This window comes from Chitinophaga sp. RCC_12 (genome assembly GCF_041360695.1).
GTDB lineage: Bacteria > Bacteroidota > Bacteroidia > Chitinophagales > Chitinophagaceae > Chitinophaga.
In genome coordinates, this window is the sequence record NZ_JBFUPS010000003.1 from 519,045 (window position 1) to 576,715 (window position 57,671).

The window sequence follows — 57,671 nt, forward strand, 5'->3', positions numbered from 1 at the left end:
TTAATGGGAATCCGGATTACGCATCCATCAAAGGAAAAGAAGGACAAAGCCTTTTCCCGGTAGCGTATGACGCCACCAAATGGCAACGCGCCGCCACAGCCTGCAAAGTAGCTATTGATGCCGCTGTAGCAACAGGTGCCTCCATCTACCAGTTCAGGGCCAGCGGAGGTATTGTGCATATGTCCGACACCACCAAACAACTGGTAACCTTGCAGGGCGCACTCACCGATCCGTGGAATACAGAACAGATATGGACTCTCAACCCGCAATTCGGCTGGCAGTATATGGCTTCCCCAAGAGTTACTGCTGATGCAGCTTCCAACGGATTTGCCGTATATTCCAATTTCTCCGTTCCAATGGCGCAGTCGGAATTGTTTTATACACAAAACGGCGTGCCTATCAACGAAGACCGTACCTGGGATTATGCGAACCGTTATAAAGTGCAAACCGGCGATGATGCACACCGGTATTATATCCGTAAAGGCTATACCACCGCCCGCGGGAACTTCTACCGCGAAGCCCGGTATTATGCCGACGTAGCCTTCGACGGCAGCATCTGGTTTGGCTCTGCCAACACAGACGATAACAACGCCAATTATGTAAATGCGGTAAATGGATTTGCTGCGTATACACCTACCCGTTATAACGCTACCGGCTATTGGCCAAAGAAACTGGTGCCATGGCAAACTGCCTTCGGACAAACATCCGTGCAAACCAATTACTCCTGGCCATTCATGCGCTTACCAGCCCTGTGGCTGTTGTACGCAGAATGCCTGAACGAAGCCAATGGTCCGGGTGCAGAAGTATACAGCTATATCGACAAGGTAAGGGAAAGAGCCGGTTTGCCGGGAGTGGTGCAGGCGTGGTCCAACTTCTCCCGTAATCCCACCAAATACGGTTCTAAAGAAGGATTAAGAGCGATCATCCACCAGGAAAGAAGAATAGAACTGGCCTTTGAAGGACAGGCAGGATGGGACCTGAGAAGATGGAAAGAACTGCAGGCAGTACTCAACGGTCCTTTCCAGGGTTGGAACGCGAAACAACGCACCACGCAGGGATTCTATCAGCTCACCAATGTATACCAGCCGGTATTCGGGCTAAGGGATTACCTGTTTCCTATCCAGGACTACGACATGCTCACCAATCCCAACCTGGTACAAACACCTTATTGGTGATAACAGGCATGCGTACACGAAATCATTTCAAACCAGTTTTTAATTTTTTATATGGATGCTATATATAAAATATTCCGCGTGCTGATACCGGTGGTTACATTACTGATGATCCAGTATTCCTGTAAGAAGAATGATGGATACAACGATGTAATTTCGGATGATAAAACAAAGCCACAGCCGGTTTCCAATATCAGGGTGATCAATAAAAACGGTGGCGCATATATCACCTACACCTTACCCGACTCAAAAAATGTACTCTATGTGCAGGCAGAATACATGATCAACGATACCAAAAGCAGGCAAACCAAGTCTTCCTTTTATTCCGATACCATCGCGGTAGGTGGTTTTGCAAAAAGCCAGGATTATACGGTAACGCTGTACACCGTTACCCGTGCAGATGTGAAATCCGATCCTGTAAAAGTTACGGTGCATCCCGGCACGCCCACTTATCTTCAGGCGCTGCCCACCGTGGTCATGCGTGCAGATTTTGGCGGCATCAATATCAGTGTTACCAACACCGCTAAAGATAATATCGGGGTGGTGACTATCACGGAAGATGCCACTACAAAGAAGATGGAGATCAAAAACCAGAACTACACCAACCTGGAAAATATCAATTACAGCATCAGGGGGTATGATACCATCCCCAGGAAGTTTGGAATATACCTGGCAGATGAATTCGGGAATATCTCCGACACGGTGTATGCCACTATCAAGCCCATCTACGAAACGATCATGGATAAATCGAAGTTCAATGTTTACAAGCTCAATTCCGATGATGGATCGAGCTTTGGATGGGAGCTGCGTTACATGTGGGATAATAACCTCGGCCGGCCGGGCTATCACTCTACTTATCCTACCACGGCGCCATTACCTAAATGGGTAACATTCGACATGGGACAGGTAGCTAAACTGAGCCGGTTTACACTCTGGGGCAGGGGCCTGGATGATGGTAATTATCTCTGGGGATACGGTAATCCGGATACCTGGGTGATGTGGGGCCGGGCAGATGAACCGGTGGATGAAATATTACCGGATACCACCAACCTCCCGGCATTAGGACAGGCAACGCCCGGCGGATGGATTAATATGGGTGTTTATCATTTGCCTGCACAACCATCCGGACTGGTATCACCGGCGTATAACAATGCCGATCTGGCTTTCTGGAATGCCGGCTTTGGATATAACTTTTCGCTGAACCTGCCCAAAGTAAGGTACATGCGGTTTGAATGTGTTACCAATGCAGCGCATAGTAATGAATTCTTTCACATCATGGAACTCAGTATTTGGGGCGATAACAGGTAGCGTATCTTACCTGATCCCCTCTACCGGTATTGTTTAAAGTTATTTTATTAAAAATATAAAGAGATGAGAAAGTATCCTATAACTGCAAAACTCTTCTTACCACTTTGCGGTTTATTCTTCTTCATAGCCTGTACACGGAAGGCAACTGACTTCCGCGACTTCCTCGGCAATACAGAGGTGCAGTACCCCGGTACTGTATCAGGGATTACGCTGTTTCCCGGCAACGGCCGCCTGGCCATAGGATGGAAGCCCAGCCCCGATCCCAGCATCAGCAAGTATGTGTTGTTCTGGAACAACCGGCAGGATTCCGTAACCATCAACGCCACTTCGCATAATCCTTCAGATACGGTACGTTGCCTTATCACCGGGTTAAACGAATACGCCTATACGTTTTTTCTGTATTCCTATGATGCCGCCGGTAACCGGTCTATTGTAACGGAAATTGATAATGCGCATGTATACGGTAGTATTTATAAAAGCTCATTACATAACCGCCTCCCGGATGCGACCATGCCTTATAAAGTTCGTAACGACGGCTCCGTAACTTTGTTCTTCTCCATACCTGATACTATTAATATCAGCACCAGTATCAGGTATACCAATGCCGCCGGTGTGGCTGCTGTGGCCTCCATTGCCGGCGACCAGGATTCTGTCAATTTACCTGGCTACAAAGCCGGTCAGGCGGTCACTTACCAGTCGTCCTACATCCCTTCAAAAAGCGCACTGGATACTTTTTATACCAACAGCTACGATACCTTCCCTGACATTTACAAACTGGTGGCCTGCGATAAAAGCCTGTTCCAGGAACACGACCTGCCAAATGATATGGGCATCTACCAGTCGGACACCCGCGTCAGCAAATTATGGGACGGCAGCGTAGGTCCGCAGGGATATCCCAACATTTTCCACAGCGACGACAATGGTTCCAACGACCCACTGCCACGTACCCTCACTTTCGACATGGGCAAATTATACAACCTGGGCCAGATAGAGGAAACGGGCAGAAACTGTTGTAATAATCCTTCCGAATTTGAAGTATGGGGTATTGCGGATATTTCCAACGCGGCCACATCGCTGAAAAGCACTGATCCCGGATGGGCTGCTGAAATGAGCAGTAAAGGATGGACATTATTAACCACCGCCATAAGAGGTGACGACGGAAATGAGGCGATGAAATTTAACTTTATCCCACAGGCCCCGCCGGCACGTTACATCCGCATAAGGGTGTTGCATACGGTGAATAATTCTAATTCCATCAACATGAGTGAAATCACGATGTACAGCAAACAGTAAAACAATTATCTTTTATAAGAAGGCAGCAGATGGAATATCGGTTAATCCCGAACCGGGAAGCATAGGAATAAAAAAAGAGAACGCCCTTTAACCGGCGTTCTCTTTTTTCTTTAAAAGAAAAACAGCATTATTGTTTCACCACCTTCATCGTTTTGCTTTGCGTACCCTGACTAATATTGATATAGTAAATACCTGGTAGCAGGTTTTCACCAACCTGGTAATTCACGCCGGCATTTATTTTTGTAGAATAAATGATAGTGCCGGAGTTATTAACAATCCTGAGTAGCGTCGGCGCTTTCGAGGAAGAAGTCATTTTTACATTAAACACGCCACCGGAAGGATTCGGATATACATCCGTTGTAAAATCCAGTTTAGCGCCGCTGCTTAATTTATTGCCAGTTACTGCGACCATGCTTTGATTTTGATTTACACTTTGCAGTGAATCTGCCGGTGTTAAGTTCCGTACTTCGATACCAGCAATTGAACCACTGTAAGGATCATACAATCCTGTTTTAGGATAAAACATCACCGTTATCAAACCTGCGCTGTTGGCTGTTGCCCTGATGGTTTTTATTACGGCGGTATTCAACCTGTTACCTGCGGCCTGGTATATATTAAAGTCTGTAAGACTGTCCAGTCCATTAGAGGCCCTGATGCTGAATATCCGCTTATTTTTCTCTGCATCCTGTGCCTCAACGAAGTGCATCCGGATAGCATACACCGTATTAGGGGTGAGGCCGCGCAGGTAATAACGCATCTGGGAAACATTGCTTTTGAACACACGTATATACTCGTATACCTGCGGAGGAGCGGGATCGGTTACATATGACAGATCTACAGGAGAACTCACTCTTTGTATCCAGGTATAACCTGCATGCCATAGTTTATCGGTTCCGGTAGGTCCTTCCGGAACATATTGCGCGAAGGTGGTGTTTGCATACGGGCCGGGAGGCGTGCTCGTAGTACCCGCGTTTATGCCATAAACAGCCGATTGATTTGTTTTTAAAACTTCTATGCAATAGTCATCTACCCACACGGTGCCAAATCCGACCTTGGATACCCAGTAAGTAAGACCTGTGGCGCTATCAGGCACGTTGATGGTATCTCTGATCTGAGCCCAGTTCTCGCGGTATGCAGTCACATTGTCTATTTGTTTTTGGTAAGAAGTACCGGTAGCAGCGCCCTGGTTATTTACAAACCCAACGCCATACCCTGACCACCAGGGATAACCTGTAGCATCTTTTTCTACTTTAACCCATTGACTAAGTACGATGACACTGCCGCCTCTTACCGGTATGGAATCTTTTATGTTCAAAGCGGTGCTTGCTGTAGTGGAACCCAGCGTGGCGGCTTTGTCGCCCGAATGGCCTTTGCCGCTAACGGCGTACACGGCATCTACTGTAGCGACAGGCCCTTTATAAGATATCCAGTTAATAAGACCACTTTCAAAACCATAATTGGGTATTCCTCCACAGGAATCAAACGGCACTACTGTTACCGGCAAGACTGCTGAAACCCCTGAACCATCCAGTGTATTGACGTTAATAGTAACGCTACCTTGTTTAATAGCGGTGACAAGGCCGGTAGTGTCAACCGTAGCTAAGGTTGTATTCGAGCTGCTCCAGGTTACTTTTTTAATGGAGGTATTAGCCGGCAGGAAATTAACTTTCACACGCAGCGTATCCCTTTCGCCGATAGTGGCGGTGGATGGTTGCAACGTAACACCGGTGGCCAGTACATTGGCTACATGAATATTGGCTTGTGCTGCAATAGCCGGGTTGTCTGCCGAGGTGGCGGTTACTATTACATCGCCTTGTTTGATACCGCTGATAGTGCCATTGTTGCTTACTTTAGCCAGGGTGGTGTCTGAGGATGTCCATACTACCCCTTTATTGCTGGCTTTTGCCGGGTTGATGGTCGCGTTCAGTTGTAAAGTTGATCCTACAAATACATTAGCCGAAGTGCTATCCAGTGTTAAAGATGTAACGGGTATGTAAATAACCGTATACGTTTTGGTAGCGGTGAAATTACTTTCCGCTGAGGTAGCGGTGATAGTAACCGTGCCGGCGCCTTTTCCTGTTACTATACCGTTCAGGTCTACAGTAGCTATGGCGTCATTGGAAGATTTATACACCAGGTTCTTGTTGGTGGCATTTGCCGGTGTAGTGGTCAGTTTCAGTGTGTCTTTATAACTTACATAAAGATTACTACTGTCTGAATTAATGCTGATTCCCTGGAGCGGGATGATGCTTACCTCGAGGGCGGCTACAGAAGCCATGTTAGGATCGTTGATGTCCATTTTAGGAATGAAGTTTACCGTTATTATACCGGCGTTATCAGCTTTTGCCTCAAGGGTGCGTGTAATCACAGTGTTCAGCTTATTGCCGGCCGCCTGGTAAATGTTGAAGTTGATGAGGCTGTCGCCGCTGGTCTTCACATTAAACAACCGTTTGGCTTTGTCGGCATCCTTGGGCTCAACAAAATGCAGGCGTACCGAATAGTTGGCGTTAGGAATCAGGTTGCGGAAAAAGTAGCGCAGCTGGCTCCCCGAATTTTTGCTGATGCGCATATATTCGTATACCTGGCGCGGAGCGGGTGCAGTTACCTGGCTCAGGTCCATCGTTGCCGCGTTACGAACGCTCCAGGTATACCCTGCATGCCATAGTTTATCGGTTCCGGCGGGCCCTTCGGGTATATACTGGCCGACCGCTGTGTTTTCAAGTGGTGTTGCCGGGCTTCCCGTTGTTGCCGTTGTACCTGCATTGATGGCTGTTACAATGGTGTTCACGATTAGCTGCACCGTTTTAGTGGAGCCTCCGTCTGCTGTGGAAATAGTGAGGCTGGTAGTAGCTAGTTTTAAGCCGGTAACCACGCCGTTGGCATCCACCCTTGCAATGGTGCTATCCGCCACCGACCAATTCAGGATTTTATTGGTGGTATTTGAGGGCACAATGGTAGCGACGATCTGATGAGGCGTATTCATGGTGCCATACACCACACTGTCTATCGTGAGGCCGGTGGATATAGTGGGAGGAACGACGGTGATCTGTCTTGTATCCGTTTTCCCTCCATCGACTGATGTAACGGTAATAATAGCGGTACCGGCATTAATGCCGCTCACCTTCCCGATCTGATCTACTTTAGCGATTGCGGTATCCGAGGAACTCCAGGTAACAGCCGGATTGGTGGGATATGTGGGCGTGAGCTTTGCGTTCAGTTTTACGGAGAATCCTTTTACAAGGGTGTCTGATGCGGGATTGACTATTTCCACCGACTGAACAGGGCCGGCTACCGGCGAGCCGAAGAAGATGCCATTCCCGCTGATGGCAAGAAACATTCTTCCTTTATTGTCTGCCGTAATATTCTGCACCACGCCTGGCACCCGGTCTAAGATGGTGGTCCAGGTACGGCCGGTGTCATCTGAGCGGAAGGCGCCGTAGGTAATGCCATTGATGGGAAGGATCTGGGCGGTGGCGTACAAAGCCAGGTGCGCATTGGCGGTGGTGTCGGACATAGCGGCAGCTATCCATTTGGGCTTGAAATTTTCGCCGCCAACCTTACTGAATGTTTTGCCGGTGTCTGAGGTATGGTAAAGGGCGGAGTATTGCGGATAAGTGTCATCATAAAATGCAATCCATACATCCCCTGTTTTCCCCGGCGTTGCTTCAATGTTGGAGGTAGTGGCATAAGCGGAGCCATTGGAGTTGTTGCCGGCATTTGCAGTAAGACCAGTGGCGGTTGTTTTCTGGAATGATTTCCCGCCATCGGTGCTTACATAAAAAGAACCGCGGTCCCAGATATAGAAATAATCGCCGTTCACCTTATCCGCCACGAGATGGTTTTGCCCGGGATACAGGTTGAACTGCGGGCCTGCGGGTAAAATGCCCGAAGAAGTACCGGTGGATTTGGTCCAGGTGGTGCCCAGGTCTTCCGACCAGTAAACGTTACCAGGAGCATCATTGACATCTATTTGAGTGAGCCAGAGGATATTCCTCCGGTCAGCGGATACGGCTACACGGCCACGCAAACCGGGCGATTTCGCGAAAAGGGTGTAGGTATCACCACCATCGGTGGAGTAACCCGCGCGCGATGCATCGATCCTGTTAGCCGCCGGGCCGTCGCAGCCTACGCGGACAACAAAATTAGGGTCGGTATACTGGAACGTTACTCCCTGCATGTTAAACGCTGAGCCGATGCCATAGTGCAGGGCAGTGCCGGAAACAGCGCCCTGGTTCAGTGGTTCAGTAAGGGAACGGTGGTGAGCGCCTCCCACATCTGCAGTAGCGGTGAGCAACAGGTTCTTGCCGCTGGGAGGAGCCGCCATAGGGCCTGTTACCACAATTTCTTCCAGGCCCGCTACGCGGATCTTCCAGTTGGAAACGGGGTCAAAGATATTATCTGTGGAAAGTATATCCAGCATATCGTTGAGCCATATCCGGTTAGGGTAAAAAGGATCCCAGGTAAAAGCAGCAGCATTATGCCCCGGTGAATTATAATATAGCCCGTCATTCGCCGAATGCGGCGCTTCCGAATTATCGCGGGTGATCTTTCCCTGGGTATAGGTGCCGGGGGCGCCGCCCTGCCTTGAAATATAATAAGGATCTTTTTGCCAGCTGCCACGGGTGCTTACAACAATATCATTTGAATTGGCGGGGTTAACCGCCACTTTAGCGAAGTGCCGGTCGCTATTAACCGGATCGGGATCTAACGTTACAGGAGACACGTCCTGCCAGCTGCCACTCTTATACTTGTAAACGCCTTTTTTTTGATTCTCGGTTCCGGCAGATACATACAAGGTTCCATCTGCGTGAATCACCGCCCGGATAGGATAAAGGGGGCTATTAGTCATCAGGGTAAAGGAAGCACCACCATCTTCTGATACCCATACGCCTGTAGGCCGGCCAATGTAAATGCGCTTGCTAACATTCTGGCCGTTTATGGAAATGGTGCCGGCGCTTTTGTCGAAAAGAATAAAGGAGCAGATGCCTACTGTAGTGATGGCGCTCACCTGCGACCAGCTGGCACCGGCATTGTCCGTTTTCAGGGCACCATTCTGATCTGTAACAACCCATACAGTATTACTGTTGGAGGGATCCACCTGTATACGGTCCCCGTAGGTTTGGCTGCTATTGGGGTGCACAACAATGGGTACATTCAGGTCAGTCCAGGAATCACCCCTGTCGGTACTCTTCATGATAGTACCCATTGAGCTTGAACCTTTGCCGGGCGAGGGACCGGCGCCGTTTTCCACGGTAGCATAAAGAATATTGCCGGTGGCATCATTGGGATCTACCCCGATGCTGCCGCAACGCTGGTTAACTTCCCAGTTCCAGTAGTTGACCGGTATCTTTTTAAACAGCATTAAATGCTCCCACTTCTGCAGGCTCTTATTCCATCGGTAAGGCGTGCCTACATCGGTGGTGATAAAATAAAGATCGGGTACCATAGGGTGCGCCACAAAAGAGGGCAACGAACCGGACCCGCCTATCCGGACCTGGTTCCAGGTATACGCTTGCGCACGTACTCCCTGCGAAGCAGTCAGATAAAAAATTGTTAGTAGTAAAGTGTAAATCGCTCTCATGTTCATAGTGGAATTTATTAGGCTTGTTTTAAATTTATCCTGGTCTGTTTGTTTGGATATACCTGTTGTCCGGAGGCTGGACACGATACATGTTTCAAAAACGCGGCTATGAAATAATTGTATCAGGTTTTAATAATGGCGACTATGGCTGATCTTAAAGATAACGGTGAGCTCCCGGCGGAATCGCCCTGAGGACAAATTTTTCGTTAAAAAAATTTGTCCCTTTTCCTTTTCTTACTAAATACTGCTTCAACGCATGTATTAAAATTGAAGGGTGAAAGAATAGTAAATTGGTTGATAAATAACTAATACGTTTGTGAGCGATAAACTACGTAGCCGAAATGAAGAAATATTTTTACGGACCGGACGGAACCACACCTGGGGGTAACAAAATTACTGCTTTCTCAATGGGTTTTAATTTAAGGCATTGATTTTCAGGACTTAAACTTTACACCCCAAAAGGGTAAAAGTGCTGATTAGAAAATTTATCTTTAAGTAAGACATCTACTTTCAATACAATGGAGGAATTCTTTCTAAAAATAAACAGTTATCAGAAACTGACGCCCGAAGCAGAATTTGCATGGATGCAAATTCTTAAACGAAAAGAATATAAAAAGGGCAGTTTCCTGGTGAAAGCGGGAGATATTGCAAGGAATGTTTCCTTTGTTTCCCGGGGTTTATTTTCTCAGTACTGGTCAGATGAGAATGAAAAAATTTATATCAAACGTTTCTTTTCTGAAGGTTATTTTGCGGCATCAACAACTTCTCTTTTGAGCAAAACCCCAAGTGTGACTACTATCCAGGCATTGGAAAACTCAATAGTTTGGGAATATGACTTTGGATTATTTAAAGCACTTACGCTGAAATATCCGGATATCGCGGCATTTTACATCCACTACATGGAACGTCATTGGATAATCGAAAAAGAACCGGAAGAAATTGGTTTTAGACAACATGCGTCGCAAGATCTGTATGAAGACTTCATTAAAAAATATGCCCACCTCATTAAGCGCATCAAAAAACACCACATTGCTTCATATCTGGGAATTACCCCAACCCAGGTGAGCAGGATCTTTTCGGCTAAAAAATAGTTTAACGCGCTGATTTTTGTGCATCCTCAACAAATGTTGAGGATGCACAAAAACATTTTCATTTCCTCAACAAATGTAAATGTTTAAAAAAAACAGGTGCCTCATATTTGTAGTGCGAGTTAATCAACTCATCAATAACACTATCATTTCATTTTTCACCAGATCGAAAAACTAATAATCATGAACAAAGCAAACAAAATTGACGAATTTTTAAGTAAGCTTAACCATCCTTTAAAAGCTGAGATAGCATCGGTTGTAAAAATAATCCGCGAAGTCAGTCCCGAAATGGAAGAAGATGTAAAATGGGGCGGCCCGAGTTTCGACTACAAAGAGCCCATGGCAACACTAAATCCAAGGATAACTGATTTTGTAGCAGTAATTTTTCACAAAGGAGAGCTGTTAAATGACACTACTGGTTTCCTCGAACCCGGACCTAAAGGTAAGGCATATGCCAAATTCCGGTCAATGGAGGAGGTGGAAAAGCAGAAGGCGAATCTGCAGAAAGTAGTCAAAGACTGGATAAAAATAATGAACAGTTAGGAGTGATTACATGTTTACGGCAATTTTACCGACAGTTCTGCCTTTTTCTAAATACAAATGAGCTTCGCCTATCTCCTCAAAAGAAAAGGTCCTGGAAACGTGTGATTTCAATATGCCTTTTTCCATTAACTGTGCAATTTGCGACATATCGGCACCAGAGGACGCTACAAGTGCAAATGATAAATCCACACCTTTTGATTTTGCCTTGTCAATATCATCCGCAGCAGGATTTCCGGAGATTGTAACAATAATTCCGCCCGTTTTCGTTACATCAATTGATTTGGAAATAAGGTCGCCACCTGTAACTGTATTTAATACAAAATCGGCGTCTGAAACTATCTCTGAAAAATTTTCTGTTGTATAATCTACGTGTTTATCTACGCCGTTTTGTAAAACAAATGCTTTGTTTTTGGCTGATGAAGTCCCATATACGTATGCTCCAAAATGTTTGGCTATTTGTGTAGCATAGTGGCCAACTCCACCCGAAGCGCCGTGAATTAACACTTTGTCGCCTTTTTTGACGTTTCCTTTTTTTATCAGGGTCTGCCAGGCCGTTAGCGCAGCAAGAGCAGCCGATGCCGCTTCCTGATGCGAAATATTGGTGGGCTTCAAGGTTAAATGTGCGGATGGAACTGCGACAAATGCTGCATAAGCATTTCCTTTTCCAGGGAAGTTCGCCATCCCAAAAACAGCATCCCCGATTTTGAAATCTGTCAGGTTTTCTCCAACTTCAACAATCGTTCCTGACAGGTCCCAGCCGAGAATCACAGGCCGGTCTTCTCCAAAGAGCCAGGATAATGTGCCACTGTTTGACCTGGCTTTATAGTCGACAGGATTAATACTTAATGAAATTGTTTTCACCAGCACTTCATTACTTTTAATTGTTGGCTTTGAGATATCTACAGCTTTTAGATTATCAACATTGCCTGCCTCATTTAGAACTATTGCTTTCATTTTTTATTTTTATGGTTGGAGAGATGGTTAAGAGGCTATAACGTTGTAACTTTTTTTAGGATTAGCCAGATTGAAAGTTATTTTCGGAAAGAGCCGGTTGAGTATATACACTACTTTAGTATCACCTGTACGGATAGTAAGCTGATCTTTCTTAAGGCCTGCAATAAACGCTTTTACCATATTTGCCGTGGTTATTTTTTTGCCGTTCATGCCAGAAGTCATATCTGTGGCAACAAGCGGAGGTAGAAGCTCAAAAACCTTTACGCTGCTATTCAAAATTTGGAGGTGCTTTCTAAGTGCTTTGGTATAAAACTGCAGTGCTACTTTGGAAGCCGAATAAGTTGCTTCCAGCAATGACGGGACATAGCTCAGTAATGAAGTAGTATTAATGATGGCGCTTTCTTTCCTTGATTTAAGCATATCGATAAACAGGTTATTAAGTCGGATTACCCCCAGGTAATTAACGTTTATTTCGTACGCCGCATCTTCAAAATGCTGGTCATTTGCTGTTCCGAGATTGATAGGATCAGTTAATACACCTGCATTATTATACAAAATGTCTATCCCGCCCAAATGCTGTACCTGATTAAAAAGCTTTTGTGCATCACTTGCATCTGATACATCGCTTTTGATGGTCACAATTGCCGGATATAGCTTCCTGGCTTCATCTAATTTCCCCCGGTTTCTGCCGGTGATGATCACGCTGCTCCCATTGTCCAAAAATTGTTTTGCTGCTTCCAGCCCGATACCTGATGCACCACCCGTGATCAGCACTGTTTTTCCTTTTAATTGCATGATGATAATTTTTATGTTAATGCTATTTTGAAGCATTAACCGATTTCAGAATGGATTTCTCGAAAACTTTATAGACGAAATGTTGAAGCAGGAGTACGATGGATGATCCTTTTCCGACAGGGTAACTAAACTTGGGATTTATTTCCTTTACTGTTTGCAGTAGCGTAGCGATAACCGGCGTGGGATCGGGTGCCTTGTCAAATGACTTTTTGGTATAGGCGGTAACCTTTTGCCGGAACAGATCATAGTCTTTGATCGATCCTTTTGCGACAGTGGCACTTTCACCGATATTCGTTTTGAAACCGATCGGCTCAACCATCACCACTTTGATGTTAAACTGGTTCAATTCAAAACGTAGTGATTTGAAGTAACCTTCCAGGGCATGTTTGGAAGCCGCATAATAGGAAACATTTGGAAGGCCCACTAAACCAAGTAGGGAACCGAGGGTAATTATTTTTCCATGTTTTTGCTTCCTGAAGTAGGGCAGCAACTCGTTGGTTAGTTTGATTGTTCCCCAAAAGTTGGTTTCAAACTGCTGCTTGCCTGTCTCAATAGGGGTTTCCTCGGCAAGACCATTTACTAAGTAACCTGCATTGTTGATCAGTACATCCAGTTGTTTGATCTGACTGAACAGCAGGCGGCCAAAAGATGCGATGGAACGGTCATCATTCAGATCCAGTGGCAGTAGCTTAAATGGCAGTTTTGCCTGGTGCTTTTCAGGATCCCGGCTTGTTCCGATTACCTGGTAGCCATTTTCATGGAGCCTGCTGGCGACAAGCAGCCCGATGCCTGATGAGGCACCTGTGACTAAAACCGTTTTTTCTTTTAATTGCATTTTCTTGTTGTTTTAGACTTTTTAGTATATTTTAATACAGTCTGCTGCTTCAATGATTTTTTATAACGGTTGTTTTTTAGTGCCCCTATTATAAAAAAGACTTTTTAGTATATTTTATGATAAAAAAAACTACAGTACGTAGCTTTCTAATTCGGCTTTCAGGCTCCTGAGCAAACCCGCCATCGGTTTTGCCGTATTCATCGATCTGCACATAACTACAGCGCCTTCAACAGCAGCTACAGCTTTAAACGCATAAACAGCAGGATCAAGTTCATCAGAAAATTCTCCGTTCTCAATGCCCTGCTTTAAAATACCAACAAATATTTCCTGCCCGCGCCGGATAACACCTGCAATTTTTTCCTTAACGGCGGGGAAATTATCGTCAGATTCAACGGCAACATTAAATATGGGGCATCCGCCCTTCAGGTAAGTATTCAAAGGATCCTTGTAAAAGTCAAGAAAGGCAAACACCTTGGCTTTCGCGGTTTTACCCTGGCTAATAGTCAGCCGCATTTTTTCGCCGTTAGTTTCCAGCATGAAATCAACAACCTGCAGAGCCAGATCTTCCTTACTTTCAAAATGACCATAAAGGCATCCCTTAGTCAATTTGGAGGCCGCAAGCACGTCGTCTATGTTAGCGCCTGATATCCCCTTCTGATTAAAGATAGGCGCCGCTGTTTCTAATATGAATTGTTTGGTTCTTTCCGCTTTAGTAAGCATGTTAGTACGTTTTCCAATGCAAAAATATACTAAATAGTTTATTTTTACAAAAATAAATTATCTTCCTGGTATTTAGGGAGAGAAGAGGTTGTTAGCAAGAATTGGTTTGTCGTACCAGATTAGAGAGAGATATCATCGTCAATTGTAGATAGATTCCGGCTTTTACTACCAATATTACTGATTTGGTACTGACGGCATCAATAGCACAATATTATTATGTATTTTTATTTAGTAAATGAAGCCCGATGGAAAAGGAATATCATTTCCAGTCAATTGCGGAATACAACGCATTCAACAACCACGAAACAAACCATCCACTGGTTAGCGTACTGGACTTTTCTAAAGCGAAAGAAAGGACCGGATCTAAAATGTATTTTGATCTATACTGTGTCTTTTTAAAAGATGTAAAGTGCGGTGACCTGAAATACGGGCGTCAGTATTACGACTACCAGGAAGGTACCCTCGTCTTTATATCTCCGGGTCAGATACTGGAAGTAGAAAATAAGATAGATTATTACCAGCCGGTAGGGCATGGCCTGGTATTCCACCCTGATATGCTGCTTGGAACTAATCTAGGTAAAACCATTGGTGAGTATGGCTTTTTTAGCTATAATACGAACGAGGCGCTACACCTCTCTGTCAAAGAAAGACAATTGGTACTCGATATTTTTTCAAAGATTAATGTTGAACTGCAGCAGTCCGTTGATAAGCACAGCAGGAAAGTGATCGCATCAAGTATTGAATTGCTTTTTAATTATTGCGACCGCTTCTATGACCGCCAGTTCATCACCAGGGAAATCGTTAATAAAGGTGTGATCGATCAGTTCGAAGCATTGTTAAACAGTTACTTTACTTCTGAAAATCCTTACACTATTGGCTTCCCGTCCGTTGCTTACTGTGCTGATCAGCTGCATTTTTCTACAAAATACTTTGGTGACCTGGTTAAGAAAGAATCAGGAACAACCGCACAGGAATACATTCAGAACAAAATCATTGAAGTAGCCAAAAATAAAATTTATGGCAGCACGAAAACTGTATCCGAAATAGCCCAGGAATTAGGCTTCAAGTACTCTCAGCACTTCAGCCGGTTTTTCAAACAACGTGTAGGTTTAACACCGAATGAGTTCAGGACATTGAATTAATTAAAAATACAAAAATGACACATCAAAAAAACGCTATTGACAGACGATCATTTTTAAAATCCTCGGCTCTGGCCGGTGGTGGACTGATGATAAGTTTTTCCTGGTTGTCATCATTCGCATTTGCGGATAAACAAAATGAGACGCAATGGAATGAATTAAACGGCTATATTAAAATCACCCCGGATAATATCATAAAGATCATCAATCCTAATCCGGAATTTGGTCAGAATCTGATGACCTCATTACCCATGATTGTAGCCGAAGAGCTGGATGTACAATGGGAAAAAGTAGTGGTGGAAATGGGGCCGCACGACAATGTAAAATTAGGCCCGCAATTTACAGGCGGAAGCAATTCGGTGAGGATGTACTGGAAACCACTTCGCGAAGCGGGAGCGGCAGCTCGTCAGATGTTGATGATGGCCGCAGCTCAAACCTGGAGTGTACCTGTGGAAGAACTGACAACGAAAGCTGGAATGCTTTATCATGAAAAAAGCGGTAAATCGGGAACCTACGGCCAGTTTGCCTCAAAAGCCTCCGGCATTCCCATACCCAAAGATGTAAAGCTAAAAGATCCAAAGGATTTTAAAATAGTACGAAACTCAAAGAAAAATGTAGAAGGTCAAAAAATTGTGTCAGGCAAACCTCTTTTTGGCCTGGACTATAAGCATGAAGGAATGCTGATTGCCATGATTGAACATCCTCCCGCTTTTGGGATGAAACTTAAATCTTTTGATGCAGCACAAACACTAAAAATGCCCGGCATCAAAGATGTTTTCAGCCTCAAAATGTATCCGGATGATTATGAACAGGGTGGTTTTGATACGCGGACATTCAATGAGCTGCTGGTAGTAGTGGGCAATACTACCTGGGAAGTGATGAACGCCCGTAAAAAACTGGTGGTGACCTGGGAGCCAGCCGGCGATATCAAATTTACGATGGCTGGAAGAAACGGGAAAACAGAGGTTGTTGTACCAGGAGAGCTTGAAAGTACGACTACCCAGCTTGAAAAAATGAAGGAATATGCTGCCAAACCTGCACGACAGTTAAGAAAAGACGGGGACCCGGAAACTGCATTTAAGAATGCAGCGCAGGTTATAGAACGCACCTATAATGCGCCGTTTCTGGCACATAACTGCCTGGAGCCAATGAACTTCTTCGCTCATGTTACGGATGAAAAAGCTTTATTGGTAGGTCCTTTACAGGCACCTGGATGGACTGAACCTACGTTGTCTAAAATCTTAAAGCTGCCGCCCGAAAAAATTGAGATTCAAATGACCCGGATGGGTGGTGGTTTTGGACGTCGTGCATATGGACACTACCTGGTAGAAGCAGCGCTTATTTCCAGGCAGGCCAAAGCACCCATAAAATTGATGTATAGTCGTGAAGACGATATGACATACGGTATCTACCGTCCGATGTATACAGCTACTTACCGTGCAGCATTGGATGCAAATAAGAACCTTATTGGTTTTCATGTAAAAGGGGGTGGTATTCCTGAGAATGCCATTCATGCAAACAGGTTTCCGGCCGGCGCAGTTGATAATTATCTTGCGGAAGGGTGGGAGATTCCTTCCAATATAACGATTGGCGCTTTCAGGGCGCCACGATCAAACTTTAATGCAGCAGCAGAGCAATCCTTTCTGGATGAATTGGCAGAAGCAATGGGTAAGGATCCAATTGATTTAAGGCTGGAATTGTTGAAACGGGCCAAAGAAAATCCTGTTGGTAAAAACAATGAATATGATGCCGACAGGTACGCTGGGGTACTGAAACTAATTAAAGAGAAATCAGGCTGGAATAACCCGGAGAATAAAAAATACCGGCGTGGTGTAGCCGCATACTTCTGCCATAATTCTTATGCCGCACATGTGGTGGATATGATAGAGAAGGACGGGCGACCTTATATTGAAAGAGTTTTCAGCGCCATTGATTGTGGAATCGTAGTAAATCCTGATGCGGCAGCAAACATGGTACAGGGGGCAGTTGTTGATGGAATCGGGAACGCTCTTTACGGGGGATTGACCCATGAAGACGGTGCTGCGGTACAGAAAAATTTCAGTCAATACAGGATAATAAGATTTCATGAAGCACCAAAGAAGATAGACGTTCATTTTGTGCAAAATAATATTGATCCTACCGGATTAGGCGAACCGCCTTTCCCACCTGTGTTTGGTGCGGTAGCCAATGCATTATATAAAAGCACGGGTAAACGGTTTTATAATCAGCCCTTTATTTCACAACTGGAGGAGCTTTCAAATAGCCGTTTGAATAACAATTCTTCACTATTTATTAAACAACTATGATTACCTTAAACATAAACAGCAAAACTTACAACCTGGATGTAAATCCTGATACTCCGCTGCTTTGGGTACTCAGAGATACTATTGGTCTTGTTGGAACAAAATACGGCTGTGGTGTGGCACAATGTGGGGCATGTGTTGTTCATTTGAATGGCGAAGCTGTTCGTTCATGTGTTACAAAGGTGAGTAGGGCCGCAGGGAAAAAAGTTGTAACAATAGAAGGGTTATCAGAAAATAATGATCATCCGCTACAAAAAGCATGGCTGGAATTAGATGTTCCTCAGTGCGGATATTGTCAATCCGGGCAAATCATGTCTGCAGCAGTGCTTCTCAGGGAAAATAAAAATCCAACCGACCAGGATATTGACGCTGCAATGGCAGGTAATATTTGCCGGTGTGGTACTTACTTACGCATCAGAAATGCCATCCACCTGGCCGCCAATATTCAGAAAGCTAAAAAAGGATAAGTATGCCTGAAAGATATTTTTTGCCTAAAAAAGCCATGTTTGTAATTGGTACATTATTAATCTTTCTCGCGATAGTAACGTCCGCCTTTGAAGGAAAGCCTGCATTGGATAAAAGTGAAAACAAACGTGATAGCGTCGCTTCTGTGTCTGCGTTCAGGACCGTGTATAAAGTGCTCACAAGCCCGCGTTGCATGAATTGCCACCCCTCGGGAGATGTGCCTTTACAGGGGGATGATAGTCATTTGCACGCCATGTTACCACAGCGGGGTAAGGATGGAAAAGGACTGTATGCCATGAAATGTTCCAACTGTCACCAGCCGGAAAATTCAGTGGGAGTACATACGCCTCCCGGTAATCCCAACTGGCATTTGCCGCCGGCAGATATGAAGATGGTTTTCCAGGGTAAAACACCCCATGAACTTGCAAAACAATTGATTGATCCTGCGCGCAATGGTCATAAGAATATGGCCAAACTGATAGCACATGCCGATGATGGCCTGGTACTGGCCGGATGGAATCCCGGAGAAGGAAGAACATTGCCGCCTGTTAGCCATGAAGAATTTAAAAAAGCCTGGCTTGCCTGGATCCAGAATGGCGCATTTGCCCCGGCGCCTTAGCAATGAGGCAATTTGATGCGACTAAATAAGCGTTTGTTCAAAAAATATTACTTTTATGTAGATTTTAACCCTATAAACATCCTATCATGAAACTTTATATTTTAGTAGCATTAGGATTATTTAGCCTCACTACCATTGCCTGCAAAAAAAGTAAAAAGGATGATAAGCCTGTTATCAATGCCTTCGCTACAAGCGGGAACAACCTGCTTTCATTTAACCTGCATTCACCTGCTACCGCTTCTGCCATGCCAATCACCGGGCTCCTGCCTGGAGAAACAATCGTTGGCATGGATATCCGCCCTGCCAACAACCAGCTGTATGCAGTAGGAAGCACCAGCCGTCTTTACCGGATTAATACTTCCACAGGAGCGGCTACTCCCGTGAGCGCGAGCCCCTTCGCCGAGGTACTAAATGGTACCGCTTTTGGAGTGGACTTCAATCCATCCGCAGACCGGTTAAGAATCGTCAGCAACACAGGCCAGAACCTGCGCATACATCCGGAAAACGGCACACTAGTCGCTAAAGACACTGATATTGATCCTCCCGACAGTGGTATATCTGCTGTGGCTTATAGTAATAATACCGCCGGATCAGCAAGCACCGTATTGTACGACATTGGCTATGCCAACAACTCACTTTATAGGCAGGATCCACCAAACGGAGGAACTGTTATTTTACTGGGGCGACTTGGTATAGTAGCGAGTGAAGCCAGTGGTTTTGACATCAGCGGCAGTTCAAATAAAGCATACGCATTATTTACAGAGGGAGGCACAACAAAGCTTTATATGATTAACCTGGAAACAGGTGCTGCAACGGCAGTGGGCGATTTTCCGGCTTCAGTTAAAGGGCTGGCTATTGCGCTGAATCTTTGAGTTTTTCTTTAATAAAAAACACTCGGAAAACTTAATCTGACAGCCTTTAAAGATTTGCCAGGTACTTTTTGGCTGTATCTTACTGTCAGTAAGGCATAGGTCATAGCTGCCGATCCTAGTGGGTTTAACAAAAAAAGCACGGGATAGTGCGATTGAAGCGTTCACAGGTACTATTTGTCTGAGAGCTACGGGGCTTTGGTCTTGCTGTGATCAACGGAGAGTATTGTGCCAAAGAGTTATTGGATTGACTTAAAAAAGAAGCTGACTAATGAAGGAAGCGAGTTGTACGAAAAAATCGTACAGCTGAAATTTAAAGCTGCTGATAACAAAATGTATGCAAATGATTGCTTAGATAAACAAGCCCCGATTATTTCTTTCATCAGTTCATAATTTTACCAGGTGTTTGGAGTTCTCCCCATTGCAGGTCTCCAGATAGTAATTATGACGCTTAGTACGCTTTTTAAGAATTTGTTTAGTAGTATATTTAAAAAATGTTAGACTTTTATTTAATACATGATGACCAGTCAACACCAGGATACCCGGAACTGGGCGGTCTCGAACCAGTTGGTGGACTTGATGAGAAATGCTTTGAAACGCTAAAGAATAAAAAAATTATTCCCGGGAACTTTGATTATTATACAGATTTCAGGTGGGATACTTCCTTAACAAAGCAAATGCGCGAGCATATTCCAGAAAGGGGTCTCAAAGCCGACAGTTGCGTGAAAAACCTTGTTACGCTATTGGATAGGGCAGAGCAACATAAATGCGGATTGATGGCATATTGTGATTAATTTCTCAATCGGTTATATCATAAGTTGCATACTATTATACCATGTGGCGCCTTTGATTTTTCCAGAATTAATAGAATAGAGAGTTTTTCATTAACCTTCATAACACACATTTTAGGTGATCGAATAAAAATTCGCTCGTTCCTAAACCCTTCTCACAAAAACATGGGATTAACTGAGGGTACCAATTTCGGAAAAAAAACAGGTACCCTTTTAGGTACCCTTTCTCTTTGGTAATGTTTGTTATTACTTAATATGCTTTTCTTGCTAAAATCCTGATTCTAGTGGGTTTAAGCAAAAAAAAGCCACTCTAAAAGAGTGGCTTTGCGGACCGGACGGGACTCGAACCCGCGACCTCCGCCGTGACAGGGCGGCATTCTAACCAACTGAACTACCGATCCATTCCTTTTTTTGTCCTAAGAACTTGTGTCCCAATCCGTTGTGTTCCTCCGTTTTGGGATTGCAAAGATAGCAACAAAGTTCCCAATTAAGCAAATCTTTTTTAAAAAATATTTTCAGCATTATCTTTACATCCGATCTTTAACCAATTTAATCAAATTATGCAATTCCTGGATTTCGAGAAACCTATCGCTGACTTATACGATCAGCTGGAGAAGCTGAAGGAAAATGGTGAAAAATCAGGTGTGGATGTTTCTGCTACTGTTAGCGAGTATGAGCAAAAAATTGCTGATACCCGCCAGAATATCTACGACCACCTCACCGCATTCCAGCGCGTACAGCTGAGCCGTCATCCGGATAGGCCCTATACACTGGCGTACATCGAAAAAATGTCCACCAATTTTACGGAACTGCATGGCGACCGGAATGTAAAAGACGATAAAGCCATGGTAGGCGGTTTCGCCGACCTGGATGGCGAAACAGTCATGTTTATTGGTCAGCAGAAAGGCGTAAACACCAAAATGCGCCAGCTCAGGAACTTTGGTATGGCCAACCCCGAAGGGTACCGCAAGGCCCTGCGCCTGATGAAACTGGCCGAAAGATTCAATAAGCCCATTGTTACCCTCATCGATACCCCCGGCGCTTATCCCGGCCTGGAAGCGGAAGAAAGAGGCCAGGCAGAAGCCATTGCCCGCAACCTCTTTGAAATGGTAAAACTCCGCGTCCCCGTCATCTGTATCGTAATCGGGGAAGGCGCTTCCGGTGGCGCACTCGGCATCGGTATCGGCGACCGCGTATTTATGCTTGAAAACAGCTGGTATACGGTAATTTCTCCCGAAAACTGCTCCACGATCCTCTGGCGTAGCTGGAATTTCAAGGAAAAAGCGGCAGAAGAGCTGAAGCTGACCTCCGATTATATGAGCCAGTTTGGCCTGGTAGACGGCATCGTACGCGAACCACTCGGCGGCGCTCACGTAAATCCCGATGAAATGGCCCACCTGCTGAAGGTCCGCATCAAGGAAACACTCGCAGAATTAAAGAAAATTGATCCGGATACCCGCATCGAACAAAGGATCGATAAGTTCTCCCGCATGGGTTTCTACGAAGAGAAATAAAAAATATTTAGAGATAACAATAAAAATTTCGAATTTCGGCCTTCGAAGTTCGAAATTTTTATTTTCCCGTAAACGCAATATGGAACAACTAAAAGGCACCGGGGTGGCATTGGTAACACCCTTTAAAGCAGATGAAAGCATAGATTGGAATGCTTTGGAAAAGTTGATCAACTACGTGATCGATGGCGGCGTGAACTATGTTGTGTCTTTAGGCACAACTGGCGAAACACCTACTCTTTCTGCAGATGAAAAGCTGGATTTGATAAAATTCACTTTCGAAAAGGTGTCGAAGCGGGTGCCTGTAGTGATTGGCGTTGGCGATTATAACACAAGGGATGTGGTTAAACGGCTGGAGAAATGCCCGCTCGATGAAGCGGCTGCCATTCTCAGTGTAGCGCCTTACTACAGTAAACCTACCCAGGAAGGGATCTTCCAGCACTATAAAACCATTGCTGAAGCCTCTCCCAAACCGGTAATCCTGTACAATGTTCCCGCCCGTACCGGCCGGAATATGACTGCGGAAACCACCCTGCGCCTGGCGCATGAGGTGGAAAACATCGTGGCCATGAAGGAAGCTTCCGGCGATATCATGCAGTGCATGCAGATTATCCGCGATAAACCAAAGGATTTCCTCGTTATCAGCGGCGACGACGCACTGGCACTGGGTCAGCTGGCCTGCGGCATGGACGGCGTTATTTCGGTAGCAGCCAACTATTTTGCGACCGATTTTTCCAGCATGGTACACGCGGCCCTGTTAAACGATTATCCCGCTGCACGGACGCTCAATTACAAAATGCTGGAAGGATTTGAACTGATGTTCTCCGAAAATAACCCTGCCGGGATCAAGGCATTCCTACATTACGCAGGGATTATGGAAAATACTTTCCGCCTGCCTGTACTGCCCGTTACCGACGGACTGTATAGCAAGATAGCAGCCTATCTGAAGAACTACTAACAGTAAAATGTAAATAAAAAAGCAGCAGCCGTCCACCAGGGATGGCTGCTGCTTTCATTTTATAAACCTAGATAATATACGTTACGCCCTCTTCCGCAATCTCCGTATTCAGGAAAACGGGCCTGGATTCATCCAGGAAAGGTTGTAATTCGGTGTATTTGGAAGAAAAATGGCCAATCAGCAGCCGTTTTACCGCCGCTGCAGCTGCAAGGGAGGCCGCCTGCACCGAAGTGCTGTGAAACCGCTCTGCGGCCCGCTGCTCTAAATCGTGCAGGTAGGTGGTTTCATGATACATGAGGTCCGCATCCTTCAGCACCGGCAACAGATTTACATCATACAGGGTGTCGGCACAATACACGTACCGCTTGCCGGTAGGCGGAGGTAAAGTTACCCAGTCGTTTTTTACCACGGTACCGTCTTTCCGCTGATAATCGGCGCCATCCTGTAATTTGCTGAAATAAGCAGCCGGGATCTCATAAGCCCTGGCCTGTTCGGGGATCAGTTTGCGCTTGCGTTTCTGCATCTCAAAAGAAAAACCAAAACAGGTAATCCGGTGCTGGGTAGGGAAACAGCTTACGGTAAGATCCTTATCCTCCAGGATAATACCGCTGTATCCCGGCTGAAGCGGCACAAAGGTCAGTTCAAACTTCAGCACAGTGCCAGAGCAATCCAGCTGTAGCTGGATAATTTGTTCCAGTTCCGGTGGCGCATATACGCTGATCGGGTCGGTACGGCCCATAAGACTGAGTGTATTCAACAGGCCGATCAGCCCGAAGTAATGATCCCCGTGAAGATGGCTGATGAAAATATATCTCAGCTTACTGCGCCTGATCCGGTACCGCGCGATCTGTAATTGTGTGCCTTCTCCGCAATCTACCAGCAGGAGCTGCTCATTGCAGGTAACTACCTGGGCAGTGGGGTGCCTGTCCAGGGTGGGGATAGCAGAATTGTTACCTAATATCGTGACTGCGAACATGTAAATAGCTTTAATCGTTCAATTGCCTCTTTTTTTAAATCACCCTTACGTGGGAGTAAAAAAGAGCAGCAATCCATCCTTATTCCAATCCATTCAGTAATTCTCTTTCCAGCTCTTCCATCATTACGAGGTCTATTGCCTCTGCCATGGTGGGCGCCAGATTGAGCATATCATCTCCCGCAGATTTCAACTCAGCTGTTAAAGTGTTGTTAAGACCGGTGATTGCGCAGGAAAAATTAGTGTCATACATACGCTGATAAACTGTTAAAATGGCTTCAACGCCCTTTGCATCAATTTTTTGTACCAATGTCATATCCAGTATGAGATTGCGTCCTTCCAGCTCCGGCAATCCTGTTGCAGTAGCCACAAAGTCATCTGACAAATTAGCATCCAATGCTGCTTCTTCCGGACAAAAAACGACTATTTTTTCTTTGGTATCAATTTTGAATTTCATGCGTTGGACGTTGTTTTATACTTTTAGTAAAAATAAATTTTGAACAGAGGGACCCGCCTATAAAATATAACCGCAAGAGATTGAAAACAAAAACCTCTTTTTCTTCGTAGATATTTTTAAACGAACGTACCCGCATCACCACAAAAATAATCTTATACTATTAAAGTGTAAGTTGTTTAAGTTTAAAAAGGAATAACTTCATTTCCGCATAAAGCGTGATAATCTTAAGTCAGAATTATTCGTTATTATTGTATAAGCAAGCCCCCGTAAGGGTTTTTGATAATTTAATAATCTCACAATGGACCAGAATTTTTCACCGCAAGTTAAGGAGATCATTTCGTTCAGCAGAGAGGAAGCTTTACGCCTGGGCAATGACTTCATAGGTACTGAACACCTGCTGTTAGGTATTATTCGAGAAGGCGAGGGCACGGCCGTAAAGATTCTGCAGGCTTTGAACGTAGATCTGTATGAGTTACGCAAGGAAGTAGAGCTGGCTGTTAAAGATAAGACAGGAAAGAATATCGCTAACATCAATAGTCTCCCGCTTACCAGACAGGCAGAGAAAGTTATACGGGTTACCGTACTGGAAGCCAAAGCACTGAAAAGCGCTACGGTGGAAACGGAACACCTCATGCTTTCTATACTCAAGAATAAGGAAAACGTTTGTACACAAATCTTACAACAATTTGACGTGGACTACGATACTTTTAAAAACGAACTGGGCTTTGTAAAATCTGCGGACCCTAAATCTGAATTCGACGATCCGGGCGAAGAAGAGTTTGAGGACGAAAGAAAGAGTTACGCAAGCAAAGCCAAACAGACAAATACCAAATCCAAGACGCCCGTACTGGATAACTTTGGTAGAGATATTACCAAGCTGGCCGAGAGTGGCAGCTTAGACCCGATTGTTGGCCGCGAGCAGGAAATTGAAAGGGTATCCCAGATACTTTCCCGCCGTAAAAAGAACAATCCGATCCTTATTGGTGAACCCGGTGTGGGTAAAACCGCCATCGTGGAAGGTTTGGCGCTGCGTATCGTGCAGCGTAAAGTTTCCCGCGTGCTTTTCGATAAGCGCGTGGTAAGCCTCGACCTCGCCGCCCTGGTGGCCGGTACCAAATACCGCGGCCAGTTTGAGGAAAGGATGAAGGCCATCATGAATGAACTCGAGAAAAACAGGGACGTAATCCTGTTTATCGATGAAATTCATACAATCGTGGGCGCTGGTGGCGCTTCCGGTTCACTGGACGCTTCCAACATCTTTAAACCGGCACTCGCAAGGGGCGAACTCCAATGCATTGGCGCTTCCACCCTCGATGAGTACCGCATGTACATCGAAAAAGATGGCGCACTCGACCGCAGGTTCCAGAAAGTAATGGTGGAACCACCAAGCGTGGATGAAACCATCATGATCCTCAATAACATCAAGCCGCGTTATGAAGAATACCATAACGTAAGCTATACAGATGCAGCCATTGATGCCTGCGTGAAACTGAGCGACCGCTACATGACCGACCGCCTCCTGCCCGACAAGGCAATTGACGTACTCGATGAAGTAGGCGCCCGCGTTCACCTGAAAAACATCAATGTTCCTCAGAATATCCTCGACCTGGAAAAACAGATAGAAGATATCAAACAGGAAAAGAATAAAGTAGTGAAAAGCCAACGCTTCGAAGAAGCAGCTGCTTTACGCGATACTGAAAAGAAACTGGGTGAAGACCTGGAACGCGCAAAAGCAATGTGGGAAGAAGAAGTGAAGCATAAACGCTACCCGATCGATGAGGAAGCTATCGCAGAAGTGGTAAGCATGATGACCGGTATCCCCGTTAAAAGGATGGTACAGGCCGAAACTGAAAAACTCCGCCGCATGGGTGAAGACCTTAAAGGCGCCGTGGTTGGACAGGACGAAGCCATCAGCAAAGTCACCAAAGCCATTCAGCGTAACCGCGTAGGTCTGAAAGATCCGAAAAAACCAATTGGTACCTTCATATTCCTCGGCCCTACCGGGGTAGGTAAAACAGAGCTCGCCAAATCACTGGCCCGCTATATGTTCGACTCCGACGAAGCGCTTATCCGCATCGACATGAGCGAATACATGGAGAAATTCTCTGTTAGCCGCCTCATTGGTGCCCCTCCGGGATATGTTGGATACGAAGAAGGTGGTCAGCTGACTGAAAAAGTTCGCCGCAAACCTTACTCCGTAATCCTCCTGGATGAAATTGAAAAAGCACATCCGGATATTTATAACCTCCTGCTGCAGGTACTGGATGATGGTATCCTCACCGATGGTCTCGGCCGTAAAGTGGATTTCAAAAATACCCTCATCATCATGACCTCCAACATCGGAGCCCGTCAGCTGAAAGATTTCGGCGCCGGCGTAGGTTTTACCACCAGCGCAAGAGCCGTAAATGAAGAAGAGAATACCAAGTCAGTGATCGAAAAAGCACTGAAACGTACCTTCTCTCCTGAATTCCTGAACAGGATCGATGACGTGATCATCTTTAACTCCCTGGCAAAAGAGCACATCTACACCATCATTGATATTACAATGAAAAGTGTACTGAAACGCCTGAACAACCTCGGATTCAGCCTGGAACTGACAGACGAAGCCAAAGGCTTCCTGGCAGATAAAGGTTACGACCAGCAGTTCGGCGCCAGACCGCTCCACAGAGCCATCCAGAAATACCTGGAAGATCCGCTGGCAGAAGAAATCCTCAACATGAACATTCATGATGGAGATATCCTCGTAGCTGACCTGGATAAGGAAAATCAAAAGCTGATCTTTACCCTGAAAAATAACTCTTCCAAGAGTAAATCAGAGAAATCAGAAGCGTAAATAACACGCAAAATATAACTAAAGCAGCCCGTCAGAAATGATGGGCTGCTTTTTTTTTATAACATGAACATGTTAACCTCCCTACCCGCACTAGATTATTTTAAGCAACCCCATCCCATAACAGCATATATTTCTTCCGATACCATATTTTACGACCCACATATGGTGAGCCTTACCCCGTCAGTGAATAATTATCGGAACTAAAATGGTATGATCATGTCATTTTTTAAAAAGATTTAATATGTCACATTTGCAGCATAGATTTTTATATGATCTATGTAATTACAATTATGTCAAACTATAACAGTTTAATATTTTTATTATTATTTAGATGATATAGAAACATGAATCCCTTATACCACGATAATTGAATCTATTTATCCTTATTACTGTCGCCCGGCAAATACCAAATGCCGGAGATGGGCTTGACATTTAATATTTATCCCTATATCTATGAGAAAATCTCTACGCATTGTAGTACGGGTGATGCTGGTTGGCGGTGTGGGCATGATCGCCTCAAAGGCAAATGCACAGCTGAAAGTCGGTAAAAATCCAACTACGATAGAAAAATCCGCTATCCTGGATCTGGACGCAGACAAACAAGGCTTATTACTCCCACGTTTAACCGACACAGTGGGCATCACAGGCTTAACCCCCCCGGATGGGATGGTCATCTACCTCAAAAAAGCCGGTGAAGAAGGCTTCTATGTAAGAAATCACGGCTACTGGCAGAGAATGGCTAACACAGGCGATGTAGCCAACACCTGGGGCCTCAGGGGTAACCCCGGCACCGCCGGCGATTTTATCGGAACCACCACCAACGTACCATTTTCCCTCAGGGGAAACAATGTGGAAGGTTTTGTGATCGATAACGGTTATGCCTTTCTGAAAAAGCTGGACCTGGTAACCTCCGGCGTAGATGTGTTACTGATAGATCCCGTTACCGGTAAAATCAACAAACGCACCATCTCCGAAACAGCCTTTACCACAGCGATCAATAAGATCAACGGTTTAACCGCAGCGGATCAGAAACTGACCACTGCTGCGCCCACGGCCACGCCAAACGATTACGCTTTCACTACTACCGGAACAGATACACACGTACTCACTATCGCCACACAAAAAGGTGTAACCGGCGCGGGTGAAGTAACCGCAGGTTTACTGAGTCTGGCCGACTATAAGCGCTTTGATAAAGCCACACTGGCCATGATCATTGGCGCATTCGATGCCACACCGGTAAACGACGGTTTAACTATCGACAACACCAACCCGGCGGTAGCTCCCAAACTGATCCTGCACGCTGCGGATGCCACCCATCCCGGTGCGGTTTCTACGGGTGCACAGTCGTTCGACGGTTTAAAAACCTTCCTGCAATCCGTTACAGGCAACGAAGACCTGACCGTCCTCAAGAAAGGTCAGTTCGGAACAGGATTAACCGTATTGGCTAATGGCGCCACTATCACCGGCAACTCTACTATCACCGGTAACTTAACATTACCTGGCGCTGCCAGCAATCTCTCGGTAGGAGGAAATTCCACCCTGAGCGGTACTCTGAATGTAACCGGCGCCACTGCACTGGCGAGCACCCTCGGTGTTACTGGTAAAGCCACCCTGGATAACGATCTCCAGGTAAAAGGAAATACGCAGCTCGACAATAACGTAGTGCTTACCAATATCGCAGACGGAACCACGCAGGATGTAGTATTACTCCGCGACGCTACTTCGGGCAATGTGGTGAAAAGAAAACTTTCTGCCACCGCATTTAAAGACCTGACCTTCAAATCAAGTCACGCCGGTCTCGATCTGGCAGTAGCCCAGGTGGCAGATGAAGTAACCGTGAGCATTCCCGTAGCCTCACCGGCCACCACCGGTGGGCTGGTAAGCAACGCCGCACAAAGCTTCGCAGGCGCCAAGAAATTTGGCGATGAAGTTTCCATAAAGAAAAATGTACACATCGGCGATACCAATAACATCGGCAACTCTACCTTGCAGGTAACCGGTTCTGTATCCATGTCTATCACTACCGTTACTGCCGGCGGCACTTACACGGTAGCTGCAACAGATAATACCATCCTCGTAAGCGCAAACGCCGTTTGCAGCGTGGTATTACCAGATGCTACCACCTGTACAGGACGTATTTATACAGTCAAAAAAATACCCGCTGCTTCCGCACCGGACGATACCAAAATTGATAACGATGTACAGATAACCTCCGCCGGCGGCACGCTGGAAGGCGGAGCTAAACTGACCATCTACAACGACTGGACCTTCTACACACTCCAGTCCAATGGAACAAACTGGTACGTGATCAAAAAATAAGCTGAGAAAATAATAGGAACGGCTATGTGCAAATCATAGCCGTTCTATTCCTTTGGGTACATTCCTTAAATGTTGATGTATGAAGCTGCAAGGGCTTATAAAAGTATGTGCTGCGATGCTGTTTTGCCTGGGCAATCAACAGCTGTCAGCACAACAATTAAAGCTGGGAACTAATCCTTCTCTGATAAAACAATCTGCTTTACTTGAACTGGAAAGCAAAAAGCAGGCACTCCTCCTTACCCGTATTGCAGATACCAATCAGATCGTTACCCCGGTAAACGGGATGATCATCTACCTGGAATCTGATAATACTTTCCGCGTCCGGGCCAATAACTACTGGACAAAACTGATAGCAGATGGCACCGCCATCAAATCCATTAACAACGACTTTTCCCCCGCACAGCAAATTAAAGCCACGTATACGCCAGGCGGCACTTTTGGCTTCACTTCTGCCGGCGGTATTCATAACCTTACCATTCCGGACGCTTCTCTCACAGCGCCCGGATTTGTTAATTACAGCGCCCAGTCGTTTAAAGGAGTAAAGAACTTTACAGAAGGACTGCAAACCTACTCACTGCGTGTAACCAACGACGTTAGTACACCCATAAAAATATTAGGAAAGGATGCCAGCGGAGATGTTGCTTCCATGACCATCGATAACAACTTATCCATCACAGCCGGACAACTGACGGTGAAAAACGGTATCAAATTATGGAACGCTAATAAAATAGCTGACTATGATGTATTGTTTGGTACCGCCCCTGTTAATAACGATGTACTTACTTTTAATGGAACGCAGTGGATGGCTAAAGCGGGTGCAGCTACTTTTATTCAGAACACAACTACTACACAGGCATCTTCAAATTTTAATATATCCGGAAGTGGTGTGATCGGCACAACGCTTACCGTGAAAGGGTTAACACCCGGTTCCATTCCCTATGTGGGCACAGGAAATGTTATTGCTGAAAATAACGGACAGCTATTCTGGGATGCTACAAAGTTGTTGTTAGGAATAGGCACCAGCGCTCCCGTGAATAAAGTGGAAATAGCAGGTCCACCGTCTACTTCAGCTCCTTTTTCAGCAAATACTTCTGGATTACGTTTAACAAACCTGGCCACTGCCACCCCGGCAGCGGCTACTTCCAAAGTGCTTTCGATAAACAGTACCGGCGACGTTATTTTAACAGATAACCCCGCTACCACCAATTGGCTTACCGGCGGTAACGCAGCCACTGCCACGCAATTCCTCGGAACCACCAATGCCATTGATATGGTGGTGAAGTATAACAATAAAGAACTTTTCAGGGGAAGCAGGGGACAAACCGCTGCCGAAAGCGGGGGCGTTGATTTTTCCGCCTCTACTTTAACCTTGTTCAACGGCGCCGTGAAATTTAACGGGCACCCGTTAATTGTACGTGCAAATGGAAATGATGTGCTGGCGTTTGAAGATAACGCAGGTACACCAAAATGGCACTGGAACCTGTTAAGCAACGGATTGAACTTTGTGGAAACTAACGTGCAGGATTACCGTTTGTTTCTGCAAAACGGCGGAAACGTGGGTATAGGAACCAGCGCTCCCGGCGCTTTGCTGGATGTAAATGGCACGGCAATACTTGGCGCTGACGGTACTGTGCTAAACGGTGTATACAGGGCGTCAAATGTGAATTGTACTGGCATAAACGGAGTTGCCGGTGCAACCAACGTTCCAAATAGTGCAACAGCAACTGCTACCGTAACATTCACCGTAACAGGTGCTACGCTTGCGTTGGGGGGCAATGTTATCATTAATCCACGGTTTGATTTTCCTTTCAATTTGCGCCTGATTTCTTCAAGGGTATCCGCCGATAACACCGTAACAGCAGTTTTTGTTAATACTGGTACTGCTGCCTACTCTTTGTCAGGAACCACCAGGCGCTTCGATATTACTGTAATCCAATAAAAAACATTGGTGAAGAAACTATTGCTGATATTATCCCTTTTGTTTTTGGTGGGTTTCACATCCGCCCAGCAAGGCGTTTACATCCCCGCCGGCGCTACCGTATGGCTCGCCGGCAATACCAACGTAGGCATCTTCGCTGATATGACAAACAACGGTGTCCTCGGCTCTAATCCCAATACCACCTTTTATTTCCTCAGCAAATTATGGACTAACGGCAACGGTGCTACGCTGCCCGATGAAAGCGCAGACGGCATTTCCGGTACCGGCGGTACCTTTCTCTTTTCCGGCGCCGGTCAGCAAAGGATATTTGGCGCTTACAGCTTTATTGCCGGAACAGGCGCCAGCTTTCCAAACCTGCAGCTCAATAACCCGGCAGGCTTACTGCTGGAAGACTTCAGCGATCTGAAGATCAGGAATAACCTTCATTTTGCGGGCGGACGCATCTATCTCAACGGCTGGAACCTCCAGGTAGGCGATAAAACGCCCGGTACCATTACCGGCTACAGCGACTACCGCTATGTGGTTACCGGGAAAGGAATAGCAGGCGGATTACTGTACCGCGCCGCTATCACCAATGCAAATGGAAAAGTGGTGTTCCCGGTAGGAACGGATGACTACAGCTATTCACCCGCCGCTGTGCTCATCACCGGCGCAAAAGATATGATAGGCGCGCGTGTATACGACAGCGTATTTACCGTGGCGGCTGGTGGCAGGGCTTACCCCGACAGCTTCGTGAACAAATCCTGGAATATCCGCCGGGTAGATAATAGTGGGGGAGAAGTAGATGTGATCCTGCAACACATGGACGTCAGCGAACTGCCGGCCTACGCTACTTCGCGCGACAGCAGCTTCATTACCCGCTTCGTTGGCGGCGTATGGGACGCCGTACCGGTAATCGCCAACAGGCCGTTGCCCGGTACATTAACCACTACGGCCATGGTACAACCGTCAACCATGCACCTCCGGCATTTCGATGCATTAGGCGCCAGCGAATACTTCACAAAAACAGCATTGATAGGCTCCGCCAAACCAGTCATGTTCCTCAGCTTTGAAGCCTACAGGATTGCCCCGTTATTGGTGCAGCTAAACTGGACCACCAGCCGTGAAATTTATAATGCCACATTTGAAGTGGAACGCCGCTACGAAAGACAGGAAGCATTCGTTAAAATCGGCGTGCTGCCAACTAAAGCAGTCAATGGCAATAGCAGCGTACCTTTGAGCTATACCTTCCCGGATGTGAATGATTACGACGACTGGACCTATTACCGCATCAAGGCAATAGGCAGGAACGGCAAAATCACCTATTCTGAAATACGCGCGGTACCTCCGTTTGTACAGATCAAGGTATTCCCGAATCCGAATAATGGTAACTTCAAAGTCACTATCCGCGGTATCCGCGGCGATATGCTCATGCAGCTGCACGATACCTGGAGCCAGGTAATGCGCCAGTATGAAGTAAGAAGGGACGCCGAAGTGAATATCTCAGATCTGCCGTCAGGCGTTTACTTCCTTGTGATCTACCACAAAGACACCATGAAAGTGGCTTATACCTGCAAGGTAGTAGTAGCCCAGTAAAAGGCCGGAATTTCCCCCAACCGGAAATTCCAGCCTTTTGTTTTGATTTTCTCGGAGATTTGCCCCAATTTTGTAGGGTTCTTCCCTATAGGCGATTCATTTAAACAGATAGTTTTGAAAAAAATAATCATCACGATAGATGGCTACTCTTCATGTGGCAAAAGCACTTTGGCCAAGCAACTGGCTAAAAAGCTGAACTATACCTATATAGACAGTGGTGCCATGTATCGTGCGATTACCCTTTATTTTATTCAAAACCGGATCGACTGGACGTCGCATCAAGCCGTGGCCACTGCACTGGAAGATGTTCACCTGGATTTTGTTCCTAACTCACTCACCGGCATCAGCGAAATGTATCTCAACAATGAAAACGTGGAACACCTGATCCGTGAAATGATCGTAGCTGAAAAAGTGAGCGAGGTAGCCGCTGTAAAGGAAGTCCGTGATCTGGCCGTAGCACAGCAAAAGAAGATGGGCGCCCGTAAAGGCATCGTGATGGATGGCCGCGACATCGGTACCGTAGTATTTCCCCATGCGGAACTTAAGATCTTCATGACCGCCGACATCGCGATCCGCGTGCAGCGCCGGTTTAAGGAACTGTATGAGAAAAATAAGAACATCACCCTCGAAGAAGTAAAACAAAACCTCGAACTGAGAGATTATATCGATGCCAACCGGGAAATAAGCCCGCTGCGCAAAGCAGAAGATGCTATCATCCTGGATAACAGCCACTTGAACCTAGATGACCAGCTTCAACTGGTGATGCAATGGGTGGAAGATGCTATTATGGCGCACTCCTCATAAAATATTATTTCCTTTTATTAAAACTCTTTTATACATTTGTTATGTGGCCTGTTGGTCACCAACCCGATAATTTTTCCACATCCTCCCGAATTTCCAGTAGAATTTTATTTTCATGCCCAAATGATGTCAACTTTTATTGACCATTTATGCATAGCCAACCTGATCCTCCCTGAAAAATACTGCTTAGGTAATTTTTGTATGGAAAAGTCCGTGCTGTTGATGTAGTGCTGTCGACTGTATAAGACATTAAGAACAAGTGCGTAAGACGCGTTATCATATATCGTGCTCCCGGAAAGGTCTTATCCTAGCTATATCCACAAGGACCCTTTGCTATTAACCGATTATAATGTTGCTATAATATAAAATTGAGTCTGCGTGAGCATAACCGCTGCCAGCAGGCATTTAAAGGTAATGTGGGATGGCGTGGTACGCCATGGCCGTTCCATGTTTTCAGTAGGTGTATTCGGTTAATAGGAAGAAGGGGCGAATTCTTTCGCCCTTTCGCTTTTTTAAACACTTTGATTGTCAGTGGAACTGTAGCGATATCCCGTTTAACCGGATATCTTTAAATCGCTACACGTTATTCGTAATTCTTTTTTTAAATTGTGTAGTCACACAGACCAGCCAATGTCTATAAAAGGTGTATGTTTTTTATGCTTGCTCCTGCTGGGGGCCTGTTTTGAGGCGATAGCCCAGGACTCCCTGCGGATATACAACCTGCTCGACTCTGTTCGCCGGCTCCCTTCCGATACCGGAAAAGTGTCTTTACTGCTGAAAAAAGGCGGAGTAAACAATCGCTTCTTTGAATCGCATAAAATAGAAAATCCCTTCTGGCAGGAAGCGCTCACCTTATCGCTACAGCTCAAATATCCCAAAGGATTATCGCAGGCATACAACGAATTAGGAACCGCAAAAAGAAATAAGTCGCAGTATATCGTTGCGGAAGATTATCACGAAAAAGCACTCAAAGCTGCGGAAGAAGCAAAAGACACTTCCCTCATCGTATTTTCCCTGAATAATGCCGGCGTGGATTGCCGGCGGCAGGATAAACTGCAGAAGGGATTCGACTACCACGTAAAAGCCCTCATACTGGCCGAAAAGATCAACGACATCCGCAATGTTTGCGTGGCCACCAACAGTATCGGGAATATACAGCTCACCACAGAAAAATATGCGGATGCCATCACCCACTTTAACCGCGCCCTCGAACTGGAAGAGAAAAGTGATAACCAGCTGGGCGTAGCCATTAACCTCGGCAATCTCGGTTACGCATACCAGGGCCAGAATAAGCTGGACCTGGCCATCCAATACTATAAACGCTCCCTGGCCATCAACCAGAAAATGGATCGCCCCATTGGTATGGCAATATGTTACAATGCCCTCGGCGCCGCCTATAAGGAAAAGAAAGATTATACCGCCGCCATGGACTACCTGAAAAAAGCACTGGAAGTAAACGACCGGGTAGACGATAAGGTACATGTGGCGGAAAGCTATCTCAGTATCGGTAAACTGCTGGGCGCACAAGGGAAACACGAGGAAGCCAGGAAAAACATGCTGCAATCTATCGAGATCAGCACCTTCTGGGGCTTCAAAGCCATGCTGATGGATGCGTATAAAGCACTCGCAGCAGACTTTAAAGAAAGCGGTGACTTTAAAAAATCACTGGAAGCGACCGATAAATCACTGTTGTATAAAGACAGTATCCTGGATGAGAAGTCGGCAATGGCCCTCGCCCAGATGCAAACCATTTACGAAGTAGACCGGAAAGATAACCAGATCCGTAACCTGGAACATGATAAAGTAATAGCGGCGCTACGTACTAAACGCAATGTGGTGGTCACCTTTTTCCTGGCGGCATTCCTGTTAATGGCCATCGTGGGCGGTTTGTTCTATATCCGTCACCGTAACCTGAAGGCAAATAAACGAACCTTACAGCTAGAACTGCGGTCGCTCCGCTCCCAGATGAATCCGCACTTTATCTTTAACTCCCTCAGCTCCATCCACCGGTACATCTGGAGCAATAACCAGGAAGAGGCATCCGACTATCTGACCAAGTTTTCCCGGCTCATGCGCCTCATCCTCGATAACACCCAGCACACTTTTGTTACCCTAAATAAAGAACTGGAATCATTAAGGTTGTATCTTGACCTGGAATCATTACGCTGTAACGGCATCTTTGAATACCGGTTCCTCATAGATGCCGAGATTAATGATGATGAAGTACTGATACCCCCCATGATATTACAACCATATGTGGAAAACGCTATCTGGCATGGACTCGTGCATAAACACCCGGATGAAAAAGGAATCCTTGATATTGAAATTGTACTGGAAAAAAGAAGCCTGGTATGTACGATCACCGATAACGGCATAGGCAGAAAAAAAGCAATGGAAATAAAAGAAAAGAAAGGACGGCTACATAATTCTGTAGGCATGAAAGTAACGGAAGGCAGGATAGACCTGATCCGTAAGATTAATAACAAGGAAGCAAAAGTAACGGTAACAGACCTGGAAGATGAAACCGGAAAGGCCACCGGAACAAAGGTGACTATAATTTTACCTGCGGAATTTATATTTTAGCTTACTCACTGATAAACCATAAAACAGCTGATAGCTAACAGCTAACAAAAGCTACTTGTATGAGCGAAATAAAAGCTATCATCGTTGATGATGAGCAACACTGCATTGATGCACTACAAACGATGCTGCAAAAAAAATGTCCAGGTGTACAGGTGATTGGTTGGGCTAAAAGTGTAAGGGAAGCAAAGGAAATGATTGATGAATTGCAGCCGGATCTGGTATTCCTCGACGTGGAAATGCCCTATCAGAACGGATTTGAGCTGTTGAAGTTATTTGAAAAGGTGTACTTCGACGTCATCTTCACAACAGCCTATGAACAATATGCTTTAAAAGCAATTAAGTTCAATGCGCTCGACTACCTGCTGAAACCCTTTAGTGTAAAGGAATTGCAGGATGCCCTGGAAAAATGCAGGGAGAAGAAATTGAACCGGCCGAAAGACCAGGGCATTTCTCCAATGGAAGTGTTTTTGCAGAACATGAAAACAATACAGCAAACACACAAGAAAATTGCATTACCCACTATCAACGGCCTGGTGTTTATGCCCGTGCAGAACATTGTCCGTTGTGAATCTACCGGTAACTATACCCGCATCTTTTTTACGGATAAGAAAAATCTCATGGTATCCCGCCCCCTGAAAGAGTTTGAAGAGTTGCTATCTGACGTGGATTTCTTCCGGGTACATAATTCCCACCTGATAAATATGCAGCAAATGCAATCGTATATCCAGGGAGAAGGAGGCTTTGCTCTGATGAGCGACGGTACACAGGTAGAAGTGTCCAGAAGACGCAAAGCAGAGTTCCTGAAAAAGGCGATGCAGTTCTAAATGAGGATGTACAGCGTATTTGCAGAAGTGCGTATTCCGATTTTATTCGTTTTTATGCCAGTTATAATTAATTACCTACCATATAATAAATGGCTATTGCAGGCATATTGGAGATAAACTACTTTTGAATTACGATTTCAATATAAACGCAATATAAAGATTTTATACTCTGCATTACTAGCGTGATTAGCCCCAAAGAAAAAAGACACCACGTGGTGTCTTTTTTGCTTTTATGATATTTTAATCAGTTTTGTACAGATAGATATTTTTAATCAATTATAGCCATTTCATCGGCCTTGTGCTCCAGCTGGTAAAACGAAAGCAGCCGGCGTATCACGCCTTCCACAAGGGCATCCGGACAGGAAGCGCCGCTGGTAAGCAGGATGGTTACCTTTTCTTTTTCCGGTAAAAAGCTGTCAGCAATAATCTCTTCTTTATGGTGAAAGTTCCAGTGATTAATCGCCTTTGCGGATAGTATTTTTTCGGGAGATGAGATAAAAAAAGTAGGCAGCTTTTCTTCACACAGTTCCACGAGGTGCGAAGTATTAGAGCTGTTATAGCCTCCCACTACAATAGCCAGGTCGGCAGGTTCCTGCAGCATGCCGGTAACGGCCGTCTGGTTATCATTGGTGGCGTAACAGAGCGTATCGCGGGTATCGGCAAACCTTTCGCCGGCGGTGGCCTCTGTGAGCCCGAAATGAGTGATCATCACCTGCCGGATGTAATCGGCAATGGTCTGCGTTTCGGTAGCCAGCATCGTGGTTTGGTTCACTACGCCTACCCGTTGAAGATCGGTAACCGGGTTAAAACCGGGTGAATATTGTCCTTTGAACAAGGTGCTAAATTCTTCCGGGGTACGCTGACCGGTAATAAACTCCGCCAACAGCTCTGCTTCCTTAATATCTTTTACTACCACGGTAGGCGTGCCGGAGGCGCTATGGGAAAAGGTAGCCCTGGTTTCTTCGTGCTTTGGCTTGCCGTGTACAATTACCGTATAGTTTTTCTTACCAATCTGTTCCGCCTTGTTCCATACGCGTTCCACAAAAGGACAGGTGGTATTGTATTTCAGTGGTTCAATACCCAGGGAGGCCAGCTGCCGCTCGGTTTCCAGGGTAGTGCCAAATGCGGGGATGATCACGATATCATCTGTTTGCAGGCTTTCCCAGGGAACCAGCTGATGGCCGGCGGTATCCATAATAAACTGCACGCCGCGGTCAAGCAGGTCGTTGTTTACATGCGGGTTGTGAATCATTTCACTGAGCAGGAAGATCCGTTTGCCCGGGTTTTCATCCACGGTTTTGAAGGCAATTTCGATGGCGTTTTCCACACCATAACAGAACCCGAAGTGCCGGGCCAGTAAAATCCGGAGCGGACCAAAATCCAGCTCGGTGGGCGTGAAGTCCTTTTTCATGCGGTCCTGCTGCTTGCGCTGGTTTTTGATGGCGCTGATCAGCGGACTGCGATATATAACCGGAACGTTAAATGTTTTCATGTGTTAAATGGCAGAAAATTGAAGGACAAAGTTAATCAGTTTTCTTTGCTCACTTTGTCCAGCCACGCTTTTTCTTCGGCGCTGAGGCTATTATAGCCTTTTTCATTGATCTTATCCAGGAGTTGGTCTAACCTGGAAGGGTCCCTGTCTTCGGCTTTTTTCACCACCTTTAGCGGTGATTTCTTGGGTTTGAATTTACGGGTCGGCCGTTGCTGGCGGCGGTTGTTGAAATCAAATAACCATATCAGGGGCTGGCAGAGGTCAGTACCTGCCTGCAGGGTGCGTATATAGAGGAAGCCCAGCAGGGAACCGCCCATGTGTGAAATCAGGCCGCCGATGTTACCATCCGGAATAGAGATCAATCCCAGTATCACCAGGGCCATCGCCAGCCATTTCAGTTTCACGCTGCCCAGGAACATCAGGCCAATTTCAAAATTGGGCATCAGGGTAGCCGCTGCCACCAGGATACACATGATGGCAGCCGAAGCGCCCACCATAGTGGTACCTACGAAGCCCGGAAAAAGACTGGCACTCAGCAGGTACAATAAACCGCCGGCAATACCTCCGAGCAAATAAAGGGGGAGTACCCGCTTATTTCCCAGGAAATCCCGGAACAGGTTACCAAACCAGTAAAGGTTGATCATATTGAAGAGGGCGTGGAAGATGCCAACATGTGTAAACATGTAAGTGATCAGCCCCCAGGGCTTTAGTATAAATGCGCTGAGCGGAACATTCATGGCCAGCTGATCATAGGTCCATTCAAAAGGAGTGGGCTGCTTGGTCAGGAACGCAATAAGACGCAGTATATTTAATCCCAGGAAGATGACGATATTCCAGAAAAGCAAATAGTTAACTGTGTTTCCCTGCCTGAGCCAGTAGCGAATATCCGATTGAAATGAGGTCCCGTTCATATACACAAATTAAAATAAAATCCGGGATTAAATAATAGTAATTAACATTTTGAAAGCACGAAAAGTAAGCCTGTTCACTGCTAATGAATATCATCTCTCCTGCACCTGTTAACAACAATTAATCCGGATACTGGTTCTTCCTGCGGCAAAAAAAATGCCGTTTACGCAGTTTAATTTTTCGTCGTAGTAAGATTATTAATAATGCAATTAAAAAATATCTGAGAAGACCAGCCAATACCGCAGCGGAAGGTGATTTTCTTCAATAAAAATACGTATAAACGGGTATTTTTTCGTATTTTTGCCGTCCCATAAAACAGGGTATCCGGGTATTCCGGGTAAAATTTTAATTTTTTATGAGCGAAAACAACATTTCTAACGAACAAAACGCTGAACAACAGGCTCCACAAGCAGAAGCTGCTGTGGTTGAAACAGCGACACCAAAGGCACCTGTAGCAAAAGTTGAAACGGCACACGACGATTTTGACTGGAGCGTTGACAAACGTAACGTTTCTTCTTACAGCAAAGAGGAAAAAGAAAAGTACGATGTTACTTACGACAGCACTTTCAAGGTGTTTGAAGAAAACAGCCTGCTGACTGGTACTGTTGTAGGATTAACCAACACAGATGTAGTGATCAACATCGGATTCAAATCTGATGGTTTGATTTCTCTGAACGAATTCCGTGATTTACCAGGTCTGAAGATCGGTGATGAAGTGGAAGTGCTGGTAGTAGAAAAAGAAGACCGCGATGGTAACCTGCACCTGAGCCGTAAACAGGCTCGCCAGAAACGTGCATGGGAAAAAATCGTGGAAGTTTACAAAACAGGCGAAGTGGTTACTGGTACCGTTACCAGCAAAACCAAAGGCGGCCTGATCGTAGATGTATATGGTATGGAAACATTCCTGCCGGGTTCTCAGATCGATGTGAAACCAGTTACAGATTACGACCAGTTTGTAGGCAAAACAATGGAATTCAAGGTGGTGAAAGTAAACGAAACCATCCGCAACGCCGTTGTTTCCCACAAAGCGCTCATCGAAAGCGATATCGAACAACAGAGAGTGGATATCATCAGCAAACTGGAAAAAGGCCAGGTGCTGGAAGGTACCATCAAAAATATCACCGACTTCGGTGCGTTCATCGACCTGGGTGGTCTGGACGGCTTGCTGTATATCACAGATATCAGCTGGGGCCGTATCTCCCATCCGAGCGAAGTGCTGCAGATGGATCAGAAAATCAACGTTGTTGTGCTTGACTTCGATGACGAAAAACGTCGCATAAGCCTCGGCTACAAACAACTGACCCCGCATCCGTGGGATACTTTGCCAGCTACTATCACCGAAGGTGCTAAAGTAAAAGGTAAAGTTGTAAACATTGAAGACTACGGTGCATTCCTGGAAATCATGCCAGGTGTGGAAGGTCTGGTTCACGTATCTGAAATCTCATGGGCTTCTACGCCAATCAACGCTAAGGAATTCTTCAAATTAGGAGAAGAATACGAAGCCGTTGTAGTTACCCTGAGCAAGGAAGAACGCAAAATGAGCCTGTCTATCAAGCAACTGACAGAAGATCCATGGTCTACTATCGAAACTAAATTCCCGGTTGAAAGCCGTCACAAAGGTATCGTGAAAAACATCACTCCTTATGGCGTATTCGTTGAACTGGAAACTGGTATCGGTGGAATGATCCACATCTCTGACCTGAGCTGGATCAAACGTTTCAACCACCCATCTGAATACACTAAAGTAGGTAACGAAATAGATGTAGTAATCCTGGGTATTGATAAAGACAACCGTAAACTGAGCCTCGGTCACAAACAGATCGAAGAAGATCCATGGAACACTTTTGAAACTATCTTCCCGATCAACTCCGTACACGAAGGTACCGTTGTGAAGAAAGATGATAAAGGTGCTACGGTTCAACTGCAGTACGGTCTGGAAGCTTACGCTCCTGCACGTCACCTCAGAACTGAAGATGAAAAACCAATCAACGTGGAAGACGTGAAAGAATTCATGATCATCGAATTCGATCGCAGCGAAAAACGTATCCTGGTTTCTCATACCAGAGTTTGGGAAAAAGCACAGGCGGAAGAAAAACAGGCTGTAGTGAAAGAGAAGAGAGAAGAAGCTGACAAAACCCGTAAGGCTGTGAAAAACATCCAGGGTAAAGTTGAGAAAGCCACTTTAGGTGATCTCGGCGCTTTAGCTGAACTGAGAGAAAAACTGAAACAATCTGAAGGCGGCGAAGAAAAAAGCGCGCAATAAGATCCGGTTTCATTAAATAATAAATCCCGCTTCGAGTAACATCGGAGCGGGATTTTTTTTATAATAGTTACCGGTCTTTACTTCATCAGCAACGACAGCTTCGCATCATTGAATTCCAGCAAACTGTCCAGTTTCATATTAGCCAACGCATACCGCGGATCATGCCGGTTATGCGCTTCCGGTACCACCACCGTAGTCATCCGCGCCGCCTTGGCAGCAGTCATACCCGTTACGGAATCCTCAAAGGCGATACAATCCAGCGGATCACTGCCCAATGCTTTGGCGCAGGCCAGGTACACCGCCGGATGCGGCTTCCCATAGTCCTCAAACTCAGCAGAATACACCGCCTGGAAAGCGTCTTTTATCTGCAAATGCTCCAGTGCCGCATTAATCAGGCGCAGCGGGGAAGAAGAAGCCAGCCCCATTTTGAACCCTTTCTCCCGGAAATATTGAAGGATATAGGACAACCCCTCCATAGGATGGCCCTCCGCTATAATTTTTTGTATTACGCTGTCAATAATTTCATTTACTACCTGCTCTGCACTCTTCCCTTCCCATTTATAGTAATTATGCCAGTAACTCACCACTTCCTTGGTGCGAAGCCCCGTGGTCAGATGCGTCAGCTCCGGCGAAAGGTTTACTCCCACCGTTGCAAACACCTCCCGCATGGCGATGCCCCACAAAGGTTCTGAATCGATCAACAGGCCATCCATATCAAATATTACCGTATCTATCATATGTTTTCCATTTATGCGCGGCAAAGATAAGAAGTTATGCGGGGAGATCGCAGTAAGCCACTAACTGTTTCCCAGCCTGCATTTGGGCTTCAAGTCCACCTTTACTTCCGGTATACGCCGGGGATGCTTCCCCTTAACCCCGTACCAGCATACCGGTACGCGTTATCCCATAACAATAAGTTATACGCCATAAACTTTGGTTATCGCACTGCTGCGGTAACCAGGCAGGCTGTTCTCCGCCAATCCGTCCCAGACCGGCGTTTACGCCGCCTGCCCGCTGCAAACCTGCGGCCTCCGCTAATTTCCCCCCTTTTTGGAGCCTTATTGAATGTTGAAAAAAGTTTTGGAAAGATGCCCTGCATTTATATCTTTGTATTACTCTACTAAAATTATAGGGAATATGGGTAATGATAGAAGGAATTGTCGCAGAAACAGTTGTTGTTCATCAACACCCATGAGGCGCGTGTAATATGAAAAGTCAGTGATCATCTTACTGTAAATCAACATTATACGAGGCCTCCGCTAACAATCCGGGGGCTTTTTTATATAAAAACGACCAACACCCCCAAACCAGAATTAAATAATTGCTTTACCACCACTGAAAATACTTTTTATGCAAAGCTTCAGAACAGAACTAGAAAATCCAATCGTTGAACAAGATATTATAGACCTGGAGAAGAAGATCCGCCTGTTCCGCGAAGGCGCCGTGTCAGACGAAAAGTTCCGCAGCCTCCGCCTGGCCAGAGGTATTTACGGTCAGCGTCAGCCCGGTGTGCAAATGATCCGTATCAAATTGCCATACGGTAAAATGACCCTGAAACAATGGCACCGCATTACCGAAATTTCAGATGAATATGCCACCAGTAATCTGCACCTGACTACCCGCCAGGATGTACAGATCCACTACGTGAGCCTCGACAGAACCCCCGAATTATGGTCTAAACTGGAACAGGATGGCATCACCATCCGCGAAGCCTGCGGTAACACCGTTCGCAACGTCACCGCATCAGACCGCGCCGGTATTGATCCGGATGAACCATTTGACGTTACGCCATACGCCGATGCCACCTTCCGCTATTTCCTGCGTAACCCGGTGAGCCAGGAAATGGGCCGCAAAATAAAAATCTCTTTCTCCTCTTCTGAAAAAGATACAGCCTGGTCATTTATGCACGACTTTGGCATGATCCCCAAAGTAAAGATCATCGACGGTAAAGAAGTACGTGGCTTCAAAGTATTGGTAGGCGGCGGTTTGGGCGCACAACCCTTTCTCGCTAAAGTGGTATACGAGTTCCTCGAAACAGATCAGCTCATTCCATATATCGAAAACGTACTGCGCGTGTTCGACCGCTACGGCGAAAGAACCAGCAGGAACAAAGCCCGCATGAAATTCCTTATCCAGAAAATTGGAATGGAAGAATTTGAGCGCCTCATTAAAGAAGAATACAAAGCCATAAAAGTAAAAAGCGTACCGGTAGATGCAGACGCCTGGCAGGCAACAACACCGCCTCCCGCAGCACCCACACCGGCTTACAGCATAAAAGATCCAAAGAAATACGAAGCCTGGAAAGCCACCAACACCTTTGAGCAAAAACAAAAAGGATATTTCGCGGCTTACGTTAAAATAACATTGGGTAACATCGGTTCAGCTATCAGCCGCAAACTCATCGAAGCACTGCGCCCCGTAATAGCCGACGATGTACGTGTAACCGCCAACCAGGGCCTGTTACTGAAATACATCCTGCCGGCAAATCTCCCGTACGTTTTCAGCGTACTGGAAGAAGCAGGCTTTGCAGATCCCGGATTCGACAGCATCGCGGATATCACTGCATGCCCCGGTACCGATACCTGCAACCTCGGCATCTCCAGCAGCACCGGCATCGCCAAAGTACTGGAAGATGTGATCACCGACGAATTCCCGGATCTCGTTTATAACAAAGACATCAAAATAAAGATCAGCGGATGTATGAACTCCTGCGGTCAGCACGGTATTGCCAGCATCGGTTTCCACGGCAGTTCCATGAAGAGCGCCGGTAAAGTACTTCCCGCCCTGCAGGTACTGCTCGGTGGCGGTATTGTAGGCGATGGCGCAGGCCGCGTTGCCGATAAGGTAATTAAGGTACCAAGCCGTCGTGGCCCGGATGTGTTACGCAGCCTGCTGCACGACTATGAAATCAATGCCCAGGAAAATGAACTGTTCAACGAGTACTACGACCGTAAAGGTGAAAAGTATTTCTACGAACTGCTGAAACCACTGGCAGATCTCAGCTCCCTCACCGCGGGTGACTTTATCGACTGGGGACAGGCACAGGACTACGCTACAGCTATCGGTGTGGGCGAATGCGCCGGTGTAATCATCGACCTGGTGGCTACGCTGCTGCTGGAAGCAGAAGAAAAACTGGAACTGAGCAGTGCCGCTATTATTAAAGGCGCCTACTCAGATGGAATTTATCACGCTTATTCTTCCTTTGTACAGGGCGCAAAAGCACTGTTACTCGGTGAAGCCGTCAGCGGTAATACGCAGATCGGTATCATGAACGATTTCGATAAACATTTTGTGGCTACCGGTAAATTCAGCTTTGAGCCTGATTTTAAAACAGTAGTGCTGCAGATTAACGGTAACGAGCCTACGGAAAGTTTTGCAAAAACCTATTTCCAGCAGGCGCAGTCATTCTACAATGCTGCACAGGTATACCGTCAGAGAGCCAGCGAACTGGTGCAGGCTTAGTTATTTATTTATCAAAAACACGACCACTCATGCAAAAGATACAACCCAAACTCACATTGATAGGTGCAGGCCCAGGTGATCCGGAATTGATCACTGTTAAAGGGTTAAAGGCTATTCAAAACGCCAGGGTAATCCTTTATGACGCATTGTCCAGCAATGAACTGCTGGACCATGCGCCGGCTAACTGCCTCCGTCGTTTTGTGGGTAAACGTGCAGGAATGCATGTATATTCACAGGACGAAATAAACAGGATGATTGTAAAATATGCATTAACTTATGGCAGCGTTGTCCGCTTAAAAGGAGGCGACTCCTTTGTTTTCGGCCGTGGCCAGGAGGAAATTGCCTTTGCTCAGCAGTTTGGAATTACCGCGGAAGTGATTCCCGGTATTTCCAGCGCGATCTCTGTACCAGGCGTCAACAAAATTCCGGTCACTGCACGCAACGTAAGTGAAGGGTTTTGGGTGATCACCGGTAACACACAGAACGGGAATTTATCCCGCGATCTGGATCACGCCATCAGGGCCAATACCACGGTCATCATACTGATGGGGATGAGCAAGCTGGCAGAAATTGCAGGGATCTACAGCGCAGCAGGAAAAGGGGAAACCCCCGCTGCTATTATCCAGAATGGTACTTTGCCAACCCAGAAAATGGGAGTGGGCAACGTGGCCGATCTGTTGGAAATAGCCGCTACGCACGATCTGCATAATCCTGCCGTTCTGGTGATAGGCGAAGTGGTGAGCTTCCATGAAGCTTTCCAGGCCTTGAAGAACAAGGTGTCAGAGGAACTAAAAATTGCCGTATAATGGAAGAAAATCATTTATTCCCGGTGTTTTTCAAATTACACCGCCTGCATGTACTCGTTGTGGGTGGTGGTAATATCGGACTGGAAAAAGCCAATGCCATGCTGGAAAATTGCGCAGATGCAACCATTACAGTAGTGTCGTTGGATTTTTTGCCTGAACTGGAGGCGTTAACACACCAGTATCCCAATATTACCCTTGTTCAGAAATCATTTTCATGTGGCGACCTGCTGGGGAAAGACCTGGTAATAGCAGCTACCAACAACAAGGACTTTAATTATTACGTGTGGGAAAAAGCCAAAGGCAGCAAAGTGCTGATCAATGTAGCTGATACCCCCGAGCTTTGTGATTTTTACCTGGGCTCTATCGTAAAAAAGGGAAATCTGAAGATCGCTATTTCTACCAATGGTAAATCACCCACCATTGCCAAACGCCTGAAACAGGTGCTGCAGGAAGCTATCCCGGATACCCTCGATGAAGTATTAAACAAATTATCGCTGATCCGCGAAAAACTGACCGGTGATTTTGCCAGCAAAGTAAAAAAGCTGAACAGCATTACCGAGGTGCTGGTGAAGCCCGAAAGTGAAGGTGTGTAATTATTTTTTCAACAACTCCAGCAGCACCTGTGCCTGGTTGTGTGTTTCGTCTTTAGCCCCGTACAGCAATGTTACCCGCTGATGTTGCGCCTTCTTTTTAATACCGGCCAGCAACTCTTTTTTCTCCTGTAATTCATGTTTATATTTTGTTTTGAACTCAGCAAACCGCGCCGGGTCATGGTTAAACCATTCGCGCAGTTCGTTGCTGGGAGCGATTTCTTTTGCCCATTCATCAATATGGGCCCGCTCTTTTGAAATACCCCTCGGCCAGAGCCGGTCTACCAGGATGCGGTAGCCATCGGTATCTGCATAATCTTCGTATATCCGTTTAACCTGTAACATACTTACATAACGTTCACAAGAACCGTATTGTTTTCCTCCATCGTCTTCACAAAAATTAATATCATTGCACCTATGATAACTCACGGTCAGATCATCACCGCAACGGTGGATTTTGTAAAAACGGAATTAGCAGGAGCAGAAGGAGGCCACGACTGGTGGCATATTTACAGGGTATGGCAACAGGCAAAACATATTGCCGCCACCGAAACAGCCGATATGCTGGTAGTAGAACTGGGCGCCCTGTTACACGATATTGCGGACTCAAAATTTCATAACGGCGATGAAAATATAGGCCCGGCAAAAGCAGTGGCTTTCCTGCAATCACTGGAAGTACCAGCCGGCATCATCACACAGGTAGAGAATATTATCCGTCACATTTCTTTTAAAGGAGGCAACCAGGAAAAAACATTTTTCTCTGCAGAGTTAGCCGTGGTACAGGATGCGGACCGGCTCGACGCTATTGGCGCCATCGGCATCGCCAGGGCTTTTAATTACGGCGGTTTCAAAAACAGGTCGCTCTACGACCCCGCCCTAAAGCCCAATATGCAGATGACAAAAGAGGAATATAAAAACAGCAGCGCTCCCACCATCACACATTTCTACGAGAAATTACTGCTGCTGAAAGACCGGATGAACACCTCCACCGGTAAAAAGCTGGCCGAAGAAAGACACGCTTTTATGGAAGCATTCCTGGAGCGGTTTTACAAAGAGTGGGAAGGGGAAGCGTAGTTTGTCGCGTAGGTTGTCTTACTCAGGATTAAACTTATTACACTGATTACGCTGATTTGATCACTTTTGATTTTAAAAGATTTGGGGAGATATAAGCGTAGGTTGTCTTTCTCAGGATTACACCGATTTTATTGATTAAGTTGATTTTGTTTTTTAGATTTTTTAAAAGATTGGGGAGATATAGGCGAAAATATCCGCTTATATCTCCCCAAATCTTTTAAAATCAAAAGTGATCAAATCAGCGTAATCAGTGTAATAAGTTTAATCCTGAGTAAGACAACCTACGCTTATATCTTCTCAAAGAACAGGGCTTTCAGCTCATCCGCATCTTCGGGTTTCATTTTGCCTCCCAGGATCAGGCGCAGCTGACGGCGGCGTAAGGCGCCTTCATATAACTTTTTTTCTTCTTCTGTGTCGGTAAGGATGCCAGGTACCGGCCGGGAGTTGCCGTTGGGGTCCAGGGCTACAAAGGTCATGAAAGCTTCGTTGGATTTATAGCGGTACTGCTGTACCGGGTCTTCTCCCCAAACTCTCATGTGTACTTCCATGGAAGTATTGAAGGCCCGGCTTACTTTAGATTCAATATGTACCACGTTTCCCAGTTTAATGGGATTTTCGAAAGATATATTATCTACAGAAGCAGTTACTACGGGTGCGCTGCAGTGTTTCATGCAGGCAAGTGCCGCGGCAATGTCCATCCAGTACATCAAACGGCCTCCCATGAGGTTACCGAAGGTATTGGTATCATTCGGTAAAACCAGTTCGGTCATCTGTATCAGCGAGTCTTGGGCTCTCTTTGGCGTTAAAGTCATCTTTTATGTATTTCGGACGCAAATTTACTGTTTATATATTTATAGTCGCGTACGCATTTACAGAACAGCGTTGGCGGATAAAGGTTTTTAACAAATAATTTCCGGTACTTGAAAATTCTTTAAAACGCCCTGTAGATAAGTGATGAGAGCTGAATATTATCTCCAAAAAATTAACAAACAAATAAAGCGCTGCCGTAAAAAACTTGGGAGCGACGCAAATTTGTGTAACTTTGCATGACCTTCGGAAGTAGTTTACTTGATCGGTTTTACACCAAACGCAGTCCGGCACTTCCCCGTTTATAGGTCAAGTATTCTTAGCAGAATTTTAGTTTTATGGCAAAATATATCTTCGTTACAGGAGGTGTTACATCTTCTTTGGGTAAAGGAATTATAGCAGCTTCCCTTGCAAAATTATTGCAGGCACGCGGCTTTAGAGTGACTATTCAGAAATTTGATCCATATATCAATGTGGATCCGGGTACGTTAAACCCTTATGAACATGGTGAATGTTATGTAACGGAAGATGGCGCAGAAACCGATCTGGATCTCGGACACTACGAACGTTTTTTGAATACGCCCACGTCTCAGGCCAATAATGTTACCACCGGCCGTATTTACCAGACAGTAATTAACAAGGAAAGGGAAGGAGCCTATCTCGGTAAAACCGTACAGGTAATCCCTCACATTACGGACGAAATCAAACGCCGTATCCTCCTGCTTGGCAAAGATGGCAAATTCGATATCGTTATTACAGAACTTGGGGGCACCGTGGGTGATATTGAATCACTCCCTTACATTGAGGCGGTTCGCCAGTTGCAATGGGAACTGGGCGAAGAAGATTGCCTGGTAGTGCATCTTACACTGATCCCGTACCTGCGTGCAGCTAAAGAGCTGAAAACCAAACCTACGCAACACTCTGTACGCCTGCTGAGCGAATATGGCGTGCACCCGGATATCATCGTTTGCCGTACAGAAGAACCACTGTACCGCGATCTGAAAAAGAAAATCGCCCTGTTCTGTAATGTACAGGTAGATGCCGTGATCGAAGCTAACGACGTTCCTACCATCTATGAAGTACCGCTGGAAATGATGCGTGAGAAACTTGATGTTTCTGTACTGAAAAGACTGGGCTTACCTGTGGAAAAAGAACCTGAACTGGTTAAATGGCGTGAATTCCTGGATAAACTGAAATATCCTAAATCCAAAGTTACCATCGGTTTGATCGGTAAATACGTGGAATTACAGGATGCCTACAAATCTATCCTGGAGTCATTTATACATGCCGGCTCCCTGAACGAATGCAAAGTAGTGGTACAAAATATCCACTCAGAACATATTACACCTGAAAATGTATGTGAAAAGCTGAAGAACCTCGACGGGCTCCTGGTAGCTCCGGGCTTCGGTCACCGCGGCATTGAAGGAAAGATCATCGCCATCCAGTATGCCCGTGAAAATCAGCTGCCTTTCTTTGGTATCTGCCTGGGAATGCAGATGAGCGTAGTGGAATATGCCCGTAACGTACTCGGCTGGAAAGATGCACACTCCGTGGAAATGAATCCTGACACCGCTCACCCGGTGATCAACCTCATGGAAGAGCAGAAGAAAGTAACGGCTAAAGGTGGTACCATGCGTTTGGGCGCTTATGCCTGTCAACTCACACCAGGCACCAAAGCAGCCGAAATATATGGTGGCACCAGCATCAGTGAAAGACACCGCCATCGCTACGAGTTCAATAACGACTTCCTCCAGCAGTTTGAAGACGCGGGCCTCGTTCTTTCCGGTAAAAACCCGGAAAGCGGTCTTGTTGAAATCATCGAACTGCCTACCCATCCGTTCTTCGTGGGCGTACAATTCCACCCGGAACTGAAAAGCACCGTGGAAAGCCCGGCGCCCGTTTTCGTGTCCTTTATTAAGGCCGCCAAACAATACGCAGAAGCCAAGAACGGCAAAGCCAAAATGGAAGAAACCATCGCGAAGTAACCTGCGCGGAGGTTGTCTTTCCCGCTGATTACGCTGATTTTATTGATTAACCGGATTTGAACACTTTTGATTTTAAAAGATTTGGGGAGATAGAAGCGGATATATCGCTCTTATCTCCCTTATATTTACCGGTGATTTTAAAAGATTTGGGGAGACATAAGCATATCCGCTTCTATCTCCCCAAATCTTTTAAAATCAAAAGTGTTCAAATCCCTTAATCAATAAAATCAGCGTAATCAGCGAGAAAGACAAAACCCGCTCTGATCCTCAACATAATACGCATTTTCTTTACTTATTTATTATTTTGACCGCATTTAACAGGGGTTTCACCTAAAAAGCATGGTCAATTCATAAAATCCTGCTTACCTTTGCTGCCTAAATTTTAATTGCATTTCATGGATAGAAATTCGGTCATTGGGTTTTTACTGTTGGGCGTTTTGTTGGTAGGATATATATTCTTCAACCAGAAACAACAGGCAGGAGCCGCAAGGGAAAAAGCCAGGCAAGATTCCATCGCAGAGCTTAACAAGCCTAAAACACCTTTAGCAGATACTGTCAGCCTTGCTGCAGCCGCCGCAGGAGGCCAGCTGGATTCAGCCCACCAGGCGCTGTTAAACGGCGAATTTGGTGTATTTGCCGCTGCTGCCACCGGCAACATGCAGAACACAGTACTGGAAAACGATGTGGTAAAGATCACTTTTTCCAATAAAGGTGGCCAACCGGCAAGTGTACAACTGAAAAAATACAAAACTTACGATGGTGGTCCGCTGATGCTCGTGGAGGGCTCTTTTAACCGCCTTTCAGTAGAAGTGCCTGCCAGCTTAACAAAAATGCTGAACAGCGCGGATCTGTTCTTCACCGCTGGCCAACCCCAGGAAGGCGCAGGTGGCGTAAAAACAATCGCATACCGTCTTAATACCAATAACCCGGCTTCTTACCTGGAATTTATCTATTCCCTGAAACCAGGCAGCTATGTAGTGGATTATACCATTCACGCGGTTGGTATGCAAGGCTTACTGCCAGGCAACCAGAACTACCTGAGCCTCCAGTGGAACAGCCAGGAAGACAAACAGGAACACGATCTTGAAAATGAGCGCCTGAACAACCAGGTGCATTATATGCTGGAAAATGATAAACATGATTACTTCACCCTCAGCCGCACCAGTCATGAAAAACTGGAAAACAAACTGAAATGGGTGAGCGTAAAACAGCAGTTCTTCAATACCACCCTGATCGCCAAAAAGGAACTGTTCACTAACGTGGATGTAAACACGAAAGTGCCGGTAAGCCCTAATATTGTAGGACAAACATTCAGCACTATACAGATTCCGTATAGCCGTACCAATGATTTCTCCTTCCCGATTGAAATCTATTATGGTCCCAACCACTATAAAACACTGAAATCTTTTGATATCGGCCTGCAGAAGATCATCCCGCTGGGCACCGGTATCTTTGCTTTTGTGAAGTATGTGAACATCTTTATCATTATCCCGGTGTTTAACTTCCTCAGCGGATTTATCAGCAACTATGGTATCATCATTATCCTGCTCACCCTCTTCATCCGCCTGTTGATAGCTCCTTTTACCTACCAGAGCTATGTTTCCCAGGCTAAAATGAAAGTGCTGAAACCTGAAATTGATGAACTGAAAGCGAAGCATGGCGACGACCAGCAGGCATTTGGTGTGGAACAAATGAAACTGTTCAAGAGTGCAGGCGTAAACCCGCTGGGCGGATGTTTACCTGCATTGCTGCAGCTGCCTATCCTGGTGGCGATGTACAGCTTCTTCCCGTCTTCCATTGAGCTGCGCCAGGAAAGCTTCCTATGGGCAAAGGATTTGTCTACTTATGATTCTATCCTGAACCTTGGCTTCAACATACCGTTCTATGGCAACCACGTGAGCTTGTTCACCATCCTCATGACCATCACCAGCTTGATCCTGGCGTTCTACAACCGTGGAATGACCGATCAGAGCAACCCGGTAATGAAATACATGCCTTACGTAATGCCGGTAATGTTGCTGGGTATCTTCAACCGCCTTGCTGCGGCACTTACCTTCTACTACTTCCTGTCTAACGTGATCAGTATCCTGTTACAGTTTGTGATCCAGAAGTTTATCATCAACCATGATAAAATTCACGCACAGATCCAGGAAAATAAAAAGAAACCAAAGAGTAAATCCAAGTGGCAGGAGAAACTGGAAGAAGTCCAGAAACGCCAGCAGGACATACAGAAGAAAAAGTAGGATTAATACAATCTGAACATTTCAATAATATTTTTTCGCAGAAGGCTTCCCGTTAAGGAAGCCTTCTCTATTTTTGAACGGATATGATAAAGAGATGGTTTTTATTGATGTGCGCCGCCGGTACAATCACCGCCGCACAGGCACAGGACACTATTCCTGATGCCGCACGCATTCAGGGAATAGTGAACTACCTGGCGTCCGACAAACTGAAGGGCAGGGGCACCGCAGAAAAGGGCGGGAAAACAGCCAGCCACTACGTGGCAAAACAGTTTAAAAAACTGGGACTGAAGCCGGTAAATGGCAACAGCTTCTTCCAGGATTTTATCTTCACCCGGAAAGAACATAAAGATATCCCCAGCAGGAACGTAATCGGGTATCTTGATAACGGCGCCGCACGTACGATTATCATCGGCGCCCATTATGATCACCTCGGAACAGCCGCATTATTCGACGGAAAGTATCCCATCGGCGAAATCCACAATGGTGCAGATGATAACGCTTCCGGCGTAGCCGGCCTGCTGGAACTGGCGCGGCACTATGTAAAGAACCAGGGCCGTGAGCCCTTTAACTTCCTCTTTATCGCTTTCGGCGGTGAAGAGCTGGGATTGCAGGGTTCAAAATATTACACAGCACATCCGCTGATGCCGCTGGATAAAGTGCATTTCATGCTCAATATGGATATGATTGGCCGCTACAACCCGGAAAGAGGCATCGGTATTGGTGGCTATGGCAGCGCAGAAGAGTGGCCTGCGGTGTTCAAAGATATACAGCAACCGGGCATTAAATACTTTACAGATGCAGCGGGGAAAGGCGCTTCCGATCATCATAATTTTTACATAAGTGGGATACCGGTGATGTTTTTTCATACCGGTGGTCACGACGACTATCATAAACCTACCGATGATGCACCTAAGTTACAGGCCAAAGCAGAAGCCGGCATCCTGCAGCTGGAAATCCAGCTGATCAACCGCGCCATGGCTTTCCCGGTATTGCATTATGTAGGGGAGAAGAGTTAGGAAATAAGTTCCACTTCGTATACCGGGCTAAAAAGAAACCATTTATTAGACGCTACCTCTTCACAGCGGTAGCGTTTTCTTATTTTATCCCCTCTGCGGAATACGCGTCCGTCTTTGGTTTTAAACAGTTGATTTAAGGGAACCTGTTCCACGAAAAAGTGGTTTTCTTTCTGCAGGTCATAGTTTTTCAGCACCCGCATCAGGTTTTCATCTGCGCAGGAGCTGGCAGCGGGATTGGCCATGCTTTGGCGCACCGCAGTTTCCACATCGGGTGGCAACAGGCTTTTACCTACAAAGTCGCGCAAAATAAAGGAGAACTCCTGCTTCCATTCCTTGCCATGCGACGCCACGCGGTTGGCGTATTTATTAAAGGTGGTGAGGTGTGCAATTTCATGCAGCAGGGTGAGCAGGAAAGCGTATTTATTCAGGGAGCCGTTTACACTGATCCGGTGTCCTTTGCCCTGCCCATCGGGATGACGGTAGTCGCCGAGTATACTCGACCGTTCGCGTGTAACCGTCAGGTGTACCTTATAGGTACTCAGAAAATCCATTACCTGTCCGAAAGTCCCTTCCGGTAAGTAGGACGCTAGTGCATTTAAGGGCGCCTCTTTTTTCAAATAGATTATTTTTTTAGCCTTGTCAGCCGGAAAAGGCTGATTGTTTCAAATACAGTATACACCAGGTACAGGAACAACAGCATGAAAATGGTGAGCTTACTCACATTGGGCTTATAAATAAGCACGTAAGCAGCTATACCAATGACGCAAAGAAAAAGTTTGCTGAGCGTAGAGCCATAAACGGCCCTGATAAATGCATTGTGGTTGGAAGAAGCGAGTCCCCGGCGGCTCATAATATAAGACACCAGGGAGATAATAGCCATGATCAGGTTACCGGCCATCAGCACATTCACATGTGTGCCGAGGTCCAGCAACCTGGGTTTGAATATGATAATAAGTCCGTTTAGAATTCCAAAAACTGCGAATAACCGTATAAAAAATCTATCACTCATGCCGTCGGGTGTCTTTTATAATTTGCCACAAAAGTATGGCTAAAGCAATTAAAGAAAAAATGATCAGGAATACCGGGAACCGCCAGCCAATCCATTGGTCTAGTTTATATCCCGCAAATACTCCCAAACCCAGCGTAGCCATCATCTGGAAGGCTAATCCGGCATATCGTAAGAGAAGATTTCGGTTATTCTGCTTCCTGGAGGACGGTTTTTCCATGTTTCTGGTTGTCTGCCGGCTGCTGATCGTCCATGTAGCAACGGCCATTGAACTTAGCAGAAGGCTCCATTTCAAAATGAGCGGTGTATACATCGCCCTTTACTAATGCATTCCCTTTCAGAAATAATAATTCTTCTACCTTGATAATTCCTGTTACCCTGCCCAGGATGTCAGCGCTCTGACATACCAGGTCACCGGTGATTTCACCCTCAGGCCCTACCACTATCTTAGCTTTGGTAGATACCAGGCCATTCACCTGCCCGTCAATTCTGATATCGCCTTCACATACAATGTCGCCCTGGATAGAAGTGCCATTGCCTATAATATTAACCGTTGATGTTGGCAACATGGACTTGCTGTCACCTTTCGATTTTTGATTGCTATTAAACATAGGGAGTTAGGTTTTTCAAGTTTAGTGTGTAATATAAATAAATATATATAAAATTTTTGTATTTATATATTAATAGGTGCTGTTATCTACGGCAGGCACTTTTAACATCGTGGTGTCCACTTTCCCGGTAAAATCGCCGTTAATTACCTTTTTGATATTGTTCAGATACTGGTCGCGGGCATTGATAGCCGTTTCCAGCGAATCAGCCCTCATTTTCAGGTGGATAAACTCTTTTCGTTGTTTCAGATCTCCGTAACCTGGGATGTAATAACGCAGCGGCGTAAATACCACCGTAGCTACCGTAATGGCTACCAGTAACACAAAAAGGGTGCTGAAGGCAATGTACACGCTCATCCGGGAGAGTTTGAACGAGGTCACTTCTTCATAGGTATCGTCATTCATAATTACCAGACGGTATTTATGACTTAGTTTTTCCAGGTTTCGTCTGCTGTTTTTATTCCCCTTCTTAGCCATGTTTTGCGGTACTTCTTAAAGAATGCTATTTCTTTTAAGGCGGGCTAAAGTTAATCATTATTGTAAAATAGGAAACAGTGTTTTGAGGATTGCCGGCAGAAAGAAGTCTTTTTATCTGAAAACCAGCCGATTAAAATGTATCCGCTGCCGGAAAAAGTCTGCATCACTTCTTCCGGACGCATATTCAATCAACTATTTTATCCTATCTTTAAAATATTTTTTCAAACTGTAAGTTATATATATTTAGCCTATACACCCTGGCATCCATGAATTGCATCATCAAACTGCTACCAAAATATTCGGGAATAATAATTTTGTCATGTTGCCTGGTTTTGCAGGCTGCCCGGGCACAAAATAACCCTCAAAATCAGCCTCAGCAAACAAATTCCCAGGGCCAGGCCCCCGGTAAACAGCAACAGCAGCAAAAGCCTGCCGTCAAGCCCCTTTTTAAACCGCGCGAACAACGCGTGCAGGATCGCCGTCCCCCTTCTGAAGTAATGCTGGAGAAAAAGAAATGGACCTGGAAAAGACAATTCTTCCAGAACATGGCTACCCGCTTCAATTATTACTTTCATGCCAGGGTAAAACTCGACCGGGTAGTGAAAACCGCTAACCGCGACGGCCAGGATAATTATAATATCCTCCTGCCGTTTTATCCCTTCAGCCTCCAGAGCCAGGGCTTCAGCAAAGGTGAACTGGACTCCGTGATCGATAAAACAAACATGGCCATCCAGCTCCACGACCCCCGCGGTAAATGGATCGACGATTGCTTCCTGCTCATGGGACGCGCCTACTTTTATGAAGGTGACCTCGAAAATGCCAATAAAACATTCCAGTACATCAATATCGCCTTCGCACCCAAAACGAAGTCGGAATACAAAACAGTAGTGGGGGCGCATGAAAATGACCAGATCTCCATCGCCACAAAAGAAAAAAGAAAAGGTGTCTTCGGCCGCCTCAAGCATACCAAAGCACGTAACGACGCTTTCCTGTGGAGAGCCCGTACCCTGCTGGAACAACAGGAATACGATGAAGTACAGGCGCTGCTCAATATCCTGAACAATGATCCTAACTTCCCCCACCGCCTCGACGGCGACCTGGCGGAAGTACGTGCCTACAGCCACTATATCCAGAAAAGGTACCCGGAAACAATAGAACCGCTGAAAGTCGCCATCGATAAAAGTCATGATAAAGTAGCCAAAGCCAGGATGTCGTACATCCTCGGCCAGCTCTACCTGCAGCAGCAACACCCGGATTCCGCCCTCGACCAGTTCCGCAACGTGATCAGCATGAAACCCGATCCCATGATGGATTTCCAGGCCCGGTTACAGATCGCCAGAACCAATGCGGAAACCACCGGTAATGTAGCCGGCAGCATAGCAGGCCTCCGCCGCATGCTCAAAAAGCAACGGTTCGAACGGTTCCGCGACGGGATCTATTATACCATGGGCGTGCTCGAATATCCCGATCATCCGGAAGCCGCGCTTAACTATATGAAACAATCACTGAAAATACCCAGTGACAACCTCATGCAGCGCACCATCACCTATAAAGGCATGGCGGATATTTACTACGACCAGCGTAACTATACCGATGCAAAAAAATATTACGACAGCACCGCGGGCGTAATGACAAAGGATTTTGTGGACGCCCCTACCGTGGAAACCCGCAAAGAAGTGCTCACG

General features: G+C 45.9%; 46 protein-coding genes and 1 tRNA gene (2 of these 47 cut by a window edge). 29 read left to right on the plus strand and 18 right to left on the minus strand.

Annotated elements, in window-relative coordinates; all coding sequences use genetic code 11:
- The 3 genes from AB6805_RS11770 to AB6805_RS11780 form a co-directional block, all read left to right on the plus strand.
- A protein-coding gene (locus AB6805_RS11770) for a RagB/SusD family nutrient uptake outer membrane protein (RefSeq protein WP_370909624.1) crosses the window boundary here: on the plus strand, positions 1-1,175 show its 3' portion. It extends 736 nt beyond the left edge of the window; 1,175 of the gene's 1,911 nt are visible here — the last part of the coding sequence; the start codon falls outside the window, past its left edge; its stop codon occupies positions 1,173-1,175.
- Between the two features lie 51 nt (positions 1,176-1,226).
- Positions 1,227-2,480: a DUF4959 domain-containing protein gene (locus tag AB6805_RS11775; RefSeq protein WP_370909625.1), complete on the plus strand. Its 1,254-nt coding sequence runs from the start codon at positions 1,227-1,229 to the stop codon at positions 2,478-2,480.
- A gap of 63 nt (positions 2,481-2,543) precedes the next feature.
- Positions 2,544-3,773, plus strand: coding sequence for a DUF4998 domain-containing protein (locus tag AB6805_RS11780; RefSeq protein WP_370909626.1), 1,230 nt, complete (start codon positions 2,544-2,546; stop codon positions 3,771-3,773).
- Between the two features lie 127 nt (positions 3,774-3,900).
- Here the strand turns inward: AB6805_RS11780 and AB6805_RS11785 are convergent, their stop codons facing one another.
- Entirely contained in the window at positions 3,901-9,354 is a 5,454-nt protein-coding gene (locus tag AB6805_RS11785) for an Ig-like domain-containing protein (protein WP_370909627.1), read from the minus strand.
- A gap of 518 nt (positions 9,355-9,872) precedes the next feature.
- On the opposite strand from AB6805_RS11785, the gene AB6805_RS11790 reads away from it, so the two are divergent.
- Both AB6805_RS11790 and AB6805_RS11795 read left to right on the plus strand, forming a co-directional pair.
- The gene (locus AB6805_RS11790) at positions 9,873-10,445 is read left to right on the plus strand and encodes a Crp/Fnr family transcriptional regulator (RefSeq protein WP_370909628.1); all 573 of its coding nucleotides are present in this window, start codon (positions 9,873-9,875) and stop codon (positions 10,443-10,445) included.
- Positions 10,446-10,625: 180 nt separating this feature from the next.
- Positions 10,626-10,985 carry a DUF1801 domain-containing protein gene (locus AB6805_RS11795; protein WP_370909629.1) on the plus strand — a complete coding sequence of 120 codons (360 nt, stop codon included), beginning with the start codon at positions 10,626-10,628 and terminating at the stop codon, positions 10,983-10,985.
- Positions 10,986-10,991: 6 nt separating this feature from the next.
- Here AB6805_RS11795 and AB6805_RS11800 read toward each other — a convergent pair whose 3' ends face one another.
- From AB6805_RS11800 to AB6805_RS11815, 4 genes are all read right to left on the minus strand, one after another.
- Positions 10,992-11,939: an NADP-dependent oxidoreductase gene (locus tag AB6805_RS11800; protein ID WP_370909630.1), complete on the minus strand. Its 948-nt coding sequence runs from the start codon at positions 11,937-11,939 to the stop codon at positions 10,992-10,994.
- Positions 11,940-11,966: 27 nt separating this feature from the next.
- Entirely contained in the window at positions 11,967-12,734 is a 768-nt protein-coding gene (locus AB6805_RS11805) for an SDR family oxidoreductase (protein WP_370909631.1), read from the minus strand.
- Between the two features lie 22 nt (positions 12,735-12,756).
- Positions 12,757-13,569 carry an SDR family NAD(P)-dependent oxidoreductase gene (locus AB6805_RS11810; RefSeq protein ID WP_370909632.1) on the minus strand — a complete coding sequence of 271 codons (813 nt, stop codon included), beginning with the start codon at positions 13,567-13,569 and terminating at the stop codon, positions 12,757-12,759.
- Between the two features lie 129 nt (positions 13,570-13,698).
- Positions 13,699-14,289, minus strand: a complete 591-nt coding sequence (locus tag AB6805_RS11815; RefSeq protein ID WP_370909633.1) for a TetR/AcrR family transcriptional regulator — start codon at positions 14,287-14,289, stop codon at positions 13,699-13,701.
- 245 nt (positions 14,290-14,534) lie between these two features.
- Here AB6805_RS11815 and AB6805_RS11820 point away from each other — a divergent pair, with 245 nt between their 5' ends.
- The 6 genes from AB6805_RS11820 to AB6805_RS11845 all read left to right on the plus strand — a co-directional run bounded on the left by AB6805_RS11820 (position 14,535) and on the right by AB6805_RS11845 (position 20,478).
- Positions 14,535-15,431, plus strand: coding sequence for a helix-turn-helix domain-containing protein (locus AB6805_RS11820; RefSeq protein ID WP_370909634.1), 897 nt, complete (start codon positions 14,535-14,537; stop codon positions 15,429-15,431).
- 14 nt (positions 15,432-15,445) lie between these two features.
- Positions 15,446-17,734: a molybdopterin cofactor-binding domain-containing protein gene (locus AB6805_RS11825; RefSeq protein WP_370909635.1), complete on the plus strand. Its 2,289-nt coding sequence runs from the start codon at positions 15,446-15,448 to the stop codon at positions 17,732-17,734.
- Positions 17,731-18,198, plus strand: coding sequence for a (2Fe-2S)-binding protein (locus AB6805_RS11830; RefSeq protein ID WP_370909636.1), 468 nt, complete (start codon positions 17,731-17,733; stop codon positions 18,196-18,198). The genes AB6805_RS11825 and AB6805_RS11830 overlap by 4 nt, the downstream gene beginning before the upstream one ends.
- A gap of 2 nt (positions 18,199-18,200) precedes the next feature.
- Positions 18,201-18,815 carry a hypothetical protein gene (locus AB6805_RS11835; protein WP_370909637.1) on the plus strand — a complete coding sequence of 205 codons (615 nt, stop codon included), beginning with the start codon at positions 18,201-18,203 and terminating at the stop codon, positions 18,813-18,815.
- Between the two features lie 86 nt (positions 18,816-18,901).
- The gene (locus AB6805_RS11840) at positions 18,902-19,687 is read left to right on the plus strand and encodes a DUF4394 domain-containing protein (RefSeq protein ID WP_370909638.1); all 786 of its coding nucleotides are present in this window, start codon (positions 18,902-18,904) and stop codon (positions 19,685-19,687) included.
- 491 nt (positions 19,688-20,178) lie between these two features.
- Complete coding sequence (locus AB6805_RS11845; RefSeq protein ID WP_370909639.1) at positions 20,179-20,478, plus strand: hypothetical protein; 300 nt, start codon at positions 20,179-20,181, stop codon at positions 20,476-20,478.
- Between the two features lie 324 nt (positions 20,479-20,802).
- On the opposite strand, the gene AB6805_RS11850 is transcribed toward AB6805_RS11845, so the two are convergent.
- Positions 20,803-20,876, minus strand: a tRNA-Asp gene (locus tag AB6805_RS11850).
- Positions 20,877-21,035: 159 nt separating this feature from the next.
- On the opposite strand from AB6805_RS11850, the gene AB6805_RS11855 reads away from it, so the two are divergent.
- Together AB6805_RS11855 and dapA are read left to right on the plus strand one after the other, a co-directional pair.
- A complete protein-coding gene (locus AB6805_RS11855; protein ID WP_079469072.1) occupies positions 21,036-21,989 on the plus strand; it encodes an acetyl-CoA carboxylase carboxyltransferase subunit alpha in 954 nt (317 codons plus the stop codon).
- 79 nt (positions 21,990-22,068) lie between these two features.
- Positions 22,069-22,944, plus strand: coding sequence for a 4-hydroxy-tetrahydrodipicolinate synthase (gene dapA / locus AB6805_RS11860; RefSeq protein ID WP_370909640.1), 876 nt, complete (start codon positions 22,069-22,071; stop codon positions 22,942-22,944).
- A gap of 67 nt (positions 22,945-23,011) precedes the next feature.
- Here the strand turns inward: dapA and AB6805_RS11865 are convergent, their stop codons facing one another.
- Both AB6805_RS11865 and AB6805_RS11870 read right to left on the minus strand, forming a co-directional pair.
- Positions 23,012-23,920, minus strand: coding sequence for a ribonuclease Z (locus AB6805_RS11865; RefSeq protein ID WP_370909641.1), 909 nt, complete (start codon positions 23,918-23,920; stop codon positions 23,012-23,014).
- A gap of 79 nt (positions 23,921-23,999) precedes the next feature.
- Positions 24,000-24,374, minus strand: a complete 375-nt coding sequence (locus AB6805_RS11870) for an STAS domain-containing protein (protein ID WP_370909642.1) — start codon at positions 24,372-24,374, stop codon at positions 24,000-24,002.
- A 298-nt stretch (positions 24,375-24,672) separates the two neighbouring features.
- Here AB6805_RS11870 and AB6805_RS11875 point away from each other — a divergent pair, with 298 nt between their 5' ends.
- From AB6805_RS11875 to AB6805_RS11905, 7 genes are all read left to right on the plus strand, one after another.
- Positions 24,673-27,207 carry an ATP-dependent Clp protease ATP-binding subunit gene (locus AB6805_RS11875; RefSeq protein WP_370909643.1) on the plus strand — a complete coding sequence of 845 codons (2,535 nt, stop codon included), beginning with the start codon at positions 24,673-24,675 and terminating at the stop codon, positions 27,205-27,207.
- A 453-nt stretch (positions 27,208-27,660) separates the two neighbouring features.
- Positions 27,661-29,526 carry a hypothetical protein gene (locus AB6805_RS11880; RefSeq protein WP_370909644.1) on the plus strand — a complete coding sequence of 622 codons (1,866 nt, stop codon included), beginning with the start codon at positions 27,661-27,663 and terminating at the stop codon, positions 29,524-29,526.
- 79 nt (positions 29,527-29,605) lie between these two features.
- The gene (locus tag AB6805_RS11885; protein WP_370909645.1) at positions 29,606-31,465 is read left to right on the plus strand and encodes a hypothetical protein; all 1,860 of its coding nucleotides are present in this window, start codon (positions 29,606-29,608) and stop codon (positions 31,463-31,465) included.
- Between the two features lie 9 nt (positions 31,466-31,474).
- Complete coding sequence (locus AB6805_RS11890) at positions 31,475-33,040, plus strand: T9SS type A sorting domain-containing protein (protein ID WP_370909646.1); 1,566 nt, start codon at positions 31,475-31,477, stop codon at positions 33,038-33,040.
- A 114-nt stretch (positions 33,041-33,154) separates the two neighbouring features.
- Positions 33,155-33,844 (plus strand): (d)CMP kinase, encoded by a 690-nt coding sequence (gene cmk, locus AB6805_RS11895; protein ID WP_370909647.1) that lies wholly within the window; start codon positions 33,155-33,157, stop codon positions 33,842-33,844.
- Positions 33,845-34,471: 627 nt separating this feature from the next.
- A complete protein-coding gene (locus tag AB6805_RS11900; protein ID WP_370909648.1) occupies positions 34,472-36,424 on the plus strand; it encodes a tetratricopeptide repeat protein in 1,953 nt (650 codons plus the stop codon).
- A gap of 59 nt (positions 36,425-36,483) precedes the next feature.
- Positions 36,484-37,248 carry a LytR/AlgR family response regulator transcription factor gene (locus tag AB6805_RS11905; RefSeq protein WP_370909649.1) on the plus strand — a complete coding sequence of 255 codons (765 nt, stop codon included), beginning with the start codon at positions 36,484-36,486 and terminating at the stop codon, positions 37,246-37,248.
- Positions 37,249-37,516: 268 nt separating this feature from the next.
- Here the strand turns inward: AB6805_RS11905 and AB6805_RS11910 are convergent, their stop codons facing one another.
- Both AB6805_RS11910 and AB6805_RS11915 read right to left on the minus strand, forming a co-directional pair.
- On the minus strand, positions 37,517-38,740 hold the full coding sequence (locus AB6805_RS11910; protein ID WP_370909650.1) for a 4-hydroxy-3-methylbut-2-enyl diphosphate reductase: 1,224 nt from the start codon (positions 38,738-38,740) through the stop codon (positions 37,517-37,519).
- Positions 38,741-38,775: 35 nt separating this feature from the next.
- Positions 38,776-39,651, minus strand: a complete 876-nt coding sequence (locus AB6805_RS11915) for a rhomboid family intramembrane serine protease (protein WP_370909651.1) — start codon at positions 39,649-39,651, stop codon at positions 38,776-38,778.
- Positions 39,652-40,004: 353 nt separating this feature from the next.
- Between AB6805_RS11915 and rpsA the strand changes: the two genes are divergently transcribed.
- On the plus strand, positions 40,005-41,912 hold the full coding sequence (gene rpsA, locus AB6805_RS11920) for a 30S ribosomal protein S1 (protein ID WP_370909652.1): 1,908 nt from the start codon (positions 40,005-40,007) through the stop codon (positions 41,910-41,912).
- A gap of 77 nt (positions 41,913-41,989) precedes the next feature.
- Here rpsA and hxpB read toward each other — a convergent pair whose 3' ends face one another.
- Positions 41,990-42,649, minus strand: coding sequence for a hexitol phosphatase HxpB (gene hxpB / locus AB6805_RS11925; protein WP_370909653.1), 660 nt, complete (start codon positions 42,647-42,649; stop codon positions 41,990-41,992).
- Positions 42,650-43,262: 613 nt separating this feature from the next.
- On the opposite strand from hxpB, the gene AB6805_RS11930 reads away from it, so the two are divergent.
- From AB6805_RS11930 to AB6805_RS11940, 3 genes are read left to right on the plus strand one after another with little or no spacing between them, the layout of a single operon-like run.
- Positions 43,263-45,374 (plus strand): nitrite reductase, encoded by a 2,112-nt coding sequence (locus tag AB6805_RS11930; protein ID WP_370909654.1) that lies wholly within the window; start codon positions 43,263-43,265, stop codon positions 45,372-45,374.
- 29 nt (positions 45,375-45,403) lie between these two features.
- A complete protein-coding gene (gene cobA / locus AB6805_RS11935; protein ID WP_370909655.1) occupies positions 45,404-46,180 on the plus strand; it encodes a uroporphyrinogen-III C-methyltransferase in 777 nt (258 codons plus the stop codon).
- On the plus strand, positions 46,180-46,773 hold the full coding sequence (locus tag AB6805_RS11940) for a bifunctional precorrin-2 dehydrogenase/sirohydrochlorin ferrochelatase (RefSeq protein WP_370909656.1): 594 nt from the start codon (positions 46,180-46,182) through the stop codon (positions 46,771-46,773). Before cobA ends, AB6805_RS11940 begins: the two co-directional genes overlap by 1 nt.
- Here the strand turns inward: AB6805_RS11940 and AB6805_RS11945 are convergent, their stop codons facing one another.
- Complete coding sequence (locus AB6805_RS11945) at positions 46,774-47,115, minus strand: DUF488 domain-containing protein (RefSeq protein WP_370909657.1); 342 nt, start codon at positions 47,113-47,115, stop codon at positions 46,774-46,776.
- Positions 47,116-47,187: 72 nt separating this feature from the next.
- Between AB6805_RS11945 and AB6805_RS11950 the strand changes: the two genes are divergently transcribed.
- A complete protein-coding gene (locus AB6805_RS11950) occupies positions 47,188-47,844 on the plus strand; it encodes an HD domain-containing protein (RefSeq protein WP_370909658.1) in 657 nt (218 codons plus the stop codon).
- 287 nt (positions 47,845-48,131) lie between these two features.
- Here AB6805_RS11950 and AB6805_RS11955 read toward each other — a convergent pair whose 3' ends face one another.
- Positions 48,132-48,656, minus strand: coding sequence for an acyl-CoA thioesterase (locus AB6805_RS11955; protein ID WP_370909659.1), 525 nt, complete (start codon positions 48,654-48,656; stop codon positions 48,132-48,134).
- 333 nt (positions 48,657-48,989) lie between these two features.
- Between AB6805_RS11955 and AB6805_RS11960 the strand changes: the two genes are divergently transcribed.
- The 3 genes from AB6805_RS11960 to AB6805_RS11970 all read left to right on the plus strand — a co-directional run bounded on the left by AB6805_RS11960 (position 48,990) and on the right by AB6805_RS11970 (position 53,895).
- Positions 48,990-50,636: a CTP synthase gene (locus tag AB6805_RS11960; protein ID WP_370909660.1), complete on the plus strand. Its 1,647-nt coding sequence runs from the start codon at positions 48,990-48,992 to the stop codon at positions 50,634-50,636.
- 395 nt (positions 50,637-51,031) lie between these two features.
- Positions 51,032-52,879 carry a membrane protein insertase YidC gene (yidC, locus tag AB6805_RS11965; protein WP_370909661.1) on the plus strand — a complete coding sequence of 616 codons (1,848 nt, stop codon included), beginning with the start codon at positions 51,032-51,034 and terminating at the stop codon, positions 52,877-52,879.
- 83 nt (positions 52,880-52,962) lie between these two features.
- On the plus strand, positions 52,963-53,895 hold the full coding sequence (locus tag AB6805_RS11970) for a M20/M25/M40 family metallo-hydrolase (RefSeq protein WP_370909662.1): 933 nt from the start codon (positions 52,963-52,965) through the stop codon (positions 53,893-53,895).
- Here AB6805_RS11970 and AB6805_RS11975 read toward each other — a convergent pair.
- The 5 genes from AB6805_RS11975 to AB6805_RS11995 form a co-directional block, all read right to left on the minus strand.
- Positions 53,892-54,512 carry a SprT-like domain-containing protein gene (locus tag AB6805_RS11975; RefSeq protein WP_370909663.1) on the minus strand — a complete coding sequence of 207 codons (621 nt, stop codon included), beginning with the start codon at positions 54,510-54,512 and terminating at the stop codon, positions 53,892-53,894. The genes AB6805_RS11970 and AB6805_RS11975 overlap by 4 nt on opposite strands.
- Before the next feature lie 5 nt (positions 54,513-54,517).
- Complete coding sequence (locus AB6805_RS11980) at positions 54,518-54,904, minus strand: hypothetical protein (protein ID WP_370909664.1); 387 nt, start codon at positions 54,902-54,904, stop codon at positions 54,518-54,520.
- Entirely contained in the window at positions 54,897-55,169 is a 273-nt protein-coding gene (locus AB6805_RS11985) for an AtpZ/AtpI family protein (RefSeq protein ID WP_370909665.1), read from the minus strand. The genes AB6805_RS11980 and AB6805_RS11985 overlap by 8 nt, the downstream gene beginning before the upstream one ends.
- A complete protein-coding gene (locus AB6805_RS11990) occupies positions 55,090-55,512 on the minus strand; it encodes a polymer-forming cytoskeletal protein (RefSeq protein ID WP_370909666.1) in 423 nt (140 codons plus the stop codon). Before AB6805_RS11990 ends, AB6805_RS11985 begins: the two co-directional genes overlap by 80 nt.
- 69 nt (positions 55,513-55,581) lie before the next feature.
- Entirely contained in the window at positions 55,582-55,986 is a 405-nt protein-coding gene (locus AB6805_RS11995) for a hypothetical protein (protein WP_370909667.1), read from the minus strand.
- Positions 55,987-56,453: 467 nt separating this feature from the next.
- Here AB6805_RS11995 and AB6805_RS12000 point away from each other — a divergent pair, with 467 nt between their 5' ends.
- Positions 56,454-57,671 carry the 5' portion of a hypothetical protein gene (locus AB6805_RS12000; RefSeq protein WP_370909668.1) on the plus strand. The gene runs 1,674 nt beyond the window's last position, so 1,218 of the gene's 2,892 nt are visible here — the first part of the coding sequence; it begins with the start codon at positions 56,454-56,456; the stop codon falls past the right edge of the window.

Coding starts and splice junctions, on each gene's coding strand:
- AB6805_RS11775 (WP_370909625.1), top strand. CDS start 1,227: ATGGATGCTATATATAAAATATTCCGCGTGCTGATACCGGTGGTTACA.
- AB6805_RS11780 (WP_370909626.1), top strand. CDS start 2,544: ATGAGAAAGTATCCTATAACTGCAAAACTCTTCTTACCACTTTGCGGT.
- AB6805_RS11785 (WP_370909627.1), bottom strand. CDS start 9,354: ATGAGAGCGATTTACACTTTACTACTAACAATTTTTTATCTGACTGCT.
- AB6805_RS11790 (WP_370909628.1), top strand. CDS start 9,873: ATGGAGGAATTCTTTCTAAAAATAAACAGTTATCAGAAACTGACGCCC.
- AB6805_RS11795 (WP_370909629.1), top strand. CDS start 10,626: ATGAACAAAGCAAACAAAATTGACGAATTTTTAAGTAAGCTTAACCAT.
- AB6805_RS11800 (WP_370909630.1), bottom strand. CDS start 11,939: ATGAAAGCAATAGTTCTAAATGAGGCAGGCAATGTTGATAATCTAAAA.
- AB6805_RS11805 (WP_370909631.1), bottom strand. CDS start 12,734: ATGCAATTAAAAGGAAAAACAGTGCTGATCACGGGTGGTGCATCAGGT.
- AB6805_RS11810 (WP_370909632.1), bottom strand. CDS start 13,569: ATGCAATTAAAAGAAAAAACGGTTTTAGTCACAGGTGCCTCATCAGGC.
- AB6805_RS11815 (WP_370909633.1), bottom strand. CDS start 14,289: ATGCTTACTAAAGCGGAAAGAACCAAACAATTCATATTAGAAACAGCG.
- AB6805_RS11820 (WP_370909634.1), top strand. CDS start 14,535: ATGGAAAAGGAATATCATTTCCAGTCAATTGCGGAATACAACGCATTC.
- AB6805_RS11825 (WP_370909635.1), top strand. CDS start 15,446: ATGACACATCAAAAAAACGCTATTGACAGACGATCATTTTTAAAATCC.
- AB6805_RS11830 (WP_370909636.1), top strand. CDS start 17,731: ATGATTACCTTAAACATAAACAGCAAAACTTACAACCTGGATGTAAAT.
- AB6805_RS11835 (WP_370909637.1), top strand. CDS start 18,201: ATGCCTGAAAGATATTTTTTGCCTAAAAAAGCCATGTTTGTAATTGGT.
- AB6805_RS11840 (WP_370909638.1), top strand. CDS start 18,902: ATGAAACTTTATATTTTAGTAGCATTAGGATTATTTAGCCTCACTACC.
- AB6805_RS11845 (WP_370909639.1), top strand. CDS start 20,179: ATGTTAGACTTTTATTTAATACATGATGACCAGTCAACACCAGGATAC.
- AB6805_RS11855 (WP_079469072.1), top strand. CDS start 21,036: ATGCAATTCCTGGATTTCGAGAAACCTATCGCTGACTTATACGATCAG.
- dapA (WP_370909640.1), top strand. CDS start 22,069: ATGGAACAACTAAAAGGCACCGGGGTGGCATTGGTAACACCCTTTAAA.
- AB6805_RS11865 (WP_370909641.1), bottom strand. CDS start 23,920: ATGTTCGCAGTCACGATATTAGGTAACAATTCTGCTATCCCCACCCTG.
- AB6805_RS11870 (WP_370909642.1), bottom strand. CDS start 24,374: ATGAAATTCAAAATTGATACCAAAGAAAAAATAGTCGTTTTTTGTCCG.
- AB6805_RS11875 (WP_370909643.1), top strand. CDS start 24,673: ATGGACCAGAATTTTTCACCGCAAGTTAAGGAGATCATTTCGTTCAGC.
- AB6805_RS11880 (WP_370909644.1), top strand. CDS start 27,661: ATGAGAAAATCTCTACGCATTGTAGTACGGGTGATGCTGGTTGGCGGT.
- AB6805_RS11885 (WP_370909645.1), top strand. CDS start 29,606: ATGAAGCTGCAAGGGCTTATAAAAGTATGTGCTGCGATGCTGTTTTGC.
- AB6805_RS11900 (WP_370909648.1), top strand. CDS start 34,472: ATGTCTATAAAAGGTGTATGTTTTTTATGCTTGCTCCTGCTGGGGGCC.
- AB6805_RS11905 (WP_370909649.1), top strand. CDS start 36,484: ATGAGCGAAATAAAAGCTATCATCGTTGATGATGAGCAACACTGCATT.
- AB6805_RS11910 (WP_370909650.1), bottom strand. CDS start 38,740: ATGAAAACATTTAACGTTCCGGTTATATATCGCAGTCCGCTGATCAGC.
- AB6805_RS11915 (WP_370909651.1), bottom strand. CDS start 39,651: ATGAACGGGACCTCATTTCAATCGGATATTCGCTACTGGCTCAGGCAG.
- rpsA (WP_370909652.1), top strand. CDS start 40,005: ATGAGCGAAAACAACATTTCTAACGAACAAAACGCTGAACAACAGGCT.
- hxpB (WP_370909653.1), bottom strand. CDS start 42,649: ATGATAGATACGGTAATATTTGATATGGATGGCCTGTTGATCGATTCA.
- AB6805_RS11930 (WP_370909654.1), top strand. CDS start 43,263: ATGCAAAGCTTCAGAACAGAACTAGAAAATCCAATCGTTGAACAAGAT.
- cobA (WP_370909655.1), top strand. CDS start 45,404: ATGCAAAAGATACAACCCAAACTCACATTGATAGGTGCAGGCCCAGGT.
- AB6805_RS11940 (WP_370909656.1), top strand. CDS start 46,180: ATGGAAGAAAATCATTTATTCCCGGTGTTTTTCAAATTACACCGCCTG.
- AB6805_RS11945 (WP_370909657.1), bottom strand. CDS start 47,115: ATGTTACAGGTTAAACGGATATACGAAGATTATGCAGATACCGATGGC.
- AB6805_RS11950 (WP_370909658.1), top strand. CDS start 47,188: ATGATAACTCACGGTCAGATCATCACCGCAACGGTGGATTTTGTAAAA.
- AB6805_RS11955 (WP_370909659.1), bottom strand. CDS start 48,656: ATGACTTTAACGCCAAAGAGAGCCCAAGACTCGCTGATACAGATGACC.
- AB6805_RS11960 (WP_370909660.1), top strand. CDS start 48,990: ATGGCAAAATATATCTTCGTTACAGGAGGTGTTACATCTTCTTTGGGT.
- yidC (WP_370909661.1), top strand. CDS start 51,032: ATGGATAGAAATTCGGTCATTGGGTTTTTACTGTTGGGCGTTTTGTTG.
- AB6805_RS11970 (WP_370909662.1), top strand. CDS start 52,963: ATGATAAAGAGATGGTTTTTATTGATGTGCGCCGCCGGTACAATCACC.
- AB6805_RS11980 (WP_370909664.1), bottom strand. CDS start 54,904: ATGAGTGATAGATTTTTTATACGGTTATTCGCAGTTTTTGGAATTCTA.
- AB6805_RS11985 (WP_370909665.1), bottom strand. CDS start 55,169: ATGGCCGTTGCTACATGGACGATCAGCAGCCGGCAGACAACCAGAAAC.
- AB6805_RS11990 (WP_370909666.1), bottom strand. CDS start 55,512: ATGTTTAATAGCAATCAAAAATCGAAAGGTGACAGCAAGTCCATGTTG.
- AB6805_RS11995 (WP_370909667.1), bottom strand. CDS start 55,986: ATGGCTAAGAAGGGGAATAAAAACAGCAGACGAAACCTGGAAAAACTA.